The sequence below is a fragment of the Acetobacter cibinongensis genome (genome assembly GCF_000963925.1).
Lineage (GTDB): Bacteria > Pseudomonadota > Alphaproteobacteria > Acetobacterales > Acetobacteraceae > Acetobacter > Acetobacter cibinongensis.
In genome coordinates this window covers 56,813-114,284 of sequence record NZ_BAMV01000002.1, presented here as the reverse complement: position 1 = coordinate 114,284, position 57,472 = coordinate 56,813, and the positions used below count along the sequence as shown (strand labels likewise).

Annotated in this window: 53 protein-coding genes and 2 pseudogenes (2 of these 55 cut by a window edge); 28 read left to right on the top strand and 27 right to left on the bottom strand. The window is 51.3% G+C overall.

What is annotated here, in order from left to right:
• The 4 genes from Abci_RS01210 to Abci_RS01195 all read right to left on the bottom strand — a co-directional run.
• A protein-coding gene (locus tag Abci_RS01210) for a TonB-dependent receptor (protein ID WP_048837343.1) crosses the window boundary here: on the bottom strand, positions 1–1,032 show its 5' end (the start). Its footprint begins 1,107 nt before the window's first position; the window shows 1,032 of its 2,139 coding nt (coding positions 1–1,032); the start codon lies at positions 1,030–1,032; the stop codon falls past the left edge of the window.
• A gap of 428 nt (positions 1,033–1,460) precedes the next feature.
• A complete protein-coding gene (locus Abci_RS01205; protein WP_165759959.1) occupies positions 1,461–2,186 on the bottom strand; it encodes an amino acid ABC transporter ATP-binding protein in 726 nt (241 codons plus the stop codon).
• Between the two features lie 43 nt (positions 2,187–2,229).
• On the bottom strand, positions 2,230–3,834 hold the full coding sequence (locus Abci_RS01200) for an ABC transporter substrate-binding protein/permease (RefSeq protein ID WP_084597461.1): 1,605 nt from the start codon (positions 3,832–3,834) through the stop codon (positions 2,230–2,232).
• Positions 3,834–4,808 (bottom strand): LysR family transcriptional regulator, encoded by a 975-nt coding sequence (locus Abci_RS01195; protein ID WP_048837322.1) that lies wholly within the window; start codon positions 4,806–4,808, stop codon positions 3,834–3,836. Before Abci_RS01195 ends, Abci_RS01200 begins: the two co-directional genes overlap by 1 nt.
• Before the next feature lie 409 nt (positions 4,809–5,217).
• Here Abci_RS01195 and Abci_RS01190 point away from each other — a divergent pair, with 409 nt between their 5' ends.
• The 5 genes from Abci_RS01190 (at position 5,218) to Abci_RS14095 (ending at position 10,584) form a co-directional block, all read left to right on the top strand.
• Positions 5,218–6,090: a dimethylarginine dimethylaminohydrolase family protein gene (locus tag Abci_RS01190; RefSeq protein ID WP_048837321.1), complete on the top strand. Its 873-nt coding sequence runs from the start codon at positions 5,218–5,220 to the stop codon at positions 6,088–6,090.
• 24 nt (positions 6,091–6,114) lie between these two features.
• Entirely contained in the window at positions 6,115–7,056 is a 942-nt protein-coding gene (locus tag Abci_RS01185) for a 2-hydroxyacid dehydrogenase (RefSeq protein ID WP_048837320.1), read from the top strand.
• A gap of 36 nt (positions 7,057–7,092) precedes the next feature.
• The gene (locus Abci_RS01180) at positions 7,093–8,346 is read left to right on the top strand and encodes a Zn-dependent hydrolase (protein ID WP_048837319.1); all 1,254 of its coding nucleotides are present in this window, start codon (positions 7,093–7,095) and stop codon (positions 8,344–8,346) included.
• Positions 8,347–9,187: 841 nt separating this feature from the next.
• Positions 9,188–9,844, top strand: coding sequence for a Hint domain-containing protein (locus Abci_RS14105; protein WP_244877546.1), 657 nt, complete (start codon positions 9,188–9,190; stop codon positions 9,842–9,844).
• Complete coding sequence (locus Abci_RS14095) at positions 9,778–10,584, top strand: Hint domain-containing protein (protein WP_371861410.1); 807 nt, start codon at positions 9,778–9,780, stop codon at positions 10,582–10,584. Before Abci_RS14105 ends, Abci_RS14095 begins: the two co-directional genes overlap by 67 nt.
• A 125-nt stretch (positions 10,585–10,709) precedes the next feature.
• On the opposite strand, the gene Abci_RS01170 is transcribed toward Abci_RS14095, so the two are convergent.
• The 3 genes from Abci_RS01170 to Abci_RS01160 form a co-directional block, all read right to left on the bottom strand.
• The gene (locus Abci_RS01170; protein ID WP_244877544.1) at positions 10,710–12,290 is read right to left on the bottom strand and encodes an efflux transporter outer membrane subunit; all 1,581 of its coding nucleotides are present in this window, start codon (positions 12,288–12,290) and stop codon (positions 10,710–10,712) included.
• A 101-nt stretch (positions 12,291–12,391) separates the two neighbouring features.
• On the bottom strand, positions 12,392–13,591 hold the full coding sequence (locus tag Abci_RS01165; protein WP_048837318.1) for an efflux RND transporter periplasmic adaptor subunit: 1,200 nt from the start codon (positions 13,589–13,591) through the stop codon (positions 12,392–12,394).
• On the bottom strand, positions 13,591–16,794 hold the full coding sequence (locus Abci_RS01160) for an efflux RND transporter permease subunit (RefSeq protein ID WP_048837317.1): 3,204 nt from the start codon (positions 16,792–16,794) through the stop codon (positions 13,591–13,593). Before Abci_RS01160 ends, Abci_RS01165 begins: the two co-directional genes overlap by 1 nt.
• A gap of 978 nt (positions 16,795–17,772) precedes the next feature.
• Here Abci_RS01160 and Abci_RS01155 point away from each other — a divergent pair.
• Entirely contained in the window at positions 17,773–19,167 is a 1,395-nt protein-coding gene (locus tag Abci_RS01155; protein ID WP_048837315.1) for a type II and III secretion system protein family protein, read from the top strand.
• The gene (locus Abci_RS01150) at positions 19,164–19,832 is read left to right on the top strand and encodes a CpaD family pilus assembly lipoprotein (protein WP_048837314.1); all 669 of its coding nucleotides are present in this window, start codon (positions 19,164–19,166) and stop codon (positions 19,830–19,832) included. The genes Abci_RS01155 and Abci_RS01150 overlap by 4 nt, the downstream gene beginning before the upstream one ends.
• 7 nt (positions 19,833–19,839) lie before the next feature.
• On the opposite strand, the gene Abci_RS01145 is transcribed toward Abci_RS01150, so the two are convergent.
• The 7 genes from Abci_RS01145 to Abci_RS01115 form a co-directional block, all read right to left on the bottom strand.
• Complete coding sequence (locus Abci_RS01145; protein WP_048837313.1) at positions 19,840–20,553, bottom strand: tetratricopeptide repeat protein; 714 nt, start codon at positions 20,551–20,553, stop codon at positions 19,840–19,842.
• Between the two features lie 131 nt (positions 20,554–20,684).
• The gene (gene sctV / locus Abci_RS01140) at positions 20,685–22,778 is read right to left on the bottom strand and encodes a type III secretion system export apparatus subunit SctV (protein WP_048837312.1); all 2,094 of its coding nucleotides are present in this window, start codon (positions 22,776–22,778) and stop codon (positions 20,685–20,687) included.
• Positions 22,778–23,644 (bottom strand): SctD/MshK family protein, encoded by an 867-nt coding sequence (locus Abci_RS01135; protein ID WP_048837311.1) that lies wholly within the window; start codon positions 23,642–23,644, stop codon positions 22,778–22,780. The genes sctV and Abci_RS01135 overlap by 1 nt, the downstream gene beginning before the upstream one ends.
• A 45-nt stretch (positions 23,645–23,689) precedes the next feature.
• Positions 23,690–23,863 (bottom strand): hypothetical protein, encoded by a 174-nt coding sequence (locus tag Abci_RS01130; protein ID WP_165759955.1) that lies wholly within the window; start codon positions 23,861–23,863, stop codon positions 23,690–23,692.
• Between the two features lie 104 nt (positions 23,864–23,967).
• Positions 23,968–24,768 (bottom strand): DUF1521 domain-containing protein, encoded by an 801-nt coding sequence (locus Abci_RS01125; protein ID WP_048837310.1) that lies wholly within the window; start codon positions 24,766–24,768, stop codon positions 23,968–23,970.
• Positions 24,769–24,802: 34 nt separating this feature from the next.
• Positions 24,803–24,991, bottom strand: a complete 189-nt coding sequence (locus Abci_RS01120; protein ID WP_048837309.1) for a hypothetical protein — start codon at positions 24,989–24,991, stop codon at positions 24,803–24,805.
• A 17-nt stretch (positions 24,992–25,008) separates the two neighbouring features.
• The gene (locus tag Abci_RS01115) at positions 25,009–25,464 is read right to left on the bottom strand and encodes a secretin N-terminal domain-containing protein (RefSeq protein WP_146806936.1); all 456 of its coding nucleotides are present in this window, start codon (positions 25,462–25,464) and stop codon (positions 25,009–25,011) included.
• A gap of 350 nt (positions 25,465–25,814) precedes the next feature.
• Here Abci_RS01115 and Abci_RS01110 point away from each other — a divergent pair, with 350 nt between their 5' ends.
• The 11 genes from Abci_RS01110 to Abci_RS01060 are packed head-to-tail and all read left to right on the top strand — an operon-like array spanning position 25,815 to position 33,701.
• A complete protein-coding gene (locus Abci_RS01110; protein WP_048837307.1) occupies positions 25,815–26,225 on the top strand; it encodes a hypothetical protein in 411 nt (136 codons plus the stop codon).
• Entirely contained in the window at positions 26,225–26,971 is a 747-nt protein-coding gene (gene sctJ, locus Abci_RS01105; protein WP_052944745.1) for a type III secretion system inner membrane ring lipoprotein SctJ, read from the top strand. The genes Abci_RS01110 and sctJ overlap by 1 nt, the downstream gene beginning before the upstream one ends.
• Entirely contained in the window at positions 26,968–27,552 is a 585-nt protein-coding gene (locus Abci_RS01100) for a hypothetical protein (protein ID WP_048837306.1), read from the top strand. Before sctJ ends, Abci_RS01100 begins: the two co-directional genes overlap by 4 nt.
• A complete protein-coding gene (locus tag Abci_RS01095; RefSeq protein ID WP_048837305.1) occupies positions 27,545–28,096 on the top strand; it encodes a FliH/SctL family protein in 552 nt (183 codons plus the stop codon). The genes Abci_RS01100 and Abci_RS01095 overlap by 8 nt, the downstream gene beginning before the upstream one ends.
• Positions 28,096–29,394: a FliI/YscN family ATPase gene (locus tag Abci_RS01090; protein WP_244877548.1), complete on the top strand. Its 1,299-nt coding sequence runs from the start codon at positions 28,096–28,098 to the stop codon at positions 29,392–29,394. Before Abci_RS01095 ends, Abci_RS01090 begins: the two co-directional genes overlap by 1 nt.
• The gene (locus tag Abci_RS01085; RefSeq protein WP_048837303.1) at positions 29,373–29,888 is read left to right on the top strand and encodes a hypothetical protein; all 516 of its coding nucleotides are present in this window, start codon (positions 29,373–29,375) and stop codon (positions 29,886–29,888) included. The genes Abci_RS01090 and Abci_RS01085 overlap by 22 nt, the downstream gene beginning before the upstream one ends.
• Positions 29,885–30,895: a type III secretion system cytoplasmic ring protein SctQ gene (gene sctQ, locus Abci_RS01080; RefSeq protein ID WP_048837302.1), complete on the top strand. Its 1,011-nt coding sequence runs from the start codon at positions 29,885–29,887 to the stop codon at positions 30,893–30,895. The genes Abci_RS01085 and sctQ overlap by 4 nt, the downstream gene beginning before the upstream one ends.
• Positions 30,888–31,547 carry a type III secretion system export apparatus subunit SctR gene (gene sctR / locus Abci_RS01075; RefSeq protein ID WP_084597458.1) on the top strand — a complete coding sequence of 220 codons (660 nt, stop codon included), beginning with the start codon at positions 30,888–30,890 and terminating at the stop codon, positions 31,545–31,547. Before sctQ ends, sctR begins: the two co-directional genes overlap by 8 nt.
• 9 nt (positions 31,548–31,556) lie before the next feature.
• Positions 31,557–31,823, top strand: coding sequence for an EscS/YscS/HrcS family type III secretion system export apparatus protein (locus Abci_RS01070; protein WP_048837301.1), 267 nt, complete (start codon positions 31,557–31,559; stop codon positions 31,821–31,823).
• A gap of 7 nt (positions 31,824–31,830) precedes the next feature.
• A complete protein-coding gene (gene sctT / locus Abci_RS01065; RefSeq protein WP_048837300.1) occupies positions 31,831–32,661 on the top strand; it encodes a type III secretion system export apparatus subunit SctT in 831 nt (276 codons plus the stop codon).
• The gene (locus tag Abci_RS01060; RefSeq protein WP_048837299.1) at positions 32,658–33,701 is read left to right on the top strand and encodes an EscU/YscU/HrcU family type III secretion system export apparatus switch protein; all 1,044 of its coding nucleotides are present in this window, start codon (positions 32,658–32,660) and stop codon (positions 33,699–33,701) included. Before sctT ends, Abci_RS01060 begins: the two co-directional genes overlap by 4 nt.
• Before the next feature lie 43 nt (positions 33,702–33,744).
• On the opposite strand, the gene Abci_RS01055 is transcribed toward Abci_RS01060, so the two are convergent.
• From Abci_RS01055 to ada, 6 genes and pseudogenes are all read right to left on the bottom strand, one after another.
• On the bottom strand, positions 33,745–34,587 hold the full coding sequence (locus tag Abci_RS01055; RefSeq protein ID WP_048837298.1) for a hypothetical protein: 843 nt from the start codon (positions 34,585–34,587) through the stop codon (positions 33,745–33,747).
• 263 nt (positions 34,588–34,850) lie between these two features.
• Positions 34,851–37,781: a type III effector HrpK domain-containing protein gene (locus tag Abci_RS01050; RefSeq protein WP_048837297.1), complete on the bottom strand. Its 2,931-nt coding sequence runs from the start codon at positions 37,779–37,781 to the stop codon at positions 34,851–34,853.
• A 555-nt stretch (positions 37,782–38,336) separates the two neighbouring features.
• Positions 38,337–38,912 (bottom strand): DNA-3-methyladenine glycosylase I, encoded by a 576-nt coding sequence (locus tag Abci_RS01045; RefSeq protein ID WP_048837296.1) that lies wholly within the window; start codon positions 38,910–38,912, stop codon positions 38,337–38,339.
• Positions 38,909–39,550: pseudogene (gene alkB, locus Abci_RS01040) on the bottom strand (DNA oxidative demethylase AlkB). Before alkB ends, Abci_RS01045 begins: the two are co-directional and overlap by 4 nt.
• Positions 39,540–40,262: a 2OG-Fe(II) oxygenase gene (locus tag Abci_RS01035; RefSeq protein ID WP_084597457.1), complete on the bottom strand. Its 723-nt coding sequence runs from the start codon at positions 40,260–40,262 to the stop codon at positions 39,540–39,542. Before Abci_RS01035 ends, alkB begins: the two are co-directional and overlap by 11 nt.
• A gap of 139 nt (positions 40,263–40,401) precedes the next feature.
• Entirely contained in the window at positions 40,402–41,475 is a 1,074-nt protein-coding gene (gene ada, locus Abci_RS01030) for a bifunctional DNA-binding transcriptional regulator/O6-methylguanine-DNA methyltransferase Ada (RefSeq protein WP_048837293.1), read from the bottom strand.
• A gap of 1,257 nt (positions 41,476–42,732) precedes the next feature.
• Here ada and Abci_RS01025 point away from each other — a divergent pair.
• From Abci_RS01025 to Abci_RS01010, 5 genes and pseudogenes are all read left to right on the top strand, one after another.
• Positions 42,733–43,296 (top strand): RNA polymerase sigma factor, encoded by a 564-nt coding sequence (locus Abci_RS01025; protein WP_048837292.1) that lies wholly within the window; start codon positions 42,733–42,735, stop codon positions 43,294–43,296.
• Positions 43,226–43,411 (top strand): annotated as a pseudogene (locus Abci_RS14355) (DUF4880 domain-containing protein); the annotation flags it as partial. The gene Abci_RS01025 and the pseudogene Abci_RS14355, both read left to right, overlap by 71 nt.
• A gap of 324 nt (positions 43,412–43,735) precedes the next feature.
• Positions 43,736–44,173, top strand: coding sequence for a FecR family protein (locus Abci_RS14090; RefSeq protein ID WP_244877542.1), 438 nt, complete (start codon positions 43,736–43,738; stop codon positions 44,171–44,173).
• A gap of 97 nt (positions 44,174–44,270) precedes the next feature.
• On the top strand, positions 44,271–47,189 hold the full coding sequence (locus Abci_RS01015) for an outer membrane beta-barrel protein (RefSeq protein ID WP_048837290.1): 2,919 nt from the start codon (positions 44,271–44,273) through the stop codon (positions 47,187–47,189).
• A 643-nt stretch (positions 47,190–47,832) separates the two neighbouring features.
• Positions 47,833–48,258, top strand: coding sequence for a PadR family transcriptional regulator (locus Abci_RS01010; protein ID WP_244877541.1), 426 nt, complete (start codon positions 47,833–47,835; stop codon positions 48,256–48,258).
• A gap of 74 nt (positions 48,259–48,332) precedes the next feature.
• Here Abci_RS01010 and Abci_RS01005 read toward each other — a convergent pair whose 3' ends face one another.
• Complete coding sequence (locus Abci_RS01005) at positions 48,333–48,746, bottom strand: DUF3574 domain-containing protein (protein WP_158319764.1); 414 nt, start codon at positions 48,744–48,746, stop codon at positions 48,333–48,335.
• 56 nt (positions 48,747–48,802) lie between these two features.
• A complete protein-coding gene (locus Abci_RS01000) occupies positions 48,803–49,843 on the bottom strand; it encodes a cysteine synthase A (protein ID WP_048837288.1) in 1,041 nt (346 codons plus the stop codon).
• Positions 49,844–49,958: 115 nt separating this feature from the next.
• On the opposite strand from Abci_RS01000, the gene Abci_RS00995 reads away from it, so the two are divergent.
• On the top strand, positions 49,959–50,366 hold the full coding sequence (locus tag Abci_RS00995; protein ID WP_048837287.1) for a rhodanese-like domain-containing protein: 408 nt from the start codon (positions 49,959–49,961) through the stop codon (positions 50,364–50,366).
• Positions 50,367–50,388: 22 nt separating this feature from the next.
• Here the strand turns inward: Abci_RS00995 and Abci_RS00990 are convergent, their stop codons facing one another.
• The 3 genes from Abci_RS00990 to mtnA all read right to left on the bottom strand — a co-directional run bounded on the left by Abci_RS00990 (position 50,389) and on the right by mtnA (position 53,151).
• Entirely contained in the window at positions 50,389–51,279 is an 891-nt protein-coding gene (locus tag Abci_RS00990; protein WP_048837337.1) for a DUF2272 domain-containing protein, read from the bottom strand.
• Between the two features lie 143 nt (positions 51,280–51,422).
• Positions 51,423–51,917 carry a Cys-tRNA(Pro) deacylase gene (gene ybaK, locus Abci_RS00985; protein ID WP_048837286.1) on the bottom strand — a complete coding sequence of 165 codons (495 nt, stop codon included), beginning with the start codon at positions 51,915–51,917 and terminating at the stop codon, positions 51,423–51,425.
• Between the two features lie 127 nt (positions 51,918–52,044).
• Positions 52,045–53,151, bottom strand: a complete 1,107-nt coding sequence (mtnA, locus tag Abci_RS00980) for an S-methyl-5-thioribose-1-phosphate isomerase (protein ID WP_048837285.1) — start codon at positions 53,149–53,151, stop codon at positions 52,045–52,047.
• A gap of 315 nt (positions 53,152–53,466) precedes the next feature.
• Here mtnA and Abci_RS00975 point away from each other — a divergent pair, with 315 nt between their 5' ends.
• Complete coding sequence (locus Abci_RS00975; protein WP_048837284.1) at positions 53,467–54,114, top strand: hypothetical protein; 648 nt, start codon at positions 53,467–53,469, stop codon at positions 54,112–54,114.
• 195 nt (positions 54,115–54,309) lie between these two features.
• Here Abci_RS00975 and Abci_RS00970 read toward each other — a convergent pair whose 3' ends face one another.
• Together Abci_RS00970 and Abci_RS00965 are read right to left on the bottom strand one after the other, a co-directional pair.
• Entirely contained in the window at positions 54,310–54,876 is a 567-nt protein-coding gene (locus Abci_RS00970; protein WP_048837283.1) for a hypothetical protein, read from the bottom strand.
• A gap of 91 nt (positions 54,877–54,967) precedes the next feature.
• Positions 54,968–55,537 carry a Fur family transcriptional regulator gene (locus Abci_RS00965; RefSeq protein ID WP_048837282.1) on the bottom strand — a complete coding sequence of 190 codons (570 nt, stop codon included), beginning with the start codon at positions 55,535–55,537 and terminating at the stop codon, positions 54,968–54,970.
• Positions 55,538–55,697: 160 nt separating this feature from the next.
• Here Abci_RS00965 and Abci_RS00960 point away from each other — a divergent pair, with 160 nt between their 5' ends.
• The 3 genes in view from Abci_RS00960 to Abci_RS00950 are tightly spaced (each overlapping or abutting the next) and all read left to right on the top strand, a layout consistent with a single transcriptional unit that may run on beyond the window.
• Entirely contained in the window at positions 55,698–56,573 is an 876-nt protein-coding gene (locus Abci_RS00960) for a metal ABC transporter solute-binding protein, Zn/Mn family (protein WP_048837281.1), read from the top strand.
• The gene (locus tag Abci_RS00955) at positions 56,570–57,382 is read left to right on the top strand and encodes a metal ABC transporter ATP-binding protein (protein WP_052944743.1); all 813 of its coding nucleotides are present in this window, start codon (positions 56,570–56,572) and stop codon (positions 57,380–57,382) included. The genes Abci_RS00960 and Abci_RS00955 overlap by 4 nt, the downstream gene beginning before the upstream one ends.
• Positions 57,375–57,472, top strand: partial view of a metal ABC transporter permease gene (locus Abci_RS00950; protein WP_048837280.1) — the 5' end (the start) only. Its footprint extends 697 nt past the window's final position; 98 of the gene's 795 nt are visible here — the first part of the coding sequence; it begins with the start codon at positions 57,375–57,377; its stop codon lies beyond the right edge, outside the window. The genes Abci_RS00955 and Abci_RS00950 overlap by 8 nt, the downstream gene beginning before the upstream one ends.

Genomic DNA, 57,472 nt, shown 5'->3' with positions numbered 1-57,472 from the left:
TTTGGCAATATTGGTGCGCAGGTGCATGTCATGTGACTGCGCCAGATAGGTGTCGTTCCAGTGGTAGTCTGCAACTTGTACAGATTCGCCGTCATAGTTATCGTAAATGCTTCTGCGGTACATATCGATGGCGGTTTGTGAGCTGAAAACACCAAAATTGAACACATGTTCAAAGGAGAGTGATGCGCCACCGCCATTTTCTTTACGGCCAACACGGTTCTGGCCCACATTCACCTGATCAAAGCGTGCGTTAGAGCTCACACCAATAGTGCCAACTGGATAACCATTCACGGCATCGCCTGCCGTGTTCTGCGGAGACATCGGGGTGCCACGGTCACGGGTGTAATGGATGTTGAGAAGAGCAGATGTCTTATCGTCAATTTGGAATTTCGTCAGGTTTCTGATCGCCAGCAAATCTTGTGCGCCGTAGCGGCGGCTGGTGTTGATGTCACGCTGCCAGCCATCGCCTTTTGTATAGCTAAAGGCGGTACGATTTGAAATCTTGTCAGTAATGGGCACGTTAACTGCAAACTTACCAGTGCTGGTATTGTAGCTGCTGTAACCCCATTCTGCGTAGCCGCCGAATTTGTTTGAAGGCTTCACGGCGGTAATATTGACACTACCGCCTGTGGTGCTGCGGCCCATGTCAAAACCCTGAGGGCCTTTTTCTACAACAACATTTTCAATGTCGAGCATCTGGCCGTTATACAGGGCAGGGTAGGGGGCAAACACGCCATCAAGGTAAATGCCAATCCCCCCCATGTTGGTGCCAACATAGTCATCCAGACCCACACCACGGATAGAGAAAATGGGTGAACTGCCCGAGGTAGCGCTAACGGCTGTGACGCCTGGTGTGTAGGCAGCAATTTCCTTTGGGCTTTCGACATGCAGTTCACGCAGCTCTTTGCCGCTCATGATATTCACTGTGCCGGGCTGGGACAGATAGTGAGCGGTGCGCGTTGTGACAACCTGAATATCTTCAGGAGAGGTGCTTCTGTGCGGACCACGCGCTTTGCGGCGTGCAACGGGCATAACAGCCTTGCCAGATTTGGCATGTACACCGCTGGGAGCGTGTGGCGCAGCGGGCTGTGAATCCACTGCGGCCAAAGCTGGCAGGGCGGCCGTTGTTCCCAGCAACAGGGCGGTCAGTGCCAATTTACGGCGCGTTGCCTGTTGCTGGAGTTTGAAGGAGAGAAACCGGGAAGGGAATGTCATGCCTGCACTCCTCGCGCTAGGACGTGTAGGGAACGGGTTGGGGCATTGACTCTCGTCATGGGCGACATGGCTGCCAAAGTCGCTTTAAGGACGAGACGGAAAAAACGGGCGGTCATGAGATCCCCTTGATTGCTGGGGTGGGACACCACCCAAGTAACAACTTCATTGCAAATTAATAACGAAGTTGCAGCCCGTTTCGTTTGGAATGTAGTAAATCTTACTTTTACACGCGCTGATGTGTGATCTTAGTAACGGATCATCTGGTTCAGAAAGTTATTGGCGCGCTCTGTCTGGGGCGTGGTAAAAAATTGCTCTGGTGGTGTTATTTCAAGAATACGCCCTTGATCCATGAAGATAATTTTATCCGCAATGCGGCGGCTAAACGCCATCTCGTGTGTCACACAGAGCGTGGTGATACCTTGTTCTGCCAAGGTATCCATAATGCTCACAACACCGGTTATGGCTTCTGGGTCCAGAGCAGCAGTTGGTTCATCAAACAACATGACTTCCGGCTGCATACACAGCGCACGGGCTATGGCAACACGCTGTTGTTGCCCCCCGGAAAGCTGGATGGGGTATTTATTGGCCTGCTCCGGGATACCGACCTGTTTGAGGAAATTATGCGCCATTTCCTGCGCATCTTTACGCGGCACATTACGCACGAGCTGGGGTGCCAGAGTGCAGTTGTCCAGCACGCTCAAATGCGGGAAAAGATTGTAATTTTGGAAAACCATGCCGACCATGCAGCGTAATTCTGTCAGGCTGGTTTTGTCATTAATCACCTTGCCATCTATCAGAATACTGCCGCTATCGTGGGGTTCTATACGGTTGAACGTCCGAATGAGGGTGGATTTTCCTGACCCGGACGGACCAAGAACAACGATTTTTTCGCCTCGTTGCACGTCAAAACTAAGCCGGTCCAGCGCAACAAACTCCCCATAGAGTTTGCTCATATTGTGCACAGCAATCATGGGAACGGCAGGTGCAGGTGGCTGGTGAGTGTGAGGGAGGGAATTAGAGTGCATTGGCTGTCGCTTTCTTACGGTCGGCCCATGAAAAACGGCGTTCAACACGTTTTTGCAAAAACAAGAAAAAGAAGACCATTGCCAGATAATAGACCAGAGCGGCGGCATAATACTCTGTAAACTCAAACGTACGCGCTACCTGCACCTGTGTAATGGCCAGCAGCTCTTGTAAGGAAATAACAGAAGCCAGGGAGGTGGTTTTGAGCAGGCTGATAAATTCGTTAATGGTGGGCGGTAGCGCAATTCGTAAAGCTTGCGGAAAAATAACGTAGCGGTAAACCTGCCGACGTTTCATGCCTAACGCATCTGCCGCAAGCTCCTGGCCACCATCAACAGCACTCAGGGCCGCACGGTTAATTTCCACCTGATACGCAGACTCATTGATGGAAAGCGCTACAAGTGTTGCAAGAAACGGCGTGAACCATTGTTCCCGGAAAATAGGAAAAAACTGCGGTAGGGCGTTCCAGATAAACAAAAGCTGTAACAATGTTGGCGCGCCTCTGAAAATGGAGACATACGCTTTGATTACCCATTTAAGAGCAGATTTTTTATGGCTGTTCAAAGTGATAGCCATGGGGATGGACAATAGAATGGCTATGAAATGAGAAAGCAGAGCAACGCCCAGTGTCAGGGCGGCACCTTTCAAAAAGGCTGCGGAGAAAAGAGCAGAAAAGAAAGACTGCCAGTTAAAGCCACCAGCACTTTCATCTGCCGAGAGCGCTTGCTCCGCCTGTGAAGAAAGAGACCATTTCTGGCGAAGTCGTGCAAGTGTGCCATCTTGCTCAAGGTCGGCTATGCTTTGCGCCAGTATGGCGCGGTCCTGTTTGTTTTTCCGCAAATAGGCGGCAAAATGGCGGTAGTCTTGATAGTCAGGTTTAAGAATAATACGGACTTTACCGTGGAGTTGTTTCTGGCGGAAATACAACTCTACATCCTGGCTTACAAAAGCAAAAACCCGGCCAATAAGCACCTGCTGCACAACCTGGTCTTCTGTCGGGTATTGCTGAATAAGAATGGGGTCTTTACCCGCAGCGGCAAGAGCCTGATTTTCATGCTCAATCCGTGCCGCATAACTTGTGCCTGCCTGTACGGCGATGGTTTTACCAGAAAGCTCAGCCATGCTTTTAAGGGCTGGTGTGTTGGCACGAGCTACAACGGTTAGGGCCGTGTCCTGGTAGGCGACCGCATCAAAATTCTTTTCTCTGTCCGCCAATTGTATAATGCCGCTCAAGACCAGGCCACAGCGCTGGGCTGCAAGGCTGGGGAAAAGGCCTGTAAAATCCATTGTGATTAAAGAGAGAGAGGCATGCCAGCGCTGTGCCAGTGCGCGCACAACATCAATATCCATGCCTTCGGGCTTGCTGGCATCCGACCCCTGAATAAAGGTCATGGGGGGCAGGGTTGGGTTTGTACAGACCGTCAATGTGCCGTCTTGTATGAAAGACGGCACAGTCTCAGTTGCACCCTGAGCGCGGCACCCGGTTGGTGTGGCAAGTGCTAGCCCGGTGCCAATTACGCCAGCAAACAAGGCATTGCCAATTTTGCGTGGACCAAAACCCCGCTGCAGTGCGGTAAGGAGAGAAAGAGCAGCCATTAGTATGAGTCTTCCAGCAGGGCGCGAAATGTCTCAACCATCAGTTCTGTTTCGGGAGACGTACGCGCTAAAAAATGACAGCAGGTGATAAGTTGCAGATTGTTGAAATTGATGTGCCGGAGCAATCCCCGGTCCACCAATGGTTTTGCAAAAGCTTCTGGTAAAAAACCTATGAAGTTTCCGGACAGAATAAGCAGCGCGCGGGCATCCACATTTTCAGCGGCAGCTCTGAAAGAAAGGTGCTGTCTTATTTCATTCCATTGAGGGGAAGTGGCTGCATCTGAAACAGCAATCATGCGCTGTGCGGCCAAGACTTCTAGCGTAATGGCGTCTTCCGGCATGGAGTAGAGGGGGTTGCGTACACCACAGTAGAGATTAAGCGCTTCTGACACCAAAGGTATGCCCTGCATGCCGGGCATATTTTGGGGGTAGAGTGCAATCCCCGCTGTGGCCTGACCTGTTGTAACAGCCACTTCCACTTCTCGCGTGTTGGCAGAATGAACGGTCATGAACACGTTGGGGTGGTGGCTGGTAAAGGTTTCTATGGCGCGTATGAGGGGGGTTTCACCATGCGTTTGCAGGTTATCGGGCACATAAAGCCGGAATGTGCCGGATAGAATTCCGCTAATCTGATTAATGCGCTGCTGAAAATGCTGTATATTCTGTAAAAGCCCCAATGTGGCTTCCAGCACCGATTGCCCTTCACTTGTCAGGGAAAATCCACTTCTGCCACGCTTGCACAGCTTAAGGCCCAGCCGCGTTTCAAGGGCCGAAATATCCAGACTGATGGAGGATTTACTTTTGCCCAAAGCAATTTCAGCGGCAGCAAAACCGCCCTGTGCCGCAACCGTGTGAAAAACACGCAGCAGGCGCAAATCAACTTCTGAAACCTGACCACTAAAGCCGCTTGAACGCCACGGTGTGGCTTTGCGTTGCGGGGTAACGGCCGCTGGGGGCTTGGCTGATCTTTTCATGTGATCTGTCGAGTCCTCTCAGGCTGTGTTGGCGGGGTAAAAATTGACCTGATAGTGTAAGCATTCGGGCCACGGGGGCACATGGCGTGTAACCGTTCTTTCAAGATACCTACCACCTCATACACTCCGTTACTCTATCGTAAGAATGTGCGGGCGGGAAGTGGGTTACGGCTCTAAGATAGGCTCAAACACGTGCAAACACTCAAGTATGAAATTGTGGCACGTCGGAGGAATAGAAAATTTTTTGGCAGAAAACAGCCATTTGAGGGATTTCCAAGGGAATTTTTAAAGCTGTTTTGGAAGGATAATTAATCATTTTCTAAAGTGAACTCCGGTTAATTCTCATTTTGCACTCGTTCCTTTTCCGTTACAGTCTGGGAGAACTTAGCAATCTCAAGGATTTCCGGTAATGGTAGCAAACCGCTGGTTTATTGATAGCGAAACCGGTGAACTGGCTGATGTGCTGCTCTGTTCACCAGAGTACTATCAGTGGATTCCAAGCAACGATATTGCCATTCAAACCATGGCAAACGGCGGTAAAATTGACCGTTCAGCCTTGAATGCACAGTTTTCCGAGCTGGTAAGCACCTTAAAAGAGGCAGATGTTGCGTGCCACTTCCTGAAACCGAAGCCCGATATGCCCTATCAGGTTTATACGCGCGACAGCTCACAGACTACGCCGTTTGGTACGGTTGTCACCCGTTTGATGCGCAAGGAACGTGTAGCGGAAGAAGGGGAGATCCGTTCTTTCTATGCGCCAGATGAAATCTGGAAAAGCTGCACCAAAGGGCATATTGAAGGCGGTGATATTCATATTATCCGCCCCGGTTTGCTTGCGGTGGGTGTCAGCGGTGGGCGTACTGATGAAGCGGGTGCCGCAGAATTCATCAGTTGGTTTGAAGAAGCCGGATGGACCTGCCGCATGATCCGGTTTCCCGAACATTTCCTGCATCTGGATGTTATTTTCACCATGGTGGCAGAAAATCTGGCTATTGCGGCAGTTGACTGTTTGGCGGATGAAGATCTGGAGTGGTTCAAGGCGCAGGGTATTCGCCTACTGCCAGTCAGTTACAAAGAAGCCATGCGGGATATGGGCTGTAATGTGCTTGCTTTGGGTAAGGACCGGGTAATTAGCCCATTCCATTCAACGCGTATTAACGCCATGCTGCGCGCTGAAGGTTTAACGGTCATGGACCCTGAGCTAAACCAGTTTTCACAGGGGGGCGGCAGCATTCATTGCATGACTATGCCGCTGCGCAGAAAGTCTCTTGTGCCAGCATAAACAGGGTAGACAAGGTATAACATTATGGCGCGGCTTATTATTAGTGCAGACGGCCCAGAAAGATTTACGGTCTGGAAAGAAGCCTTTGCCAAAGCTGCGCCAGACTTGACCGTCTGCTCCTGGTACGCGCCAGAGACAGAGGTTTTGCCTTCAGATTATGTGCTGGTCTGGCAGCCTGAAGATGAGCATTACGCTGCACTGGCACAGGTTAAAGCCATTTTATGCACGGGGGCGGGGGTAGACCATCTACTCCAACACCCAGATTTCCCGCTGCATGTGCCTCTTGTCCGTATGGGTGGAGAGCAAACAGCACAATTGATGGCAGATTATGTAACATGGGCGGCCATTAGCCTGAACAGGGATGCCCGCACATGGGCACTTCAGCAGCAGCGTCACGAGTGGGTTTACAACAGCGTAGCCCGCACAACGGCTGAAACGCGGATTGGTATTATGGGGCTGGGTCACTTGGGGGGCTATGTGGCTACTCATTTGGCACGAATGGGGTTTCAGGTAGCTGGTTGGAAACGCTCCCGCGCAACCCTGCCGGATGTACAAGTGTATGTGGGACAGGAAGCCTTGCCGGACTTCCTGTCCAGAACGGATATTCTCGTTAACCTTCTGCCCAGTACGCCCCACACCCGAGATCTTGTAACATTGAAGTTTTTAGAAAATCTGCCGCGTGGGGCAGGGTTTATCAATGTAGGGCGGGGCGAGCATGTTGTGCAGCAAGATTTGTTGCAGGCACTTAATACCGGTTTGTTGTCTGGTGCGGTGCTGGATGTTGTTGCGCCAGAACCCCTACCTCATGAGTCCCCTCTCTGGGACCACCCGCGTATTACAGTCACGCCCCACACAGCCTCACACGCTTCTGCCTACTGGCAGGCAAAATATATTGCACAGTCTATTACGCAGTTAGAACGTGGCGTTACGCCTGCGCTGCTGTGTAATCCGCACACAGGCTACTAAAACTTTTGCACCAAAGAGCGAGTAAAGGACAGAAATATGGTTGCGCATAGCAATATGGTCATAGATGGCCCAGCCCTTTGGCTTGATCTTATGGAAACAGCCAAGTTTGGTGGTACGCCAAAAGGCGGTATATGCCGCTTGGCTTTGTCTGAGGAAGACGCAAAAGTAAGAGCATGGTTTGCCAAAACCTGTGAAGCTTTGGGTTGCACGGTGACATATGACTCTATGGGTAATCAGTTTGCCCGTAGGCCCGGCAGTAATAATGACCTGCCACCTATCATGATCGGGAGCCATCTTGATACCCAGCCAACAGGCGGTAAGTTTGATGGTATTTTAGGTGTATTGGGCGGGGTTAGTGTATTGCGTGCGTTGCACACGGCGGGCCTTACAACTGTACACCCTATAGAAGTCGTTAATTGGACAAATGAAGAAGGCGCGCGCTTTACGCCCCCCATGTTGGCCTCTGGTGTATTTGGTGGCGTCTTTACGCAAGATTACGCCAAAGGCAGAGCGGATAAAAACGGCATAACGCTCGGGCAGGCGTTGGAGGAAATTGGCTTTGTGGGGCAGGAGCCATGTGGCCAGCACCCAGCCAGCGCCTATTTTGAACTGCATATTGAACAAGGACCCGTGCTGGAAGCAGAGCACAAAACCATTGGTATTGTCACAGGCGTACAGGCCATGCGCTGGTACACTGTAACGGTGACAGGGCAAGATGCACATGCTGGCACAACGCCCATGACCATGCGCTCAGATGCCTTGTGGGCGGCCGCCCGCATGATAGATGGTGTGCACCATATTGCTATGGCTCATGGGCCGGATGGGTTAGGCACAGTGGGAATTGTGAACTGCCAACCCGGCAGTAGCAACGTCATACCTGGGCAAGTGCAATTCACAGTGGATCTGCGCCACCCAGCGGATGATGTTCTGGAAGGAATGGAAAAAAAGTTTTACGAAACGTTATCACACATCGCTACATCTTGCGAAACACAAGTTTCAATTGAACCCACTTGGGTGTCTGCCGCTGTGCATTTTGATTCGTTCTGCCTGTCTTGCGTAGAGAGTAGCACGGAAAAACTTGGCTATTCATCGCGTAAAATTGTGTCTGGCGCGGGGCATGATGCAGTATATGTCGCAAAGGTTGTGCCAACAGCGATGATTTTTGTGCCTTGCTGGAAAGGTATCAGCCACAACGAGGCAGAAAGTGCAGAGCAACCAGATACAACTGCTGGTGCCAATGTTTTGCTTCATGCCGTGTTGCAGGCAGATGCACAGTTACAAACGGCCTGACGCAGGATTGCCGCTTCTTATGGCCGCTTAATATTGTGTCGGAGAAACTATAAATTCGATAAACCCTTGCGGAAAGCCGACATCTTTGTAGTTTCCAAAATCTCCAAGGATTTTCTGTTGTGCGTTATCTCTCCTACTAATCTTCGCGTTATATGCAGTAAAGCGTGGTACAGTCTTGTATTGGGAGAGGCCGAAAGCCGAAGAGGGTGTCTTCACTGCATGGCTGTCTCTCCTCCGAGTGGCTTGCCGCCTGTTCGGTGTCAGAAGCCTGACGTCTAAGGCTGTCAGCACGACACTGCCCGGTCTATGTCCTCAGAAGAGAGGATGACAGATTGGTGTTATAAGTCCCTAAGTCATGCAGACCATCACATGCTCCATTAACGGTTGTTACAACCGTAGGGACTGCATTCTGTAAGCCAGAAGTCTTCTGGGTCATGAGCACAGTGCGGCACAATAAGGATCTCATGGTTCAAAAATAAATCCTGACGCGTGCATCCTGATAATCAAACGCAGGTACTCTCAGATAGCCGTTTTTCTAACTTTTAGCGGGTTCCATCTTTCGACAAGTGCTTCTGGATAACGCTATTAAGACGAATGCACGCCATAAAATGCCAGCGAGTGGGAACTCTTGATTGGGGCGTAATTGTATTAAAAAAAGCCACACTTCAACAAAATGTTAAAATAAAACAAATATAAACATCATTATAGAGATTGCATCAATATCAGTTATTATGTGTTTTATTTAAATGAATATTTAAATATGTGAGAAATTATTTGACGGCGCGCAATTTATTTTCTATTTAACAGCAAATTTTCCTTAACAAGAAACAGGATTGTGTTCATGACAGCCACAAGCAATATTCCATCTTCGGGGCAGAATACACTTAACTTCGCGACCATAGACTCGTCAGGAAAAGTGTCGAACACTAAAAATAGCGTTTCAGTTTTTTTTAATGATTCTACTCATTTCACTATTAATGGAACAAAATATACATATGATTTTACATGGGGAAGTGCAGGTTCAAAACAGATAATATTAGGCGATGGGCACGGTGGATATTTTTTATTAACAGATGCCGATATTAATATATCAAACTATACCTATGTGAATAATTCATATGGTAACAATAATCATTGGCAAGTAAATGGGAATGATGGAACAAGCACATCACTCGCATTTAACAATCGTGGGTTTGACCCCTGCTTTCTTGCAGGAACGGAAATCTCAGTTAACGGATCTCTCTGTAAAGTCGAAAACCTGACTATAGGCGACAAAATTGATACGCTTGTAAACGGTAAAATAGAGCAGAAAACGGTCTCTTGGGTCGGTAAATCGACATGTGTCGCCAACCCTCTTCTTTCAGTCGATCAGCAGGATACCCCGTACGAATCCTTAAAGATGCTCTGGCAACAGGCGTGCCTTTTAAGGATATGCTCATTACCCCGGAACATTGCCTGTTTCTTGATGATTGTTTTGTTCCCGCACGGATGCTCGTGAACGGTCAGTCCATCTTCTACGACCAATCTTTCACCCATTACGACTATTATCACGTTGAAACTGAAGACCATGCGATCATCATTGCTGATGGTGTGTTGACGGAAAGCTATCTTGATACCGGTAACCGGCATAAATTTCGGCAGGACGGGGACGTATTGTCCATTGCGCGCGGTCGTAATTTGACATGGGATGACGCAGCAGCACCTCTTAACGTTTCTCGCGCTTTTGTTGAGCCATTATTTCAGAAATTAAGTTTGCGTGCAGAAGAGAAGTCTGTTCCGTTTCAAACAGCAGCGGCTGTTTTAACGCATGATAATGACCTGCATCTGAAATCAGACACTGGTCACACACTCTATCCAATCCGCAAGAAAAAAAATGGTTCTGTCTTCATGCTTCCGGAAGGCGTTAAAACGGTCCACATTATCTCAAATGTGAGCCGCCCTTGTGATGCCATAGGGCCATTTGTCGATGACCGCCGTGCTCTGGGGGTTCTGGTTGGAAATATCACGCTTTGTGAGAAAAACGCGACGCGCACCATTACATCTCATCTGGATGATGAAAATCTGACAGGATGGAATAGCGTAGAATCTCCAACCATGCGCTGGACGTCAGGCAACGCTTATCTTGCTTTGGGTGATAGAAAGCAGGGCGCAATAGGGTTTCTTACACTTCAAATTCTGGCATCCGGTCCGTATCTTGTCAGAAACACAGTGTCCGAAGACGCAGCACTTCGCGCCTAACCAAGTTATGACCTCACTCCAACTCTTGGGGTGAGGTCTTTAACGGTTGTTACTCTATGTTGGCCTGTGGTTTTCCTAAGCCCTTAGAATTTGTGACTATACTCCCGTCTGTTACAGTTTTTCGGTCACTTTTGAAGGTGGCCGATACTCCCGGCTTTAGAAGAATCTGTCGGGCTTATTGGACTGCTTGTTGTCAGGTTTTCATAGTGTTCCTGATTAACTGGGCTCTCAATTCCGGCAACCGGGGTAGGATGACGTAAGCCCTCATACTGAAAACCTGTGAATGTCATGGTCTGGTCAGGAGTAGGCAGTAGCTTATCGTTCCAACCGCCGCCCAATGCACGTACCAAGCCCACTGAGGCCTGAAGGGCGCGGGCCTGCACTTGTGCCTGTTCAATTCGGGCGTCAAGCGTATTGACCTGCGCAATCAGTGCATCCAGATAGCCGTCGGCCCCGCCTTTATAAAGTGTCATGGTTAAGGTTTGTGATTGCATGGCGGCATCTACTGCCTGTTTCAGGCGTGTATTTTCAGCCCGTAGGCGTGCGGTCATGGAAAGACCGTTTTCCACATCTTTGAAGGCCGATAATATTGCCATGCGATAATGATCCCGTGTTTCACGGTAGTTTGACCATGTGCGTTGGAGTTGGGCTCTGCGCAGCCCCCCTTCAAATAGCGGCATGGTGACAGACGCCCCATAAGACCACATGCTATTGGCCAGATTGGCTAAATCAAACCCGTTGGCGTCAAAGCCCCCATTAGCGTTGAAGGATACATGCGGGTAGAATGCAGCACGCGCAATGCCAATAGCTCTGTTGGCCTGTGCCATTTCGCGTTCTGCGATTGCAATATCCGGGCGGCGTTGTAGCAGTTCCGATGGCATACCTAATGGAAAAACAGGCTCTGCCGTATCCTGACTCGATACTTCGGCAATGTGGAAAGATGACGGTGAGGCGTTAACCAGTATAGCTAAAGCGTGTTCCAGCACGTCGCGCTGTGCTTGCATATCCAACTGGCGCGCCTGCGTCATGTAAAGCTGATTTTTTGCACGTGCGACATCAATTCCGGTTGCATCCTGGTTATCAAGCCGGGTCTGCGTAACTTTCAGGGCCTGCTCATAATAGGCGATAGATTGGGTATAAATCGCATTTTGTGCGTCCAGTCCACGCAGTGCGAAATAGTCTGTGGCCAGCTCTGCCTGCAAACTCAGCCGGGCCGACGCATATTGCGCAGCTTGTGCTTGCGCATAATATTTCTGCGCTCTTACACGGTTACGGATGGACGACCAGATATCCGGTTCCCAACTTGCCATTCCACCATAAAATTCATCCGTGGCCGTAATGGGGCCTTTGTAACGAAACAGTCTGTCAGAAGAACTTTTGTTATTGCTCGACCCAAAAGCCAGTGCAAAATGCGGCAGGAGGTCAGACCGAGCTTCCATGACAATAGAACGGGCTTGTATAAAGCGTTCCGCCGCAGCCTGAAGATCTGCATTTCCATCCATTGCCTGCGCTTCCAGTGTTGAAAGCGTTGGGTCTGCAAATAAGGTCCACCAATCTGAGCGCAGAACCGTATCTTGCGGTTGAGCTTCTTTAAAGAGGCCTTGCCCATGCCATGTGTCAGGCACAACAAAATGCGGGGCCTGGTAGGTGGGAGCAAGGTCGCAGGCGCTGAGCACTGTAAGGGCAGCAAGTGGAATGGCTTGCAAACTTTTCTTCTGGAAAATGCTTTTTCCAAAAAAAACCTTACATATTCTCGGTATAAGGTTACTCTTTCCATAGGAATTATCAGGATGTTTTAGAATAGGGCTCATTCGTCATCCTCCTCGTCATCAGTGCTGCCAGCCGTTGTAATATAGCCTTTGGTGGGCACACTCAGGCGTACAGTTTCGCCTTCCAGAAGATCAGCTGGGGGATTGTTGATGATATGATCCGTTGGGCTCAGGCCAGCCTCCACTTCCGTATAAGCATCAGACATCCGGCCTACGGTTATATTGGTGTAATGGGCTTTGTTCTGCGCATCCACTGTCACCACCTGCATTCCCTTTTCCTGAAAAACCAGCGCACCGGTTGGAATAGTATAAACACCTCCTTCTGCTGGTGCGGACAAAGACACAGAGGCAAATGTGCCGGGCCACAACTTTTGGTCTGCATTATCAATAGTGAATTCTGTAACAGCCGTACGAGTGTTGGCGTCGTATCCTTTGGCAATAGTCAGGAAGTTGGCGGTAAAAACCTTGTTGGGATATTGCGGTACTGTGACACGGGCCTTCAGTCCCGGTTTGAGAATATAAGACAGTGTTTCTGGCACCGAGACAAACAGACGCATTTCATGCGTGTCCGCCACAGTAAATAGCTCACTGGCAGTGCCGTTAGCATTCATGTTGCCACTGCCAGCCCCAACATAGTCACCGACACTGATATTTCGGGCCGTAACCACACCATCGAAAGGTGCAACAATCGTTTTGAATTGTTCAAGGGCGCTATAACGGTCCACGTTATGCTGCGCGGCTTCTAGTGACGCTTGTGCTGATTGCTCATTAGCATTCTGGACAGAAACGGATTGTCCAGAAACGGCTTGAGATTTTCCCATTGAGCGCCAACGGTTGGCTGTTACTGCCGCAAGTCCGTATTTAGCCTGTGCTACCTGAAGGTCAGCTTTGGCCTGTGCATATTGTGCGTCCAGACCCGGTGCGTTTACTTCCCCTAAAATATCGCCTTTTTTTACTGATGCACCGTAATCCTTATACCACATTTTTACGTAACCGGAGACCTGCGCGTAAATAGGCGCTTCATACCAGGCGTTAATATTGCCTGGCAGCGTCATGGATACCGTGGGTGGGGCTGGTTTAGGCTGTACTACGGCTACATCTGGTACACTGGCGTGCTTTGCGTCAGCGCGCAGTGTAACCTCACTGTGCAGGTGCTGCACTTCCAGATACGCGACATACCCTACCAATACACACAGCAGGCAGCCGATAAAGAGACGTTTTTTTGTAAGAGCGGACATCAGACGGCCTCCTGCCCATTGCTATGACCCGCTTCAGGCGGGAGAGATATTTTTTCATGAGAGCGATTGTGAAAAATGGCGTAAACACAAGGTACGAACAGAAGCGTTGAAACTGTTGCCAGAATGAGCCCTCCAATAACGGCTTTCCCGAGCGGTGCATTCTGTGAGTTACTGATGGCCATTGGCACCATGCCAATCACCATGGCGGATGCCGTCATGATAACAGGGCGAATGCGGCCAAACCCGGCCTCGACTGCCGCAGCAAGAGCATTGCCGTGCAGAGCAAAACGTTCTTTGGCAAACGAGACAACCAGAATGGAATTGGCCGTGGCAGTGCCCATGCACATAATCGCACCAGTCAAAGCAGGCACGGAAAGACGCGTCTGTGTCAGGAACAGGCTCCAGGCAATGCCTGCAAGGGCACCGGGAAGGGCTGATATAATAATGAAAGGGTCAACCCATGACTGGAAGTTTATGACAATCAGCATGTAGATTAGTACAACAGAGACAATCAGCCCGCCGACTAGTTCCATATACGCACCATGCATGGTGACAGCCTGCCCGCGAATATCCACTACCGCTGTCTGCGGCAGATCATGGTGCGTATCCGCCACTACCTGTCTGACCCGCTTCAGGACTGCTCCCAGATCGCTCCCTTCTGTTGAGACATAAACATCAATTTCTGGCATTGAGTTATAGTGAGACACCTGCCCCGGTGTGCCTGTAGGCGTTACGGTACTGATGCTGCCCAGAAGCTGCATATCTGTCCCTTTAGGGTCATTGTCTCCTTTATCAACCGGGATTGTCAGCAGGTCGTTGTAATGAGTCAGTTGGTCCTGAGAGACATAGACGTTGAGTGGGAACGTGATGCCGCTTTTAGGGTCCAGCCAGTATTGCGGATCAACCGTCTGGCTACCTGAAAGAGTCATAAGTTCGTTATTGGCTATATCCGCTTCAGTCATGCCTGTGGCCTGACCAAATGTTCTATTACCCTGCACAAACAACGTGGGGGTTTTCATGGTCTGCTGGATGACAACATCCGCAGAGCCGGGAATAGCCCGCAGCTTATTCACCAGCAGACGAGCATACTGGTAATTGCTTTGAAGTTCCGGGCCAGAAATCTGAACATCAATTGGCGCAGGGGAACCAAAGTTCAGAATCTTGTCTGTCAGGTCAGCAGGTTGAAAGGTGAAAGTGCTTCCCGGAAATTTTTGGGACAGGTCCGTGCGTAATAATTTGCGGTAATCCCAGACAGAAGATTGCTCATCTTTCAGCGAAATAGTCAGGTCGCAATCCTGAGTGCCAAGAGAGGGGGTGGGAATAAAGGCCTGATTATGTGGTCCTTCCGGCAGTCCACAGTTGTTGATGATACCAGAAACTTTGCCGGGTAAAAGTGTTTCTATACGGTTATCCACCAGAGAAACAATGCGGCCTGTTGTTTCAATGCGCATTCCTAAAGGCGTGCGCATATGCATCTGCATTGTGCCTGATTTGACCTCTGGAAAGAAGTCCTGGCCGTTGATCAAAAACAGTCCGAGAGACAAGACTGATAGCCCAAGGAACACGGCAACAAACCGAACACGTTTTGCAATAATTCTTTCCAGAGCACGCCCGTAGCTGGAACGGAAATTATGGAAAGCATGCTCAAACTTGTTCTGAAAGCGCCCCAGGACACCTTTCGGGAGCGCAAGATGTTCATCACTATGCAACCCCGGATGAACCTGACCAGCCAGAAGATACTTGGCCATGGTAGGCACTAAAGTGCGGGACAGGATGAAGGAGGCAAGCATGGCGTACACAATGGCTTCTGCCATAGGCATGAAAAGCCAACCGGCTACCCCGCTCAACCTGAAAAGTGGTGTCCAGACAATGCAGATACATAATGTTGAAACCAGCGTAGGAATAACAATCTGGTTGGCAGCATCAATAATCGCCTGCTCTAACTCTTTCCCTTCTTCAAGGTGGGTATCGATATTTTCGATCATGACTGTTGCGTCATCCACCAGAATACCAACTGCGAGGGCAAGCCCGCCAAGTGTCATGACATTGATGGTCTGACCAGAAAGCAGCAAGCAGATAATGGCAGACAGAATGGCCAGCGGAATGGAGGTCGCGATGATGAGTGTGGAGCGCCATGAACCCAGAAACAGCAGCACTACAAGGCCTGTGAGAATGGCCGCAGTCACCATTTCCCGGACCACATCCTTGATGGCGTCTTTCACGAAAACAGATGCATCACTCAGGATGGAAATATGCACGTCTGGCGGGACAAGTTTCTGAATACGCGGCAGAAGTTCTTTGGTGCGTGCCACAACATCCAGTGTGGAGGCATCACCGCTTTTCATGACAACGACTTCCACCCCCTGACGCCCCTTGACCAGCACGAGGTTGGTTTGCGGATGCCCGCCACGGTAAACCTGTGCAACGTCATGTACGTAAATAACGGCGTTACCAACACGTTTGACGGGTATATCACCCAGCTCCTTCATGGAACGTGGCGTGGCGTTCGTTTGCACCATCCAGTCCGTAGTCGCTATTTTCTGATCCCCGGCAGGGAGCACAATGTTCTGTTTCCGCAGGGCGTTCTGCACATCCATTGCGGAAAGATGATGCGCCTGTAACTGTTTCTGGTTTAAAGCCACCATAATAAAGCTGTCCATGCCGCCATAGGGATGTGGCAACACAGCGCCGGGTACTGTTACCAAGACCGGACGAATACGGGTCATGGCAATTTTGTACAGGTCAGACGGTGTTTGTTTTTCAGACGTTATCTGAAGTGCCAGAACGGGAACAGATGACGCTTCCAGCTTCATGACCATTGGTGCCGGAATATTATCAGGAAGCTGTTTGATAACCGTTTGGGAAATAGCGGTGACTTCTGCCTCCGCTTCTCCAATATCCGTTCCGGGTTGGAAGTAGATGTTAACGATACTTCGGCCGTAATAAGAGCTACTTTCCATATGCTCTATACCCTCCACAGTGGAGGTAACGGCAAGTTCGTAATTATAGGTGATACGGCCCGCAAATTCCTCAGGAAGCATGCCGCCATATGTCCACACCACAGAGACCACGGGAATCCGGATGTTAGGAAACACGTCGGTGGGCGCATTGAAAAGGGACAACACACCGAGGGCGAGAATAAGCAAAGACAATACAATAAATGTGTAAGGTCGCTTAAGCGCCGTCACAACGATGGCATTCATGCGTTTCCTTCCTTGCTGAAGCCGATGAAGTTTCGCGCAAGATAGAATTGCAGGTATGCAAAAATCTTTTAAAAAAAATATTATGGCATTATATAATCTTTTAATAAATTGAACTTTAAAATTGAAACATAGTTTTTGAGTTAATTTATTTTTTATATTTTTAGAAATTATCAGTTTCTAACAACTAAAGTGCAGAGTGTCGTGTTAAGGTTACAGGAATTGAAGGATTACTATTTAACGCCGAGTGATACCTACCATCCGGGCTATAAGGCCGAAATGCGATATTTGGTCGCTAAAAATATACTCGACACGGGATCTTATCACAAATTTCTGTGTAATGAAGTGCGCGTTCCAGACGGTAGGGCGATCTTATTGTTCCGTGATGCCGAATTTCGTCACCGTGTAATTCACAAGGTTGCACAGGAAGGGAAGAGCAGCGTCCGTTGGGATGATGCGCAATGAGGATTGCATCCCAATTAGATCTTCCTCCTGATGCGGTGTCAAAATGGGTTTGCGTTTAAGGAGCACGTACAGTGCTAGAGAAGCCTTAATTATACATATGTAGAGACTGGCGGACGTAAGGCAGATCTGATCTGGTCGCTCATGGACTGTCGAAACTGCATCTTGATATCTCAGTCAAACTGTTAATAGGCTTTATAAGACAGAACGTACTGATCGGGAGAGAGCATAAAGAACTGACGATCTGTTGAGTTGGTAACTACGTACAAAGCCAGCGTGCGAAAATGAGCTTTGAGAGTCACCAGCGTTTAATTGAGAATATATTCATGAAAACGTCACAATACAGGAACGGCCATCTGCATTATGGGAGAACAAAATTGAGTGCGGTTTTTAGGGAAGGTTTGCGCTGCGAGACGAAAAAATTCTGGCGGGAATTTACGTCAATAACAGGTCAGGAAGGCCTGTTTGCAGCCTGATTACGGGTAAAGCCATACCTTAAACCGGTGCAAGGATAAAAGTGTGTCGAGTAAGACTGTCGCAAAAAAAACCGAGCCAGCTTATAACCGCGCGCTGAAACTGGTTTTCCTTGGTCTCACATCCTTATCAGGGTTTTTATATGGTCCGGCAGGTTTTGCAGGCACACCTGATATGGGACACTCTGTTTCAACCCGTGGTGGGCAGGCCCTTGACTTGGCGGTAGGGGCTGGGCGTCTGCTTAGCCTTTCCCAGCCTGCGGCGAGCGTTTTTGTGGCAGACCCACAAATTGCAGATGTGCAAATTCCTTCAGATGATAAAATTTTTATTCTAGGTAAAAAATCTGGCACAACAACCTTGTTTGCGCTGGATGACAATGGAAATTCCGTTGCCTCCTGGACTATAAGGGTGGAGGCAGACCAGACCGCCTTTACGCCGCGCGCGCAGACAGAGTCAGAACACGCCAGTTTACAAACCACCCCCAATGGGTCCGTTATCACGGGTTCCGTTGCCAATGCGGATCAGGCTGACCATCTGGCCACTGTTGCACGGGGGATAGAGGGAAAAGAGCACCCTCTGGCAAACCAAATGGGTGTTACGCACCCTCTGCAGGTTAATTTACGTATCAGAATTGCAGAAGTGTCGCGAAGTGTTGCGCAGCAAATAGGGTTTAACTGGTCAACCGTGATTAAAGCAGGCAGTTTTGCATTTGGTCTGCAATCCGCTGCCATTGCTGAAAATGCAGCCTCATCGTTGTTTGGGGGTGTAAGCAGTAGTAGCGTCAATGCTCAGACGGTGCTGGAGGCCATGGCAAACGAGCATCTTGTAACACTTCTGGCCGAACCAAATTTGACCGCTATTAGCGGCAGCACGGCAACTTTCCTTGCTGGCGGGGAATTTCCAATTCCGGTACCGCAGGCTTTGGGGGTCACCTCCATTCAATACATGCAGTACGGCGTGAGCCTTGCCTTTACACCCACGGTGCTAGGGGCCGGGCTTATTCACCTGAAGGTAAGGCCTACCGTAAGTGCCCTGTCAGGCACCGGAAGCTACCAGCTTAACAATCTTTCTGTTCCGGCGCTCACCACGCGTCAGGCACAGACAGAGGTTGAACTTGCGAGTGGTGAGAGCTTTGCTATTGCGGGCCTGCTACGGAATGATGCTGACAACAATGTGCAGAAATTCCCTATTCTGGGTGATATTCCAATTTTAGGGCAACTGTTTCGTTCCTCCCGGTTCCAACGGGACCAGAGCGAGCTTGTGATTATCATCACACCTTACCTGGTTAAACCGGTTGACCCTTTGCATACGCCTGATGATCCCTTGAGGCACGTTCACCAACCAAGTGAGTTGGAGCGCTTCTTCTATGGCAGAATGGCGGACCAGCAGGACCTGGAGCGGATGCCGCATCTGAACGGAACAGGGTTTGTATTCGAGTGAAAAAGACAGCTTTACTGGCGTTTCTGGCATTGTGCAGTTGCGAGGCCACACAGTCCGACCGCGTAAAAACTCTGCCTGTGGCCTTGCATACCGAGCAACGGACTATCCCCCTTTCAAACACCGGCCTGTTTAACCAAACTCAGGTGCAGCAGGCGCTGGCAGCGCTCGGGCAGGGGACTGAGGTTAGCGTTGATATTGAAGGTCTGACACAAATACAGTCGCAACAACTGCTGCCCAAATTGCTTTCTCTTGGGGTGGACCCGGACCGTGTGCATGTTGCACCGTTAACCGCACGCTACCCTGTCGTGCCACCGCGCATGACTTTTAGCCGTACACAAGCAGTTTTGCAAAATTGTTCAAAAGTTATTCGGCCTGGTTGGTTGGGAGATGTCACACCAAGCATTGAGAATGTCGGGCGCTGTGTGCAAAACAATAATCTGGCACAAATGCTGGCAGACCCAAGTGATTTGTATCGCTCCCCCGCGTTTCATGCCTCTCCCGCAGAGCGTGCGGCGCTTGGTGTGCGGCGGCTTAATCTGGGTCAAGAGCCAGCACTTCCAGCAGATACACTGGGCACTGGCTTATCCGGCTCTAACAGCGTGGGCGGTATGACTGGCGGCACAACATCCGAGACGCAAACACAGGGCAATGCAGCCGCGCCTTAACGTTAGGCTACGGTGTTGAGGCAGCCGGGGGAGAAGACCGGCGCACGGTATCGTAAAAGTCCAGATTTTCCTGAGCCTGTTGCTCAGATAAGTGGTGCCGCAAAATGGCAGAAGACATTGCGTGGTCTCCCATCAGGCCATAGACGAGCGCCAGAGCATTTTCCACCGCAGTGCTGTGTGCTGTCTGGTTTGTGCCAGCCAGTTCCCCACGGAGTGGGCGCAAAATACCCAATGCCTGTGGGTAAGATCCTGACAGCGCCAGTGAAATGGCCATATCCGTCCGGGCCGCAATGTCATCTGGATTAAGTGAAAGCGCGCGCTGGTAATATCCCTGTGCCTCCTGTTGTTTGCCAAGCGTATCCAGAGCTACTCCTAACGCCACCAGAATATGAACATCCGTCGGCGCTTGATGCAAAGCCGCTTGCAGGAAGGTAACGGCTTCCCGCGGGCGGCCAGCTTCAATCATAAGGCGGCCTGTAACCAGACCAAGCATGGCGTTGTCTGGGTTTTTGGCGGCAAGGGGTGTCAGAAGGCCAAGTGCATCACTGGCTTTCCCTGCTGCGGTCAAAGCCTGCGCATAGCCAAGTTGTAAGTCAATTCTGTCAGGGCGCAGCAAAGCGGCTCTATTGTAAAATGTAACAGCGGTGTTGACGTCCCCAGTATTCAGTGCCGTCTGGCCAATACGTGCCAGTGCATCAGGGTTTTGTGCAGCCTGCATCATTTGGCGCGTTGTGTCCTGAGTTTGGCCTGGAGCCTGGACGCAGGCACTCAAAAAGAGCACAGGTAGGCAGTAAAGAAGAGAAAATTTGGAAAACTGCATAAAAAATCCACACAAGTGGGAGGACAAGGAATCTAGGCGGCGTGCGATGCTGCGGCGGACGGGCTCATGATGGCCTGAGAGAGTGTGCCGTAGAGTTTGACCGAAAACTCTGGAGCGACCTCATCGTAAGACAGCACAGGAATAGTGAAACCAGAGTGCCGGAGCAACAAAGATGTTGGGCGGCGTAAATCGGGGGCGACCAGAAAAACCGCTTTGCGGTTATGCAACAGGCAAGGGGCCAGAAAGCTGCGGGAGGTCTCAACAAGATTTTTTGCGGAGACGGGGTCAAGAACGATTTGCCTCCCTTGTGGGCCGCTTTGCACCAGAGAGCGTAAGATGTTTTCAAATGGGGCATCAATGCCAATGGCGGCCAGAACTTTATCTTGATTAGAACATTGGTGGCAGATCTGCCGACGGAGCGCCAGACGCACCTGCTCAACCAACCCGGATGTTGTTTGTTCCTTGGCGGACCACTCCGCAACAGCTTCAAAAATAGTCCGGATATTGCGCAAGGCCACTCGCTCTTCCAGCAAAAGGCGTAGAACGTCCGACATACGCGGCAGCGGGCAGACTTTCCCCGCTTCACGCACCAGATCAGGCAGGAGTTTCTCCGCACGGCGTACGAAGCTTTGCGTTTCCTGAATGCCCATAAGTTGTCCGGCGTGTGCCAGCAATGTTGCCTCGGCTGTGCGGCATATAAAATCTGTTGCGGAGAGAGTGAGCACTTCGGCCTCCTGTAGGGCGGGGAGGGCGGAGCTTGAAACGCCAATGGTCTCGGGTCCAAATGGCCCGGGCGAGCGGCAGAACTCAATACCCAGTTCCTGCAGGACGGTTGGTGTTTCCTCCACAAAAAAGAGTACAGGGTCTAACGGAACCAGCAACGCTGGTACGGTATCAACCTCAATGCAGAAGCTGTTGGGGTCCTGCCTTGGGTCTATTGTCATTTGTACGGGTGGTAGTACCAAACCCATCTGTTCTGACAGATCTTGAATACGGAGATTGATTTTCTTTTGCGCGGCCTCCTGCTGCGTAGCAAAGCCGTGTCCAAGTTTGACCTGCACGTTCAGGGTTGTAATGAGTGTATGGTTCTGGTTGGCAGAGCGTGCAAATGCACTTGCCAGTTCATGTTTTTGCCGTTTGAGCAAAAGCCAGGATGCACCACCAAGAATACAGCCAAAACAGAGAAATACAGCCGCCGGAAAGCCGGGTACAAGAGCCAGCGCTCCCATAACTACCGCTGCAACCTGAAGGGAGAGCGGTTCCGCGCTGATCTGCTGTAAAATATCTCTGCCAAGGTTGCCACCGCCATCTTCATGCGTGACGCGCGTTACAACCACACCGGCTGTCAGGGAAATAAGCAGCGCGGGAATTTGGGCAATCAGCCCATCGCCAACAGCGAGCAAAGAATATGTTTGCAACGCAGTTGAAAAGGTCATTCCCTTCTGAAGGCACCCGATAGCAATGCCACCAATCAGGTTGATAACAATAATAATCAAACTGGCAATCGCGTCGCCTTTAACAAACTTCATCGCGCCGTCCATGGCGCCATAAAGCTGGCTCTCCTTCTGGAGTTTGTTGCGCCGGCTGCGGGCTTCTTCCTGAGTGATATCGCCATTTTTCAGGTCGGTATCAATACTCATCTGGCGGCCGGGCAACGCATCCAGGCTGAAGCGTGCCGCAACTTCGGCAACGCGCTCGGATCCCTTGGTAATAACCAGAAATTGCACAATCGTGATGATGAGATAGACAACAATGCCCACCACGACATTGCCCGAGATCACAAACTCGCCAAATGTTCTGATAATTTCTCCGGCATCTGCTTCTACCAGCACCATACGGGAGGTTGTAATGGAAAGAGCAAGCCGGAATGCGGTTGTAACCAGAATAATAACCGGCAGTGTTGAGAACATGACGGGAGAGCTGATATAGACAGCTACCATCATCAGAACAGTTGCAATGCTGATATTGAGTGCAATGAGAATATCTGCCAGCATTGTCGGTATAGGCAGGATCATCATGCCAACAGTCAGCACAAGAAGTGCGACCAGCAGCAGATCCTGACGGCGCGAAAGCTGTATCAGAAAATTATGAAGTGGATGTTTTTCAGCGTCAGTGTGCGAAGGCATTAATAGCGTACCACAAGATGTTCTGTCCCACGATGTAGCAGAAGTCTGTCAGGGAGAATTTTCTCTATAACCCAGCCATCTTCTACCGTGCTGCCAGGGGGCAGGCGTTGCCCGCTGGTATCAACCACATAAGGCTGTGCGCCTAGCGCAACACCTGCAATCTGGATGGGGGAGTGAGTGCCTGCCTGCATAAGAGCGGTATGGTCTAAAAGAACGGTTTGCGTGCCGTATGTTTCATCGAACCATAATTTTATGAAAGACCATTCTTTACTCTGTTCTTTCTGCAAAACACCGGTCACGCTAAGGGCGCCATCCTGCGTTTTGGAGACAGATAGAGTGTCAAGATGCGCCTCAGTCAGCTTATTTTCCAAAGCCGCTTGGAATGTCTGCCTGTTTTGTTGTGCCGTTGGATGTGCTGCCGGTGTTACAGCTAGTGGGGGTACATGATGTCGTGCCCATAGGGGGGAAAACAACCCGACACACGCAATAAGCAGCAAAGCCAGAGCTGCTGAAAAGCCATAGGGCCATATTTTGGTTTTGGGTGGAACAATGACGTTAAAATCTGTGGTGCCAGCAGAAAAAGAAAAGTTTTTTCTGGAGAGATAAGAGGCGTTCCCATCAAGTCTTTTGCCAGATGGTAAAAGAATAACTCCGCCCTGAGGCGTCAGTTTTATGCCCCGTACTGTGTCCTGGATATAAAAATGAGTGTCGTCCAGTGTTGGGTCTGCAATAATGATGTCGTTATCAAGAGAGCTACCAACAGAAAAAACTCCCTTTTGCAACGCAAGGGAGCATCCGGCTTGAGGGCCGTTTTCTATCACCAGCAAGGCAAGCGAAGAACTGGTTACTGTTTGTCTGGACTGCATTGAGTGTAAAAGGTGTTCCAGCGGAAGGCTGGAACACCTCTTTAATTAACCGATGTTCGGGCGCTGCTGAGCGGCGGTTTCTTCCGCACCTTTTTCGGTTTTGACAACGGTGATTTTTTCGTTGGTTTCAATAGCTGTGTTAAATGCAGAGGTCATTTTATCGATTTCGCTATCGATGTCGGCGCTGGACGTGCTGGAAACGGAGGAAGCGTCGCTCATGGTAATAGTCCTGTTTCTAAGTTAAGCAAAAAGCTTTGTTGTTTGCTCCGAATAATCGAAGCCGGGAAACACAGGCAGCGAAAGCGACCTGTATCGGAAACTGATTACTTGCCGGAACCAGTTTCGATTCTGAGGTTGGCGACAGAAGCCGCTGCGTATTCCGGTCCAGAGACAGTCTGCTTGCCCTGTGCAGCCATTGTGGTGCTGGCTTGTATTGCAGAGTCAATGGATTTCATCGGAACGCGCTGATTAAGGAATTCCTGAACGCCACCGCCTTTACGGTCCAGCATGGTATTGCCGGAGGTAGGTAGGCTGGTGCCATTAGCAAAATGCAGATCGTTCAGGGATGATCCGACATGCAACACGGTGTCACTGTAAGAATCAAACGTCTTATCAAGCTGAAAGGCATTACCGGTTTTCGGCGCGGTAATCTTGATCTGGTTATCGCTGGCGTTGCCTGTCTCGTTGTAAACGCCAGTAATGAAAGACGTCTGGTTGTTTTTTGTGACAGACACGGCGTGAATGTGTGAATCGCCATACTGGTTCTGGGCGGTCGGCTGCACCTGCACCTGTGTGCCATCGGCCAGGTCAATTACCAGACCGTCCTGCTTGAATTCACCATGCACTTCGCTGCTGGTTTCAAGGTGCGGGTCGCCAAAAACCTGCACATAGGTGTCGGTCTGCTTGTCATACACCTTCACGCACCCGTCGTTGGTGCTGTAATAATTGTATGCAGCGCCGGTGGTGTAAGACTGGCTGGCAGTAATCAGGTAGCGTCCGGTATCAATCGTGTTGCCAGAAACCTGCAGGTCAGGCGTTGCTGAAGCAGAGGCAAAATCGCTCCCTGAGGAAGGCTGGCTAAGCGCAAGATCGCTATTTCCCGCATTGTTAATGGAAACAGACATTGACTTTCCTTATAAGAATTAAAAGTAAAGGGCGTTAGAACGGTTCATCAGGGTCGCTGGTGTTGTCATTGATCGCATCAGTCACATCGGACTGCATGCTCTGCAAAAACATCAAACCGCCCTTCATCATCATGCTCTGGAATTCAGAGCCCAATGCCTGACTATCAACATCAGGTGTTTTGTCCGTCTCTTTTACGGAAGCGCCTGAAATGGGGTCTGTCATAATTTCAGTCTTTCCTTTTAGTGAACAACAATATCGGAGACGGAAGAGCCCCGAAAAAGCGTCAGGTGTCGTGAAGCGCTTTCTGTCCGGTGCACGGGGCGGCTTTCCGCAGGCAGGGACAAAAGTGTTTGCTGAACCATTGCAATAAAACGGGGCGGCCCGGCTACCATGACGGTATCGGTTGCTGGACCTGCGCCAAGATCAAATCGTGTGTCCAAAAGCCCCATTTGTTGCAGGGCGCTTTTGAGGTGGCTGAAACTGTGCCCATGCAGAGGCATGATCTGCGTGGACCGCTCTGATTTGCTGCTGATATAAAGAGCAGCGCCATCATCATACCAGTCAAAGTCGTACAATCGGCCTGTTTTCTGCAAAAACTCTTTGGAAGAGAGATTCAGCCAACGCCCATGTACCTGACCATGCACTTTGTCTGACACGACAATAGAAATATCATTAATGTAGGAAAACTCCTTCAAGACAGAAGAAATTCCCTGGTTAACTGAAATATAAGAAAAGGGTTTTTGCTCCCATTTCTCGTAAGCTGACGCAGTCGACGCAGTAAACAGGAAACCGCCAAAGACTGCACAACTCAAAACTGTCGAGAAATGGTCATTCATTTAAGGCGTTTTCCGTATTACCTGTTCGGTGAGTCCGGTTAAACCGTGTGATTTTGTCTGACGCAATAACAAATTGCCTGAGCAATAAAATTGTCACACAACTGCAAAAAAACTGCTGCTATTGCACACCTACAGACATACCGATTTTTTCGGGTCAGGCCTTATTAGGGTCCTGTGTCTGTTGTGAAGGTAGTGGGTGAGTATTCTGAATGTCTGATGCAATTGGCGCTTTGGGGGGTATAGTCGGCGCACCTGGTGGTGCGGCAGGAGCTCCAACGGTGCAGGATACTGAGGTAGCGCCTGAAGTCTCCAGACCTCTCGAAGCAGATTTTCATCAGGCATTGCAGAATGAAGTCTCCTTTGTGCCAGAGCAGGTAGGGGGGGCGGCAGCCATGGGGCAGGCGCTTAACCAGAAACTTGAAGGTCTTTCCAGCTACCTCAACCAATGGGGGGTGGAGCCTGCGGGGCAAGCCCAAGCTGCCGCAGCAGATCCGGCTAATGCCGCCCAATTGGTGGCGCAAATTCAGGCCACCTATACGTTTGCAATTGAGACGACTCTGGTAAGCAAAGGCTCTACCGAAACCACAAAAATTTTTAATACCCTGCTGAAGGGGCAATAATGCTGTTCTGGCGCCCCCGTGCTTTCAAGACTGTTTTTGTTCTGCTCCCCCTCTTGCTGCTGTGTGCCTGCAAAACCGAGTTGATGACGGGTCTGGCGGAGGATGACGCCAACAGTATGCTGGCATTGTTGTTACAGCATGGTGTGAGTGCTGATAAAGTACAGCAGAAAGACGGTAGTGACATACTCCGGGTGGAGCAGAAACAGTTTGCACAGGCCGTCTCGCTCCTGCACGAGGCCGGGTACCCACGGCAGAGTTTTAAAACTATGGGGGACGTGTTTCAGGCATCGGGTCTGGTTTCCTCCCCTCAGCAGGAGCGGGCACGGTTTTTGTGGGCTTTGGGGCAGGAATTGTCACGCACAATTTCTGATATTGATGGCGTTTTGACTGCCCGTGTTCAGGTTGTGCTGCCCAATAATGACCTGCTTAATCGTGAACCAACGCCGTCTTCGGCGTCCGTCTTCGTGCGTTATAAGGAGCAGAGCCCGGCGCAGTATCTGGTGCCACAAATCAAGCAATTGGTGGCCGATAGCGTGGAAGGGTTAAGCTACGATCGCGTGTCCGTTGTGCTGGTACCTGTTGCAGAAAAAGATACTCCTGCTGTGCCAACCTTTGCAGGTGCGGGTACCAGATGGGAGCTTCTGGGGGTTTTGCCAGCCCTAATGCTCGCACTGTTTGCCGGTGTGGGTGTCAACCGGCGCTGGCCAGACCTATCCGAACGCGTAAGGCGTTGGGGCAAACCATGACAGAGGGCGCACAAGTCTGGGCGCATGATCCCCATGTGCAGAATAGTGGGGTGGCGGCGTATCGTCTTGGGGTTTCCGCACAGACCTTCCAACGACTTGCATCCTGTGTTTACACGCGGGACCTGCTTTATGGGTGTGTGCGGGAAAAACTAGGGGGAGAACTGCCTGATGCCCTGACGGAAGCCCAGCAGTATCTGCTCATGCAGGACAGCGAGGCCTTAGGCGTATTGGCGCTCCGGTTGGGCTGCGCCTGTTATGCTCGTCCTGTTTTGTCGCTGCTCTCAGGGAACGCTCTACGCAAACTTGCAGCCCTTACTACGCCGTATGTCATGCAGGATGCAGCATGGGGTCTCCCCTTTTCTGCCGTGACGGATGGCCCGGATACTCCGGAAAAGCTCGCGGGCCTTATACAGGGTGCAGGCCTCGCATGCTTGCGGGGGTGGTGTGACCGGCAGCCTGCGGCTGTTGGGTTGCGTGTCTTGTCCTTTTTGCCAGAGCACAAAGGAAAGAGCAGCTTTTCTCTCGAAAATCCTGAAAGCATGGTTGAGGCTTTTATTGCGGAGCGTCTGAGGAATGGGTGAGCCATTCTCTCCATATGTTATTCGCGCCGTGCGATTTAATGCCTTGAAAGATGCCGAGACGATTCGTGCTCAGGCACAGGCAGAAGCCGCCGCGTGTCTGGAGGAAGCTCACAGACAGGCAGAAGCCATACGGTGTGCCGCCAGCGTTGCCGCAGATGCTGCCCGGCAGGAGGCTTATGCGCAGGGCCAGCAAGAGATAGCAGAACATTTACAAAGATACGAAAGTTCTTTGGCAGACCTGTCTTTTCTGGTGGCACGGCGTCTGATTGATGACTTGCCGCGTGATGAAAAGCTTGTGCGGCTGGTAAAAACCGCCTTGGCTGACCTGCCAGCACAAAGCGGATTGGTTGTGAGAGTTGCCGCGTCACAAGCCACTGCTTTCAGGAAGGCAGCACAGCAGACCGGCAGCGCTCTTGCTACTGTTAGCATTGTAGAATGTTCCAGTCTGGAACCAGAAGAGTGCGTTTTGCAACATGAGCAGGGGCAAACTTCGCTGGGTGTAACAGCACAGTTAAGAGCGTTATGGCAGGGCGCTGTATCGTGATGGATCTGGCATTCTTTGCGCAACGCGTAGCCAGTGCATCACCCCGTCCGGTTGTGGGGCAGGTACTGCGCGTTACGGGAGGTCTGATCTCTGCGCGGGTGGATGGTGCAGCATTGGGCGAAAGTTGCCGTATTGTTTTGTCTGATACAGAGCTCCTTGCCGAAGTTGTGGGGTTTGAAGGCACCGTTGTCAGGCTGGCTCCTATTGGCAGTATGCAGGGGCTTGTGCCGGGTTGTCTCGTGTACCGTACAGGCGGAGCGTTGCAGGTGCCGGTTGGGGAGTGTCTGCTTGGGCAGGTGCTGGATGGTTTTGGGCTGCCGTTAAACGGGACAAGCCTGCCAGAGTGTGAGCAGCGGCCTTGTGCAGATACCCCGCCCTCTGCGTTGTTCCGGCATAGGGTAACGGAGCCGGTAGCAACGGGCCTGCGTGTTATTGATGGCCTGCTCACGTGCGGTAAAGGCCAGAGAGTCGGAATTTTTGGTGAGGCCGGGGGCGGTAAATCCACGCTTTTAGGGCAACTGGTCCGTGGCACCAGTGCCGATGTTGTAGTGGTGGCGCTGGTTGGTGAGCGTGGGCGTGAGGTGCGGGATTTTCTCGAACACCAGCTAGATCCCCAGACCAGAGTCCGCACGGTTCTGGTGGTTGCAACGTCTGACCGCCCCCCCTTGGAACGCGTACGTGCTGCCATGACAGCTACTACAATTGCCGAGTGGTTTCGGGATCAGGGCCAGCATGTTCTGTTGGTTGTTGATAGCATGACCCGTCATGCCCGTGCCTTGCGCGAGGTCGGTCTGGCTGCCGGCGAGGTGCCGGGGCGTGGCGGCTTCCCCCCTTCGGTCATGGCAGAACTGCCGCGTTTGCTGGAGCGGGCAGGCCCCGGAGATGAACGGAAAGGCCCGGGTATGATAACCGCCTTCTACACCATACTGGTGGAAGGGGAGGGAGACCCCGTTGCAGAAGAAATGCGCAGTATTCTGGATGGGCATATCATACTTTCGCCCACGTTGGCGGCGTCTGGGCACTATCCCGCTATTGATGTCATGACCAGTCGCAGTCGTCTGATGAGTGTGGTGGCTACGGCAGATCAGTGTGAAAAAGCTTCGCGTTTGCGCGTACTTTTGCACCGTTATGAAGAAGTACGCTTTCTTGTAGAGGTTGGCGAATACAAACCGGGCAGTGACGCAAAGGCCGATGAGGCACTGGCAAAAATTGAAGAGATCAGAGCGTTTTTAAAACAGGGCGAACGTGAGGTTATGCCGTTTTCCAGTGTGGTGACATGGCTGACCCGGATCGTTTAAAGCTGAGGCAGGCTGCTTTGTTAGTACGCCTCCAAACGTTGCGGGAAGAGCAGGCGACCTGTGACCTTGCTGTGGCACGCGCACAAACAGCGCAGGCGCGCCAGCAGATGGCAGAAGCCACAGCCGCCTATGAGCATGAGAGTACTGCCCAAACAGACGCACGGCACCAGCGGTGGTTGGGGCGTGTGGGGCAGGAGTTGAGCGGAAGAACCGTAAAGGCGTTGCATGTGGAAGATGAAGCTGGCCTTGCCTCCATTCAGCAGCATAGCCTGAGCCAGAAAAAGGCACGACAACGTGTCAGGCAAACAGAAGCGGCTTCTAAAAAAGCCGAGGTGGCGATGGTGCTTGTGCGGAATAGCGCCACCCGGCGTAAGAGGCTCATGCTCAAAATTCAGCAGGACTATAAGCGCGCAGAGTGGTTGCGGGAAGAAGCAGCGCGTGACCAGCATTCACAACTGTTGTTTGCGCAGCGCTTGGCGGAAAAACAGGCATGAGTGTTCCCGCAGCGGTCAAACCCTTTATGCTACCCCGTATTAGCCTGAAAGAGGCAGAAGCCCTGCGGCAGAACAATGCCAGACACAGTGCGGTGTCGCTGGCAGAAGGCTTTGTGCTGCATGATGGCAGGCAGCCGTGGAGTGGCGCCTGGGTCTGTTACGAAGGGCATGTCGGGCATGAGCCTTTCAGGGTGTTTCTGGTGCCGCCCTGTGTTGCGTTTATGGCTGCACGAGCAGGGGTGGAGGAGCGGGCGATACCGTCCGATATCAAGGCCATCACGAGCCTTCTTTTTCTTGAAGGCTGCTTTTCCTGGCTGGAGCAGATGCTGGGTGCTGAAATCCGGTTTTCCAGAATAGGGCAGGCCGTACCGTTAGCCGAAGCCAGATATGCGGTTGTAGAAGCAGATGGTCGCAACTGGCCCGTGGCTGTGCAGGCAACGCCTGCCTGCCTGGCCCGCCTTCTGGCGCTCTGGCCCGTTTTGCCGCTGCCAGACCATGCGGTCTCTCTCAGCCTTGCTGTCCGAGTTGGCACAACAACACTTCCTTTGTCAGTGCTCTCCAGCCTGAATGCAGGAGACGTTGTGTTGCTTGAACAAGGAAGCCCGGCTCAGGCCATGCTGCTGGTGGAACAGGCCGCAAACGCCAGAGCGCACTGGGCCGAAGCGCAAGGCTGGGTGCTGGAAAGCGCCATAATCTATCCGGACAAAAAGGAGAGGCCAATGCCCGATACAGTCCATGAGGGAAACTCGGGAGGCGCACAGGCCATAACGGGCGAGGCAACGTCTGAAGATGCGCTGCCCATTATCATCAGTTTTGAAATGGGGCAGCAGACCATCACGTTGGCGGAATTACGTGCGCTTGGCCCAGGGAGTGTGCTGGTCGGGGCAGACCCGGTTAAAGCGCCTGTTCGGCTCTGTGTAGGCGGGCAGCCTATTGGGGTAGGAGAACTGGTGGATGTTGAGGGTACTGCCGGGGTGCGTGTGATGAGGATTTTCGGGCGTGAATAATCTGGTCAGCCCCGATATTTCAGCCGTTCTGGTAGGTATTACCGCACTGGGGTTTGTGACGTTTGCCGCCGTTACCATGACAAGCTTTATCAAAATAGCTGTCGTGCTGTTTTTGTTGCGCAATGCCCTGGGTATCCAGCAAACGCCCCCTAACATTGTTTTGTATGGTATTGCATTGCTTCTGAGCATTTACGTAATGGCTCCGGTGGCCATGAGCGCCTACGCAGCCGCTGTGACGTCCCCCATAGATCATATGACATTGTCAGACATGCTGGCGGCAGGCCAGCGGGCAGAACAGCCTGTAAAAGCCTTTATGCTCCGTTTTACCAGCCCCGGAGAGCGGGAGTTTTTTACCAATGCAACCATGCGTGTCTGGGGTACGGAATCTGGCCTGAAAGCTGCCCCGGATGACCTACTGATTGTGCTGCCCTCCTTCCTGCTGTCTGAGCTCCAGCGTGCTTTTGAAATCGGCTTTTTGCTCTATCTTCCCTTCATAGCGATAGATCTTGTTGTCACGGCAGTGCTGATGGCAATGGGGATGTCGTCTGTTTCTCCCTCCACGATTGGGGTGCCGCTCAAGCTTTTCCTGTTTGTGGCCATTACAGGCTGGACGCGGCTTATCCATGGTCTGGTTCTGAGTTACGCAACATGACATCCTGCCATGTCTGAACAGCTGGTTTTTCATTTTCAGTCCACCCTGTCTCTGGTGCTGTATATGTCGCTCCTGCCTTTGCTGGCGGCCATGGTGGTCGGGCTTCTGGTTGGTATTTTGCAGGCTGTCACGCAGGTGCAGGACCAGTCTTTGCCCATGACGTTTAAGTTGCTGACAGTGATAGTCCTGCTTCTATTCGGTGGCTCGCTGCTAGCTGTGCCGCTTGAGCGTGAGGCCACGGAGCTATTTAACTCCTTTCCGGCGTTAACGCGGTAATGGTGCCATGAAGGCAGCGGGGGGCGATATATCGTCCGTGCTGGAGTTGCTGGGGCTGTTACAGCACTGGCTGCTGGCTCTGGGCTTTGCCATGGCGCGCCCCATGGGGCTGCTTTCCATTCATCCGGTTTTCACCCGTTTTCAAATTACAGGCCTGTTGCGGGGTGCAATGGCGCTCGTGCTGGCTCTGCCTGCGGTACCCTTCATTGCGACCATGCTTGAGCAGACACCGCATACAGGGATTGCGTTAATGATGCTGGGTGTAAAAGAGGGGCTACTCGGCTGTGTGCTGGGGCTTTTGCTTGGTATGCCCTTCTGGATGCTGGATGTTGCAGGGGATATTCTCGATTTACAGCGTGGTGCCACACAAGGGCGTATTAATGACCCAGCAGGGTTTGAAGATGTGTCCATCACTGGCAGCTTCTTTTTGCTGCTGGGTATTACGTATTTTGCAGCATCTGGCGGTTTGCAGGTGGTGCTGCACTGCCTCTACGAAAGCTGGACTCTCTGGCCGCCGCTGTCAGGTCTGCCGGGTTTTTCACAGCATTTTCCCACAGTGGTGCTTGGGCTTTTAGATGAAATGCTGTCTTCGGCCATTAGTCTGGCTCTTCCCATGCTGCTGGCCATGCTTCTGTCCGATATCGCGTTAAGCATTGTCAGCCGGGCCGCACCTTCTCTCCGTGTGGATGACCACGCTATGGGAGCGCGGAATATCGTCTTCTTTTTTGTTCTGACACTCTACACATCGTACCTATGCCTTTTTGTCCGGCAGGACGTGGCGCGTATCCCGGCTTTTTTTGAGGCTTTGCGCCTTATGGTTGGGCAGCCTCCGGCATGAGTGAGACGAGCGAAAGTAAAGAGCTACCGCCATCACCCAAAAAGCTGCGTGAGGCACGCAAAAAAGGGCAGGTTGCCAATAGTAAGGATTTTGTCGGGGCGGTTGCGACAGTTACCGCACTTTTTTATGTCGCCCTGCGTAGTTCAGACCTGTTCACACAACTTGGTGCAGCTTTATCTGATACAGCCGTACTGGCCGAGCAGCCACTCGCTGTCGCCCTCCCACTCATTTTGCAGCGCCTTGAAGCCGTATTTATCTGGTTTGTTTTGCCGTTGTTGGCTTTATTGTTTTTTAGTGTGTGCGTGGCGGCGCTTATTGGGAATGGTGGACTGGTGTTTTCAGCAGATCCACTCGCGCCAAAATTTGAACGAATAAACCCGATTAGTGGTTTTCAGAGAATTTTCTCGCTCCGGAACAGTATTGATGGTCTCAAAATTGTTCTGAAATTCTTTGCTGTTCTCTGCACTCTTGTTTTGGTTGTAAAGTCAGACGTCCGGTCACTGGTGCATCTGCCTGCCTGTGGTCCGGGTTGCGTGCCGGGTGCGGTGAAGGGAATGGTCTGGCCGCTTCTGCTCTCAGCTATTTTTTGCTTTCTCATTCTTGGTGGGCTGGACTTGGGTATTCAGCGCCTGCTCTTCCGGCGTGAAATGCGCATGACCCGTACGGAGCAGAAAAAGGAGCTTAAAAATTCGGAGGGGAACCCGCTCATTAAAAAGGCCCAGCGGCAGGAGCGGCGTGCCGCCATGGGCAGTAATGTGCGGATGGGCCTGAAGCACGCAACATTTGTGGTTTATGATACGGAGGGCGCTGTGGCGTTCCAATATGCACCACCGGGCGTGCTTGTGCCTGCCCTTGTTGCCCGGTCTGGAAAAACCGGATTGCCGGAGTTTCTGGAAGATGCAAAGACCGCTGGTATACCCTTGGTGGAGGATGCAGAAGCCACCAGACTTTTGGCCTCACGCGTGCCACTTGGTAGCCTATTGCCACGAGACGCGTTTCAGACGGCCATCTCCTGTATGCGTAAAGCGGGCATAATCTAAAACACTCTGCCACACCTTGTATGTGGCAGAGTGAAATGGCTTTTTAGGCGTCCCCAAAACGTGCAACGTAATTCTGGCTTACGTCCTGTGCCATGGTCATCGGGTTTGTGTCTGCGGTGCGGTTTTGGTCATCATTAGGGTGAATATAGGCATTACCGGTACCGAGCTTCTGCTCCATATAAGCGCCACCTGCCTGCATTGTTGAGTTAGACCCGTCATACCAGCCGGCAATGGTTACATTGCCCGCGCTATCCTTTGAAAGGGTGGACTCTGGAGCGGAGGCTGCAATGCTTTCTGCATCGCCCAGCGTATTGCCACGGTCGTCAGAAACCTGAATGGCGGCATTGCGGCCGTCAATATAGCTGACATCCGTGTTGTTTACGCCGTTTGCATCAGCGTAGAATTCCAGACGAGATGCTGTGGAACGATACGCGCCGGAAGCATCGGCTTCAGCCATATACCCACCCTGGCCGTTTGCGTAGCTCAATGTGCCACTTTCACCCGGCTTGAGCGTAATTTCTGCAACAGGTTGAGTGGTAGAACCCCCATTCAGGAATTCCCCAATCTTTTCCTCATGGTTGCTGGTATTTACAATCGTGACCGTGTTGTCACCACTCCCGGCAGCAACAGTCGGCGCAGCGACTGTGCTGGATGCAGCGTCTGCCGTTGGTGTGGTAGAGGAGGGAGCGTTTGTCTTGTCCACCGGTGCAGACTGAGTTGTGGGGAGAGCAGCAGGTGCTGCTGTGGTTTGTACCGCACCAGCCTGATTTTGCTGTGCCATGCTGCCAAACAGTTGCGCCAGTTCGTTCGGGTCAATGCCCATATGAGCTAACGCATCTTCTATTGCGGCTACAGAGCTGGTGTTGAACGTATTTGAAACAGTCATGCTGCACACCTTATTAAAACCTGAAATAGGGTGGAAGCATGTCTGTAAAATAAAAAAACAGCAAATCAATAAAAGCGTTTTATAAAAATTTCATATTATAAAATATAGGGATGGGGCGTCTCGGTATTCACGCCCCATCTTGGCCCGTACGCAAAAACGGACCAGTCCACTCTTTGCGGGAGAGGGAACAGGAGCAGGCTTATGAAAAAAGCCTACCAAAAAACAGGAGAGTGAGCAGGCTCACTCTCCAGGGCCAGAGTTACTTAGCCGTAAGTACCAACATTGGGGCTGTCATCCGCAGGTAAGGTACCGTTATCGGGTGACAGAAGATCGGCCATGCTTGGCAGTTCAGAACCGGAGGGCTTGAAGCCATCCTGTAGCTCGCCATACCAGGCCTTTTCTTCTTTTGCTATTTTGTTTTCCATTTTGATTTCTTCAATAATAGCATAGATAAGAGACCCAATTCCGGCCAGCGCCCCGGCTGCCCCGCCAACCGCGCCAAAGACACCTGCCAGAGAGTCCATGGAAGTTGCCAAACCAAGGCGGGGTAGCAGGTAGGTGGCAACTTCTCCTGCACCAGAGATTGCGCTAATTCCGTTCATTCCGGCAAAAACACCTTGAGCGGCAGCGCCCCCTTTGTCACCGTTCTTTGCGGCGTCTTTTGCGCCAATTGCCCCTAATACAAGGCCCATCACGCTGCCAGTTACACCGCCTATGCTTTTGCCAACGTTTTCAGCATCTTTAGAAAGATTTTTGAAGTTGTTGAGCTGGTCTCTCTCAGACTGATATTTGGCAAGCTGCTCAGCCTGTTCAGCGGAGAAGGAGGGCAGTTCCTGCATGCTTTTCAGATTGTCGTATGCGGCCTGATCACCTTTTACCCGATCAGCGAGGCTGCTGTACATCTGCGGCGAGGCTTTGGCTCCCCCCTCGGTGAGCAAACCGGCGGTCTGCAAGGCTTGTTGTGCATTGGTTGCAGCAGATCCTTTATCCCCTGTGCCCAACCGTGCGCCCATGGCACCAGCCAGTAACAGGGCAGATGCACCGTGGAACACGCCTTTCTTATAGACATCAGGGATGGAACCTTTTTCTGCGCTCCATGAGTCTGATGCTTTAGCCATGGCATCGTCAAATTTCAGACCCTGCCTTAAAAGGTCGGAAACTTTTCTAACCATGGACAGAATATCGGAGGCACTGGCCTGGTCAGATCCGGCAGGGGAGAGGGAGTCCAGATTTTTTTCAATATAAGCTTGGAATGCCGGGTCATCCACCCCGCTAAACCCGAGGTCTTTGATCATATCATCGCCAGACAGACCTGACGTCAGATCTTCACGGGAATATTTGTTGGCAGCATCTGTAAACCGGTCCGTTCCGTCTTGCACAGTTTGTGAATCCAGAACGCTATCGTAAACAGTTTTGTCCAAGGCTGTCTGAATGAGTGCTTCCTGAGAGCTTTTGCCCGACTGGATCAGGCTATCCATGTGCTTGCCGGAAACAATATCTTCGTAATTATCTTTGACTTGCTGCTGAACACTGCTGGACGCGCCGTTAAGCGCTGAGTTCAGGTCAGGCGTTGTTCCAAGCATTTGCGCATAGAAATTTGGCTTTGCCAAAAATGTTCCCAGAGCTTTTGTTGTCGTATCATAGGAACTTGCGGAGGAATCCTGATTGGCGGTATCCGTAAAGGCACCATCAAGAGCACTGCTGCTTGAGGTCGTGTCCAAACGGTTCTGGATAACCGCTTTCATATTAGGGTCGCTCGAGACCATGGACTGAAGCGTATCGGAAAGGTGATCAGACAAAAATGACTGAACATCACTATCCTGGCTCAGGGCGCTGATTTTTGACTGCACATCCTTAATGAAGTCTGAGCGTTTTTCACCAGGTGTTGGGCCATCGTAATAGTTATGATATTCATCGGCGCTTGACAGGTCATCGGGGCTTTTCTGCCGGAAGTAGTTAACCCCTGCGTTCAGGCGGCCAATAGTCTGGCTGAGTTGCAGGTAGGCGGCTACCTTATCTGCTGCACTGGCGTTTGATCCCTTGCCTTGAAAATAATCGGGCGTCACATTGTCAGCATTGCCGCCGCTGTCTTTGGCCAACTGTTCCATTGCTGCACTTTTCATGCTGGCAATGGTGTCAGATTCACTTTTGCTCGTGTCATTTTTCAGCCACGCAGCCAAAGATGCATTATTGATGCCGCCGTTACTGACCTGGCTTGGGTTGAGTGCGGCCTCAGAAACTATTCTGGTTTCCCCGGCATTGGAAAAGAAGCTTGCAGCCCCCCGTAGTGCCTGAGAAAGCCCTTTATTATCATCCTGAGAGAGGGCTTTCAGGTCATCCACATTAAATGAGTCATCTGTTTTGGACGCTGCACCCGCATTATCAAGCACCGGCATATTGGCCTGAAGCACAGAGGCTTCGACCGCTTCTTCCTTGGCAACGTTATCAGCAGACGGATTGGCTTTTTTGAAATCTTTGTAGCTGGACGAGGCGTTATCTGCTGCTTTGTCGAGATTTGAGATGAATTTTTTTAATGTGTCGCGCGTAACCGTACCATCGCTGGTTTCAATAATTTTTTTCGTTGCGTCGTTGCTCGTCAGCCGGTCGAAGGCGGCGGAAACTTCAGGAGGCATGTCGTTCAGGGCCGGATCACCACGATCATGTGCCTTGAACCATGCCTGCACCGTCATGGCATCGTCACCAATCTGGGAGAGTTCGCTCTTTTCTTCATCACACGCATCATCACCCAACGCATCAAGCCAGGAGTGAACGTGACTATCCGTGGTGGTATAGTCCGTAGAGCTTTTGTCACTGACGGATGAAACCCCGGCAAACTGGTGGTTTGCAACCTGAGACAAATGAAAACCCGGCAGAGCTGCAAGTGACTGACGTTCCTGAACGGGCAGGCTTACGAAATTCCGGATTACGTCTGGTGCGTAAGCAGCAACTTCATGCAGGTCTGAATAAAAATTCGAAACGGCATTGGTGCTGCCGCGTGCATCGTGCAGCAGGCGGGTGGCCTGATCACGCAGCATGACATGACCAACCTGAGATGTCGTATGCAGAAAAAATACAATTTCGTCTTGCGGGTCTTTAGCCTGCTGCAAAGCCCACGCAAGGCAGTTATCCTGTTTTTCATTGGATGTCTTATTATAATCGAAATGTATAATGGTAGAATCTGAATAAGCAGCCATTTTTGGAGAGCCTTTCGAAGCCGAGCCTTAGAATTTTCTGCGTGGTTGGATCGTTTTTTAGAAGCAGGATCTTTTCTAGATGTGGGCCATGATCTGAAAAATTTACTATCCGAAAATTCAGAGGAAAGTGTGTGAAACTTTCATGAAAATAAAATTTGTCATGGTGGGTTATTCTCAAGTTTTCATTTAATCTTTGTGAAGTATTTATTTTATTTTTATTTGTAAAAATATGAAATAGAAAATAGTTAATTGATGGTTTTCTAAAAGATAAATGACGTTTTTCAGGGTATAAAAGATTTTTACAGACCGAAATCTGGCTTGGGTCGTGCCCAGTCTGCTGCTTTAGGTGGAGAGATCATCGCCACGAGTAGAGGTAAGGCGTTTTCAATCGGGCTACGACTGCCGTCATCCCCGCTTATCCGGTCACGGAAAATGTTTGAGGTTTGGATTTCCCGTCTGTCTTTTCGTTTCGGGGGAGCAAAGGCAGCAGCAGAAGCAATGCCGTCTTCAGAGTTTAATCGCTTCTATGATGGGCAGATCGCAGAAGTCGTTATTCTACCCATGATGCAGTGCGACTTCATTCCTGCGAAAACAAAGTGCCTCATGATCGTTAATGACACCTGTAGCTTGTAACCATGCGTGAACAATCACGGGGCCGACAAAACTGAAACCGTTGTTTTTGAGTTTTTGTGACAGAAGGTCTCCCGCTGTTGATCGCGTTGCAAGTGTGCCTCCATCTCCAGATAAAGGCTGGTGATCTACGACACTCCACACAAAATCACTAAAATTTTCCCCACGATTATGCAGTGATATATAAGCGTTCGCGTTTTGTATGGCTGCTCGTATTTTCATGCGCGAACGAACAATGCCTGCGTTACCAAGCAGGCGCTCAATATCCAAGTCGTTATACTCAGCAATACGTTCGGGAACAAAACCTTCAAAAGCTTCGCGAAAAGCATCCCGTTTCAACAGGATTGTCCGCCAGGACAGCCCCGCCTGAAAGCCATCAAGAATAAGTTTTTCCCATAATGCACGGCTATCGAAAACTGGAACACCCCATTCTGTATCGTGATAGTGTTGCATAATGGGGTCTTTGCACGCCCACTGGCAGCGATGTAAATGGTCCTTCATCGTGTTTTCCGAAATGTTAGATTAAACCGGAAATGGCCGGCTGCAGGATGGTAGCCGTTTTTTAGAACGTCGATGCCATGAAAAATCATACGAGAAGCTCCTCCCCAAACCGCGACATCCCCATGAAAAATCTGATGACGAACAGGACGCACGGTGCGTTGTGTCCCTCCCGAAAGAAAGATAGCTGGAAGCCCGAGAGAAACAGAAACAATAGGCGCCGTCCGGTCCTACTCATCCATATCCTGATGCAGAGAGAGCCGCGCTCTGGGCTGGTATCGGTTAATTAGACAGGCATCCGGCAAAAAGTCCCGAAATCCAACCGCATCAGCAGCGCGTGTGGCCAGATTCAAAAACAAAGGTGGAAGTGCAGGCCATCCTTTTCCTGTGAGAGGATCCAAGGCGGTATAACGGTAACCAGATTGATCAGAGATCCATCCAAAGTGGCCACAATTCAGCATGGCAACAGACATGCGCTTCCCGCCCCGTGTCTCCATATAACGAAATGGAGTGTGCGCTGACAAGTCATGGATATGGCGAATTAAGTCCTGTCCAATGTCTTTTGCAAAACCGCCTAAAAGAGCTGCACCTGCGCCAAGCTGTATTGAGCGTCTGTCTGCCTCAAAAAAATCAGGGTGCATCATGAAAAATCAATCCGAGTGTATGGCGAGTGCCCGACCGAACTGTGCTAACTCCATGGCGCATGGTGACCCGGTAGTCTCCCCGTGTACCACGCTGGGGACGCGAGTTAACGGCAAACACAACACCATCCCCTTTTTGAAGCGGCACAACAACGGCCCGAGACTGCATGCGGGGCCTCTGATGAGTCAGAACAAATTCACCTCCCGTAAAGTCAGCCTCTGGCTCGGACAGAAGAATAGCAATTTGCAGCGGAAAAACATGGTCGCCGTAAAGATCCTGATGGAGGCAGTTATAATCTCCCTCCTGATACTTCAAAAGAAGCGGTGTAGGATTTTTCTGCCTTGCAGTATGACAACGTTCCAAAAATATATTGTGTTTTTCGGGGAAGATACCGGCCTGTCCCATTCGCTCATGCCAGCGATTGGCGAGGGGAACGAGGCGTGAATATAGTGCACTTCGTGCGGCCTCGACCAACTGTGGGAGCGGATAGGAAAAATATCGATATTCTCCGCGCCCAAATCCATGACGAGCCATATGAACATGGCTACGAAATGCATCCGTGGGACCGTAAAGTTCGGCCAACGTAGTGCAATCATCTTGTTGGATCAGACCAGGCAAGACTGCCCAACCCTCCTGATCTATCTGGTCAAAAACCTTTGGCCAGTCATAAGCGTTGATGCGGGCATGCAAGAGGTCAAGTTGAGAATTCATTGTGGTCGACCGGATGGCCGCCTCCTTATGTGCGTCTGTCGCAGCGTGGCATCGAAACTGGCGCACTATTTTTGGGTGCATCGTGGAAAATAAACAAAGTTCACTGGTGTGATGTCGCAGTCTGGTTTGGCTATATGCGTCATTTTGTTCCGGCTTCGCGTGATAGGAGGGTCCGTTTACGTTCTACACCCCACCGATAGCCGGAAAGAGACCCGTCAGTACGGATGACACGATGGCATGGAATGGCAACGGCGATATGATTGGCAGCACAAGCACTTGCAACGGCCCGCGTTGCGGCTGGCTGGCCAATTCTTTGCGCTACTTCAGCATATGTTGCGGTTTCTCCGGCCGGGATCTGGCGTAAAGCCTGCCAGACCCGCTGTTGAAACGCTGTCCCCTGCACATCTAAAGGCAAATCTAGTCCTCTATTAGGGTCTTCGATAAAACTAATGACCTGTGCTATACTTTGCTCATAATCAGCATCTGCTCCGATAAGTTCCGCCTTGGGAAAACGATCCTGTAGATCTCTCACTAAGGCATCGGGGTCATCTCCAAGCACTATGGAGGCCACTCCTTTTTCGCTTGACGCGACAAGAACAGACCCCAAAGAACATTCAGCTACTGCAAAATGCAGCACTTCATGAGGGCCCCCGTCCCGGTAACGCGAGGGGGTCATGCCTAGCATGGCTGAGGATTGGGCATAGAAACGACCATTGGACTGAAATCCGGCATCGTATACAGTGTCAGTAATTTTTGAACCTTGAGCCAGTCCATCGCGAACTTTACGGGCGCGATGCGCATTGGCATAGGATTTCGGTGTTAAGCCTGTCTGAGCTTTGAAAAGGCGATGAAAATAGCCCGGACTAAGTTCAACAGCGTTTGCCAGTTCCTCCAGAGAGGGAGAGGTCTCGGATGCCTCAATCAAACGGCAAGCCTGTTCGATGAGGGCGGCATTCGTCGCGTCTATCGAGCATCCTTCGGGATTACACCGTTTGCATGGTCGGCAATCGCTAAGGCGGGCAGCTTCCAGCGTATCGTAGAGCGTCACATTGTCCGGCTTTGGTGTGCGGGACGGGCAAGAGGGACGGCAGTAGATACCGGTTGTCGAGACCGAGTACCAAAACTGACCATCTGCTGCCTTGTCACGATCAACGATCTTCTGCCAACGAGAGTCGTGAGCTGTATTCTGAGATTTTTTGCCAGATTTCGTCATGTCGTCACTATGCCTTTAAGCGACTTAAAATACGCCCTGTTTCTTGCTTTTAAATTCTAATTTTAAAAATGCCCGTTCCGTATTTAGCCAAGATGATGTGGCCGTTGCGGATCTGACTCGGTTTGCATGATTTCTGACAACATCATTACAAAAAGCTATAATTATTATTGTCAAATTTTAGAAAAAGAGAGTGTTTTGCGTAACAGAAGGTTAAGCATTCCGATGTTCAGAAACACACAGTAACTAAATTAGGCGGTTTGAGCGTTACTTTCAAAGTTCAAAAAGCTTACTTTCTGGAAAGGTTGTAGGCTTCCCTAGGGTGGTACCAATTTCAAGCTGATACTCTGACTTCGTAAGTCTGCCACTTTTGAGATATCCTCTCTAACTGAGTAAGAAGTGATATTGGTCAGAAAAAATTTCATCAAGTGTTGCTGGCGGTACTATATTTGTTCATTAAAATCGCGTTGAGCACATAGGGCAAACGACAATCTTTTCGTAAGAGCGTTCAACCTTACGGCTTTGTATCCTGTCCTGCACGTCATCCCCTACAAAATACGAAGATGCATCCAGAATCAAAAGTGACGGAACAAAGCTTGCCCACGTAACGCGACTGCTTGGGCGATGACCACGAAGCGACGTACCTGCCAATAGAGAGTTACTGCACAAAAATAGGATACTCGTGAGAAGACAAGTTAGGAAGGTGCGCAAATCCTATCTAGCGAGTAGCTTGTATGTGAGGATCGTCCTACAGAAACGCCGCTCCGGCGATCCCGATGATAGGAGAAAAAAGCACAGACATCTATCGTGAACATGGCGACCAGAAGGACTTTAACTCTGCGCGACATGCTGGCTCCCATTTTCAAAAACGGTTCGACTGTGTGGCTTCTGGCGCCTCTAACCGTAAACCAGCTGGATGATCATTACGGGTATGTAATGTCCTGACGTGAGTACCAAATATATAGAATGCTCCAATCTTTGTCCTGTGATGGAGAAAGGGGGCAACCGTGGTTCATCTGCCTGTCTCAGCAGCAATCGTGGGAGGCGATAGTGTTGCCTCCTCGCTTGTGCGGTTACGGTTCCAACCCTGCATCAGTCGTGCTGTGGAAATCACAAGCTGTATCCGCTGAGGCGGCGGTCTGGTTGATGCACTAACGCCGCATTGGGCAGGTGGGCTTGGCGTTCAAGTGTCATAATAGTTTCACAAACAAGGGGCGGCAAACTGGTAAATAGCCCCTGCATTGGCGGTGGGGCAGGGTTATGCTGGCGGGCACAGAGCGTAGCCATTGGTTGGCGACTTATATTTTACCGAACGAGCATACGGTGCGGGCATGGTTGGCGCGCTTTCCGGATTTTGACTCTGACGATATTATTCAGGAAGCCTACGTTATTTTATCGGAAGCAGATATTAGCCGGGTCAGTAATCCTATAGGCTATTTTCACACGGTTTGTCGTAATCTGGTTTTGCGCCACTATAAAAAAGCACAAATTGTAAGTGTTACGGCTATTGCAGACTTGCAAGACGGTAGTTTGATTGAACAGGCTCCGTCCGTAGAAGATATTGCTGACGCGCGAGCAGAAATTCGGTTTCTGGAAGATGTCGTTCAACGGCTTCCAGAAAAATGTCGTAGCGTCTTCATCAATAGAAAAATACACGGCTATTCCCAAAAAGAGTGTTCTAAGCAACTTGGTATTTCAGAAAGCACTGTAGAAAAACAGCTTGCACGTGCGCTTGTTCTGATTTCTAAACTTTATGGACAACGTGAAAAAAACGCACAAAAAGCAAAGACAGGACCGGCTCGTGGCAACAGAAGACACTTTTGACGACGTTGCTGCACATTGGGTTGCCCATATAGACAGGCGTGCCCTTACCCAACGCGAGCAACAAGACTTACAAGACTGGTTAGATGCCGATATACGGCATAAGGGGGCGTTTTTACGGTGCCAGGCCATATGGCACGCCACAGACAGGGCGAAGGTGCTCTACACACCAACCCTTACTCTGCCCCAGCGCACATATACGCCGTCCAGGCGAACATTCTTCTCTACAGCGGTAGCGGCCTCTATTGCGGCTTGTTTTGTACCCACAAAAAGTGGCGAGGCGAGCACATATTACAGCACACACAAAAACATTCTTAAGTGTCAGGTTACAAAACAAAGACAAATAATTTTAGACTGCGCTACCCAGCTTGAGGACAAATCCGAACAGACATCGCTAATAGGCGGGCGTTGCTTTATTACGGATGCTCAGCGTTGTGTTAAAATGCATAGTATGCGCTTCCTGCTTGATGGTAGCCTGCTTGTTACCAAAAACCCCAGTTACCAAAGTGCAGTGGTTGTTACTGGTACGGCAGTTTTACACGGCCAAAAACTGGGCGAACGGAAAAGGCTGACACCAGGTACACAGGTAAGCCTTACCCCTAAGGGAAGGCTACATTTCAGCACTCTTGACCAGGAGACGCTTGAGCGCTGGACTGCATGGACACAGGGACAGGTTTCTTTAGCAACAGAAACACTTTCTGAAGCGGCAGACATCTTCAACAGATATAACCAGAAACAGATTGTGCCCTCTTTCAGATTGGCCGATATGCGCTTGTCGGGCCTTTTTGACCTGAACATGCCAGATATATTTGCTTCGGCTGTAAAAGCTATTTTGGGTGGGCATGTGAGAGAAGATGCACACCATATTTTCCTTGAATAAGGTTTGTCTCAAAACTGTCACAAAAAAAGCCGGAGGAAATGAATGAGCATTTGACTCATTGAGGGTAGATGCGTCTGTCTCACTCAAGGTTATACGAATGTTTCTCCTAAGCCGGTCTCGCCTGCTCGTTCTGTCTTCATCCGTAGCATGCTTTGTTCCAACTGTTTCTGTTGCTCAAGATACACAAACCGTTTTTGCAATTCCGGCGCAAAAACTAACTTCTGCTTTAACAGCTTTCAGCCGTCAAACCGGGTTGCATGTTGCCTTTGACGGTAAAGTGGCAGACACCCTGCGGTCTGCGCCGCTTTACGGCAAAATGGATAAGTTCAAGGCACTGCATAAGCTTGTAGGGAAAAATTCCTTCAAGATTGATGCGTCCAACCCGAACTTCATAACGTTACGACCGCCAACTGCGAAAAGTGTTCACACAACAGAGGCTAACAGTGAAGACAACCTGACAGTGCAGGGCCATAGGCGGGAATTGCGCACCAAACGCAATTTTGCAGGCGTTGTTGACTCAATGGTCTATGATGACCTGTCAAACCTTGGTGGCGCAACGTCTATTGCCCAAATGCTCACTCAGTTGCCTGGCGTTACGGGTATTCGTAACGGTGATGAGCCACGTTATATCAGCGTGCGCGGTGTCTCCTCTGACCTTAACCAGACCACGCTTGATGGCATAACGCTGGCGAGTATCAGTGATGGTGGCAGCATACGGCGTCGTGTAAACTTACAAAACATACCGGCAGAAATGACCGGTGAAGATAGCATTTACAAGACATTTACCGCTGAGCAAGATGGGGGTGCCATTGGTGCCGACATCGAAATGCACTCCCGCAGTGCTTTTGATCATAAGGGTCTTTATAAATACATCAATGCTTACGGTATTTATGGGACAGAAAAAGGTTCTGCTGGTGCCAACCGAATAAAAGGGATGTCACCGCATTTCGGGCAAGGTGCAAAAGCGGTCTTTTCGGATAAATTCGGCAAGAATAAAGAGTTCGGGATTGTTACGTCGTTTCGTTATCAACAGCGTACTCGTAACACGACCAAAAAATGGCAGCAGGACAGCTACAATTACTATGATGACAACGGGAGGGTTTTGAAGCCTAACGATCCCAGCACACCGGGCTGGAACGGTATGACTGCGCCGCGATATGTTGATGGTGGCAGCTACTCTAACACCCTAAGCACATTGGGTGGTGCCTCACGGCTGGAGTGGCACCCTCAACAGAGTGGTTTGACTGGCTCTCTTATGGGGTATGCCTACCAACGCTGGGAAAACTCCTTTATGGAGCACAATGAATACCTGCTTGATGAAGCGCCATCTTACAAAGTAAAGGGGAAAACGCATTATATTAACCCTGCTGTAATAGACCAGACACCCACCAGTGGCCGCGAATATATTTATCGTGCGCGGACTATTGGCCGGAAAGATAACTGGAAAATGAACACTAATGGTGTTTTGGGGGATCTGGGTTGGCACGACAATATCTCAACTCTTAAATTACGAGCGGGTTATACGTGGGAAGATTATTTCAACCACGAACCCTATGTAACCGCCCGAGCATATCCTAATGAAAGCCCGGATACTGCGGTGCTTGCAGATTACACGATAGATAGAAGCAACGTCGCTAATCTCGTCAATATCAGCGATATGAATAAGCTTCTGAACAGTGGTTACAAATACCAGTACGTGCAGCAAGAATATGACCGTGACCATGAAGGTCTTGCTAACGTGCGCTTAGACTATACGCGCAACCTCAAACCAAATGCACATGGTTTTGGGTTTGCTACCGGGTTTGAATGGCGTGGTCTTGATGCCACCAACTCTTCTAACCAGCTCTGGTATAATCCTGGTGGCGATGCCAGTTCCAGTATGTTTATTCCAAACATGAAAAACCCTAACGGGCCATTTTTTGATTTGGCGAACTTCCCGTGGAATAAACAAACGCTCGATGTCGAAAAATCGCGTCAATATACTGAGCTGGCTTATTTCCGTTACAAAGAGCAGCTTTTTGATGGGTATGTCTCACTCCACTACAAATGGCGGCATTCAGAATTGATCGCTGGTGTCCGCGCGGACGCCGTAAACTTTAACGCTTATATTCCTGATACAGATGGTTCCAATGCGACTGGCAAAATTAATAAAAAGAATGGCGGCTACATTAACCCGCTGCCTTCTTTAACCTTTGTTCATGAGTTTCCCCGGGAGTTAATCCTTCACGCTGTTTACAGCCAATCTGTCGGGCGCCCACAGCCAACCGAGCTTGCACAAGCCCAGCAAATGAGCTGCGGTAATAGTAATGATACACCAGCCGAAAGCGTTGACTGCTCATTGTCGCGCGGTAACCCAAATCTTAAACCGCGCCAGGCGCAGAATTTTGATGCTTCTCTCGATAAATTTTTCAATCATGGTCGCGCTGTCCTAAGCGTTGCGTATTTCAACAAGATCATCAAACATGATATTTACAAGACACGCTCGACCGAGCTTATTGATGATCAGTTAACCTATGTGACGCAGCCTCGTAACTCCAACACCTCTACACTCATGGGGGTAGAGGTCTCGTTTGTTAACCGTAATATCCGAGGACCGTGGAAACAGTCTTTTGATATCAATGCCAGTGGCACCTGGATGCGCGGTCGTATGACCTACGAGGGGTCCGGTATTTCTTACAAACTTCACCAGATGATAGAGCAGCCCAAATATGTTTTTAATGGCAGTGTAACATGGCATGTTCCGCAAATACGCGGTGCTATCAAAGCATCTTTTGATTATTCAGCCAAATATCTTGAAGGTTTGAATGATGACCCATCGCAGATCTATGGTTACGGCTCTCAGCCTGATCTTTCTATTGGCGCATGGCATGACATTACAGATGACCTGCGCATTAAATATCAGGTTTCTAATTTAGCTGGCTCGCATACACGCATGTATTATGGCAAGCATCTTAATCGGTTAGAAGCAAAAGAGAATTACGGTCGCAGCATCTATTTTGAACTTGTGTACAACTAAGTGAGGTTTGGCGTTCTAACGCTATAATCCAGTCTAAAAACTGTTATCTCGCATATAAAATGCGTGGCCTTTCATCGGCCACGCATTTTTTGTGTGGCCAGTGCGCCACTCAGAGTGTTCTGTGCCTTCTGGTTGTAGGTCACAATCAACGCTCTATAGGGTCGTTCTCCATACATTTTGGCAAATCAGAATGGGGTGCCTGAATGAGGGCACTGAGCGTTCGACCTCCCATAACAAGAAATACTCTGTGGTCCTCTTTCGCCGTGTGGAAAGGAGGGAAGAAAGAGTTACAGGTGATGGAAGCACGGGAAGACTCGAGCAGTCGTCCTGCGTAAACCCTTACGAAAAAGACTTTAAAACAAAGTGTTGCTTGGATTTTAGGCGCTAGTTTTCATGCGGAAATGAGATTGATAAGGCTATCGGAATTGCGTTATTCCGATATATCTTGACATACGATATATCGGGAATTATATCGAGAATCATGAAACATAGAAATAGACACCCAGGCGGTTTTGACCGCCACACATTTTCTCCTGAAGGCCGGCAGGGTTCTCCTGGTTTTCGGCACCATCACGGTCGGGGCAGAGGCCATGGGGAAGGCCGTACGAGGCTTTTTGATTACGGTGAAATAAGACACCTGGTTTTGAGCCTTGTTGCTGAAAAACCGACCTACGGATACGAACTGATTAAAACTATCGAAGAGAAATTTGGCGGTAGTTATACGCCTAGCCCAGGTGTAATTTACCCAACTCTCACCTGGCTTGAAGAAGCAGGCTACATTCGACCGACCGATGAGAATGGCCGTAAGAGCTATTGTATAACAGATGAAGGAGCGGAGTTTCTGGCAGCCAATCCGGGTGTGACGGAAAGTATTCTGGCCCGCGCTGCCATGACAGATCAGGAGGGCAGGGGAGGCCGCCGGAATGTGCCCATGCCCGTTATGCGTGCCATGGAGAACCTGAAAACTGCTTTGCGCCTGCGCTTGCGCAATGGCAGCTTTGATGGGGATGTTGAAGCGAAAATTGCTGCTATATTAGATAACGCAGCATCGGGCATTGAACAGATCTGAGGGCTTCGCTTCTTACCCTGCAAGACTTCACTACGGTGGGATGGTGGCTTTGTTGCTGCCATCCCCTTTTGTGTTCAAAAACTGGCGCATACGGGCTTTATAACCAGCCCAACAGATTGTTGCTGAAAGCGTTTTGCGTAAGTGTTCTGGATTGTATTGAGGCTGTTTGCAAGGCCGGGTGTGAAGGGCGTTATGACCTGCACTATCCGTGAGGGTTCCTGAATAATCCGCCCAGTTTCTCTATCCTGCCATTGGCCGGATGCCTCCAGAACGGATAAGCCTGATGGGAAACGTGGCGTTACGGTATTATGTAAAAAAGCATCCCACTCAGCCTGCGTGACGTTTGGCGCGTTGGGACGGGTTAGCCCGAACATGAGCGTGACAGACAGCATATCCTGTCCGTTGAGTACCTGACAGAGTGCAACCGTAGAGCTTTGTGAGTGTGTGGTGTCCGGGCGTGGGGCATGAACAGAGGTACAGCCAGCCACTACAGCAAGTCCTCCCGCCGCAAAAGCGCGGCAGGAGGTGATGTGTAAAGAGTGTTTTATTTGTCCAGCCATGGTGCAACGGGCAGGTTCTTGCTCCGCAGGAATTCCGGGTTGAACAGTTTGGATTGATACCGTGCGCCGCCATCACACAGGATAGTTACAATACGGTGCCCCGGCCCAAGCTTACGGGCTGTGCGTATGGCAGAGGCGACATTGATGCCAGAAGACCCGCCGACTGAAAGCCCTTCATCAATAAGCAGGCTATAAATAATCTCCAGTGCCTCCGGGTCAGGAATGCGCTCTGCATCCTGAATGGGTGCACCTTCAAGATTTGCGGTGACGCGGGATTGGCCAATACCTTCCGTAATGGAAGACCCCTGTACTGACAGGTCATTGCTTTTCACCCAGCCGTACAGCCCGGATCCCTCTGGGTCTGCCAGTACGATGTGGGGTGCCTTCACGCCAGCTTTCTGTGCGGCATCCTGCAAACCAAGGGCAATGCCTGCCAGAGTGCCGCCAGTGCCACAGGCGCAGGTAAAGGCATCGACCTTCCCCTCAAGCTGCTGCCAGATTTCTGGTGCAGTGGTGTGGCGATGGCCCTCGCGGTTGGCAAGATTATCAAACTGGTTGGCCCACACATATCCGCCTTCTTCCGCCAGGCGACGAGAGACATGCACGTAATTACCGGGGTCTTTGTAAGGTTTGGCGGGCACCAGGCGCAGGTCTGCGCCGATCATGCGCAGGAAGTCTATTTTTTCACGGCTTTGCGTTTCCGGCATAACAATAATGCAGCGGTAGCCCCGCGCATTGGCAACCAGTGTAAGGCCAATACCGGTATTGCCTGCGGTGCCTTCAACCAGAGTGCCGCCGGGTTTAAGCAGGCCTTTGCGTTCAGCATCTTCAATAATGGCCAGAGCAGCGCGGTCTTTAACCGAACCACCTGGGTTCATGAATTCTGCCTTGCCGTAAATCTCACAGCCTGTTGCCTCGGACGCTTTACGCAGGCGGATAAGGGGTGTGCCCCCTACAGCCAGCGGCATGGAGGCAGAAGCTGAGGTCCAGCCGGGGAGTGGGGTGGAAATAGTGCTTTCAGTCATCCAGTTGCACCTTCTTGTCGTGTACAGCATGTGCAGTGTGCTGCGTGCTGGTTTAAGAGTAAAGCGGGTTACAGCGTGATGCAAAAACTCTTATTTGCCAAACAGGAGCAACACGATGATAGCAGATGTCTCTGCCGCTGAGGTCTGGGCTGAGCTTCAGAGAAATGACCGGGCGGTGCTGGTGGATGTACGCACCATGCCGGAATGGCAGTTGGTGGGTGCGCCAGACCTAAGCGGCCTCGCGCAACGTTTGGCGCTGGTAAGCTGGCAGGATATGGATGGCACGCCCAATGCGCGTTTTGCTGAGGATCTTCAGCAGGTTGGGGTGCGGCAGGATGCCCCTGTTTATTTTATCTGTCGCTCAGGGGTACGCAGCCGTGCTGCGGCCCAGGCAGCGCAGGCGGCTGGGTATGCGACAGTTTATAATGTAGCGGATGGCTTTGAAGGCCCGCTTGATTCTGCGGGCCATAGGGGCAGCATGGCAGGGTGGAAACATGCAGGGCTGCCCTGGCGGCAGGCTTAACGGTTTTTCCAGAGGCGGGGTTTTAGAGCCCTGCGTCTGGCTCCGCTTCCGCATCAAACAACACTTCCAGTACGGCACACCAAGGGTAACGGCTGTCATAGCTTTTGCCAGATGGGGATGAAATGCGGCCCTGTGTGTCTGTTGGTACGTGGGTCAGGGCAACTGCGTCATCTATATTGCCGCCAATAATGCTGATCTGGTTGCCAAAAGGCTGACCATGCTGCCCCGTTGCCACAACGTAACCGCAGTGAGCCGGGAAGCTGTAGGACGTTGGCAGGCTGGAAAACTGCACGGCTGTTTTGGCACGGCCACGGCCAACACAAATCAGGTCACCCTGTTTTGGGGTATATTCCGCTGGGTCATGCGCCCGCAGAACAGGAGATTGACCAGCCGCCGCAGCGTTAATGTAGGTTGCGTGGTTAGGAGAGTAGGGGAAACGGCTGTTTGCCCCCGCTACCCGCATGACATAGGAGATAAAAGCGGCGGACCACGCGTAATTTCCATCATGCACAAAGTCGGTCAGGCGACCATTGCCATCATGTTTGCCGGTCCAGGACGCTTCCGTCGTGTCCGGGTCCATACCAATCCACCAATACTCGCCCACCCGTTGCCACAGGCCGGGGGCGCGCTCGGGTTTTATGGCAGCGGTCTGGGGTTCTGGTCGTAGTTCAGGGTCATCATCATTGACCGGGCTGCCGAACAGGCGCCATTCCCGCATGGCAATAGCCACCACATCCTGCCTGTTAAAGGGGGTGTAATTGCGTGTGGCAAAATCTGGCACATGCGCATTATAGCCGTAAGACCCGGTGCCTGAAGCGCCTGTTGCCGTTGGGGCTGCGCCCGGGGTTGGTTTGGTTGCGCACGCTGCAAGGCACAGCGGAGCTAGCAAGATAACAGAGAACCTGCGTAACATCTTGTCTCCATCCAGACACATCACCCCGGACAGTCCGGAGTTATCATTTGGTTTATGCATAAGCCGCTCTGCTGCGGGGGAAAAGAGGGGAGCAGATTTTCCGTAAGGGTTGTCGCTTTTTTGCCCCTCTAGTTGGTCTGGGCTTAGGCGGCTTCCACTGTCAGGTCGGCTGTCTGGCCGTTTACACAGGCGATGGCCTGTTTGGGGTCCAGCCCCACAACAAGCCCACGTCCACCGCCATTAATATACATGATGTCCTGCCGGAGGGCTGCGGTCTCAAATACGACTGGCACCTGTGTACGGGCCCCGAATGGACTGATGCCACCAACCTGAAAACCTGTCAGCGCCTCTGCTTTCTCAGCATTCAGCATCTTGGCGTTTTTGCCACCGAAGAGGGCTGCAACTTTTTTCAGATTCATCTTCTGGTGCACAGGAATGACGGCACACACAATCTGCTTTTTATCAATTTCAACCATCAGGGTCTTAAAGACCTTCTCTTGGTCGATACCAATTCCGGCTGCTGCCTGAATACCAATTTTCCCCGGTTCTGACACATAGTCATAGTCATGCATTGTATAAGGTATGCCATGAGCCGTCAGAAAATCGGTTGTCGGGGTTTCTATTTTCGTCTGTGACATGGGGCATCCTTTGCCAAAATAGCCTGGGGGAGACCGGGTTGCTGGTTCACGGTCTGTTTATCGGAGCGGGCGGGCCATGCGTCAAGAAAGGGTGAACGCATGGCTGCCTGCGCTACAGGGAGCAGGCCTAGGCCGAGGGGCTGCTTTCCGGAAAAAGGGTTCTCAGGCCTTCTGCTGTTGCAGGGCAGCAGCCGCGCTCGGTTACCAATCCTGTAACCAAACGGGCAGGTGTGACGTCAAAGGCAGGGTTGGCGGCTGTGCTGCCATCAGGCGTAATTTGCACGGTGGTCTGCGTACCCTGCGGGTCCCGGCCAGCCACATGGGTAATTTCTGATGCAGCGCGTTCTTCAATAGGTATTTCCTGAACGCCATCGGCCACCGTCCAGTCAATGGTGGTGGAGGGGAGGGCTACCCAAAATGGAATGGCGTTATCCTGTGCAGCCAGAGCCTTCAGGTAAGTGCCAATCTTGTTCGCAACATCTCCGTTCCGGGTTACACGGTCGGTGCCGACAATGACCATATCCACCTTGCCATGCTGCATCAGGTGGCCGCCTGCATTATCCGCAATAACAGTATGGGGCACGCCGTGGCTTCCCAGTTCCCAGGCTGTCAGGGCAGCACCTTGATTCCGTGGGCGTGTTTCATCAACCCACACATGCACGTTCAGGCCTTCATCATGCGCCATGTAAATGGGGGCAAGGGCCGTGCCCCAGTCAACGGTTGCAATCCAGCCAGCATTGCAGTGGGTCAGAATATTAATCTGCGCCCCTGCTGGACGGGTTTTTGCGATATCCCGGATGATTTGCAGCCCATGACGGCCAATGGCCTCGTTCTGTGCGGCATCTTCATCGCAGATAGCCTCTGCTTCTGCATAAGCTTTTGCCACGCGCTGCTCCGGGGTGAGAGGACGAAGGCATGTGAGCATCCGGTCAATGGCCCAGCGGAGATTGATGGCCGTGGGGCGTGTGGCTGCCAGCATAGTAGCCTGATTTTCCAGACTAGTGTCTGAAGCATCCTGCCGTAGCGCCAGTGCCAGCCCGTATGCTGCAACGGCACCAATAAGTGGCGCACCGCGGACCTGCATGGTGCAAATAGCCTGCGCAACCTCGTCCGGGGTGGTCAGGGTAAGGATGTCCAGAGAGAAAGGAAGGCGTGTTTGGTCAAAGATATGCACTGACCAGCCATCTTTTTCATTCAGCCATACGCTGCGATAGGGAACGCCATTGATTTTCATGCTTTGAAGTCCTGAGGGTCATGAAGCGGAATGTCAGGGGAAACTTAATGGATAGTGTAGCATTTTACCATGCGGCACGCGAATGCGTGACCGAAGGCGTAGAGAAGTGACCTGCCTGTAACCCTGGTGCTGAACGCTTTTCTGTAAAGGTGAAAGTATTTTTTGCAATTTCTTGGTATTTTGTTATGTAGGGCTAGATATTTCAGAGCGTAGAGGTGTTCTGTAATATGGTTTTGGTATGAAATTTCAAAGCCGTATTTTAAAACAGTCTTATATGATCTGAATTTTATGGAAATTGAGTCAGGGGAGTTTTGAATGAGCGATACCAAAAAGCGCCGTGCCACGGCACGCACAGCACCAGCCGCCCGTGTAGCAGCAGCACCCGCCCGCCGTGGCCGCCCGGCTGCGGTGAAAAAAGAAGTGGTGGAAGAAGAAGTTGCTCCAAAAGCGAAAGGCCGCCGTGCTGCTGTTAAAGTTGCTCCTGCTGCCAAGCCCGTGCGTGCAGCAAAAGCTGCCACGACTAAAAAAGCGGTAGCAGAAAAGCCAAAAGCAACCCGTGCCAGCCGCAAGGTTGTAGAAGAGGTTGCTGTGAAGCCTGCTCGCACAACACGCCGTAAAACAGCCGCTGTTGTGGAAGAAAGCGCACCGGCACCAGTGCGTCGCGGCCGTCGCCCAAGTGCTGTTGTAGAAGCTCCCAAGCCGGTTAAAGCTGCCCGCAAAACGGCAAAAACCGTTGTGGAAGAAGCTCCCGTAAAGACGCGCAAAACCCGCGTTGCTGCGGCTCCGGTTGAAGAAAAAGTTGTTCTGTCAGCTGTGGAAAAACTGCGTATTGTGCAGGAAACCCGCCGCCGTAAGCGCTATGAGCGCCTGGCAGCAGAAGCTGTTGAAGCAGAAAAAGCGACATCCGGTAAAGCTGCACGTGGCCGCAAGCCTGCTCGCGCTACACGTGGTCGCAAAGGCTGAAACATCAATCCTTAGCCGTTGCTGAAAAGCCAGATCCTGTCATGGGGTCTGGCTTTTTTTTTCAGAAAATTATGGCTTTAGAAGTGCCTGACTAAAAGAAATTCAGCCTTAAGCATAAACATCAAAAATAAAATATGATCCCCTTTTGTTCTTGTTTTATTAAAACACAGCGTAGAGTTTAAGAGTTTCATACAGTTACACAGGTGGGGCTGTTGTCAGCCAGAAACAGGGTGCCTGAAAGTGTGTTGTGTGGTCAGCATCCGGTTCCAAAAGTTCGCTCACCATTTTCCGGTAGAGGCGCAGCACACAAAACTGGGTCTGTTCCGGTGCATCTGTACTATCAGAATGCAATGTCGCCAACCACGCAGAAATGCCGGCAGCTTCTGTTACTAAAAGTGGTGCCTTACGGCTGAGTGCAATACCGTGATCAAAATAAGAAGCTGCCGTATTGGGCGTTGTCACATGGTAGAGCCATTGTGACGCGTTAGGCTGCGGGCGGTTCAGTGTTCCGTGCGGCACGTAAGCTAACCTTACGTCCTGTGCGTTCAGATGCTGCCGGGGCAGTGGTGGAAGCGGGTGTGCAAATAGATCCGTCTGTACCGGGGGCGGGTGGGTCTTGTGCTTTTTCGCGGCTGTTCTTTTGCTTTTATCGGCAAGAGCCGGTTTTGCTGTAGAGGCAGGGCGCGTGCAGGATGGCAACTCAAGGTCAGGAAGATCTGGCGTGTGGGAGCGTGTAAGGCGGGACTTGCGGGAAACACTCACGGCCAGTGTCCTCTACAGTCTGCTATGCAAACCAGATCACACAGCGAGCGGCCTTCTTACCTTCTAGACGCTGAAGGCGTGAAGCTGCCTTCTAGGAGTGAGAAGCGTGAGGTGTCTGCTGTGGCGTGCCAGCAGCACAGGAGGCGCAGAGGCCTTCAATTTCAATAGATGTGCTTTTGACGACAAACCCCTCATCCCGACATGCCTGTCGAACGGACTCGAGCACTTTGGGTGTGGTAATTTCAGTGACACTCCGACAGCTCCGACAAATGAGGAACTGTGCGGTGTGGAGGCACATGCTGTCATGATCGTGGTTATGCGTGCATTCGGGTGTCTGCTGGTCATGCAGCAGATGGGTGCACGGTACAAAGGCTGACAGCCGCTCAATCCGATGGATTAATCCCTGTTCCAGCAGGAAGTCCAGAGCGCGATAGACGGTTGGCGGCGCGGGTTTGCGGTCAGGGGCCTTTATACGTTCCAGCAGGTCGTAGGCGCCCACGGGAGTTTGCGCGCTGAGGATAAGCCCCAGTATCTCCCGCCGTTGCGGTGTCATGCGTGCGCCATGCTCTGCACACACCGCTGTGGCCCGGTCCAGCAACTGTTGCATGGCAGGGGTGAGGGGGTCGGTAAAAATGGGGGATGTGTGTGAAGAGTTTTTCATGGGCCAGCATTCATTATCACGACCTGCAAACCATACGCCAGCAGGAAGAGGAAGAACAGATTGGGCTGGTTTGATGATTGCAGGGAATATGTTATATTATCACATCACGATAAAAAGCCTGCCGGAAAATGTGGTATGGTCCTGGGTGTGAGGCTGATAAATGCGGTGTCCTGTTTCTCTACTGTCCTGCCTTATGGTGTGCGGCCTCAGCGTGGGAGCGGTGACAGCGCAGGCACGCCCTCTCCTTGTCGCGGCTGAAAATACCTGGGGCGACTTGGCTGAGCAAATTGCCGAGCCAGACATGGAGGTGCGCTCCATTCTGACACAGCCTGCTTTGGACCCGCATCTCTATGAACCTGGGCCGGCAGAAGGAAGACTTGTGCATGATGCCGCCCTGATTGTGGCCAACGGTGCCGGGTATGACCCGTGGATTGACCGTCTTGCTGCGGCCCGCTCTGGCCAGCCTGCTCGGCTGGTCAGGGCGCAGGACGTTATGACCTGGCACGAGGGCGACAACACGCACTTATGGTACAATTTTAAGGTTGTCAGAGCTTTTGTTGAGCGGCTGGTAACAGAATGCCAGCAAGCAGACCCCATCCATTCAGCGGCCTATGCAACGCGGGGTGTTGCGGTTTTATCTGCCGTGGGGCAGGTGGAGCAGCAGGCAGCACAAGCCCGCACCCTGATAGGCGGCATGGTTGTGGCCGCAACCGAGCCAGTTTTTACGCCGCTGGCAGAGAGGCTGGGTTTGATTATGAAGGAGCAGGCCTTTCAGCTTGCCATCATGAATGATGTGGAACCACCGGCATCCGCTGTCGCCGCGTTTCATGATGATATAGAGCAGCAGCGCATCCGCATGGTGGCTTATAATGCACAGGCGGACCGGCCCTCCGTGCAGCGTTTGATAGCTCTTGCCAGACAAAAGGCCATTCCAGTCTTGCCAGTGCAGGAAATCATGCCACAAGGGCTGCATTGGCAGTCATGGGTTGGGCAGACAATTGAGCACGTTATACAGGCCCTCGGGAAGAAACAGTGAACATACCCGCGCTTGAAGTCTCGCACGTTACGCTGGCGCGTGGTGGGCAGGTTGTCTTGCAGGACATCAGCTTTGCGGTGCCCAAAGGAAGTTTTGTGGGCGTGCTGGGCGCTAATGGCGCTGGGAAAACAACCGTGTTCCGTGCCCTGCTGGGCCTTGAACCCTTACAGTCCGGCACCGTGACGGTACAGGGTGTGCCGGTACATCAGGGTAATCCCAAAGTCGGGTACATGCCCCAAATGCGTAAACTGGTGGGCGGGCAGCTTACCGGCTGGAGCATGGTGGCCGCTGCCAGAAAAGGGCAGAAATGGGGGCTACCCTGGTGCGGGCGTCCAGGTCGCGCGGCGGTAGATGCCGCATTGGAAGCCGTTGACGCGCAGGATCTGGCAAAAAAGCCGGTGGCCTCTTTATCCGGCGGCCAAAGGCAGAGGTTACTACTGGCCCAGACTTTGCTGGATGATCCCTCACTCCTGCTTCTTGATGAACCACTTGCCAGCCTTGACCCTGCCCGTATGCGGGAGACAGCGGCACGTATTCATGCTCTGGCGCAGGCACGGGCCATGACAGTTCTGATGTCTGCTCATGACATCAACCCGTTGCTTGGGTTAATGGACCATGTTTTGTATCTGGCGCGCGGTAAAGCGCTGCTGGGCACAGTGGATGACGTGATTACGACAGAAGCCCTGACAGCCCTGTATAATGCACCAGTTGATGTTGTGCGCGCAGGTGGCCGCGTCTTTGTGGTGGCGGAGGGGGGCGGCGCAGCCCTTCAGCCGCACGACTGCACAGGGGGGCATACCCATGCTTGACTATGATTTTATGCGGATAGCGTTTTGCGCGGCGTTTCTGGTGGCGGCTGTGTGCGGCCCGGTTGGCTGGTTTCTGGTGCTGCGTGGGCA

What these genes read in the sequence shown, in the direction of transcription:
- Abci_RS01000 (WP_048837288.1), bottom strand. Translation starts at nt 49,843, where the DNA reads ATGACTGAAAGCACTATTTCCACCCCACTCCCCGGCTGGACCTCAGCT.
- sctV (WP_048837312.1), bottom strand. Translation starts at nt 22,778, where the DNA reads ATGCCTTCGCACACTGACGCTGAAAAACATCCACTTCATAATTTTCTG.
- Abci_RS00965 (WP_048837282.1), bottom strand. Translation starts at nt 55,537, where the DNA reads ATGAAAAACTCTTCACACACATCCCCCATTTTTACCGACCCCCTCACC.
- Abci_RS01120 (WP_048837309.1), bottom strand. Translation starts at nt 24,991, where the DNA reads ATGACAGACCCCATTTCAGGCGCTTCCGTAAAAGAGACGGACAAAACA.
- Abci_RS01190 (WP_048837321.1), top strand. Translation starts at nt 5,218, where the DNA reads ATGGTAGCAAACCGCTGGTTTATTGATAGCGAAACCGGTGAACTGGCT.
- Abci_RS01045 (WP_048837296.1), bottom strand. Translation starts at nt 38,912, where the DNA reads ATGAAGGACCATTTACATCGCTGCCAGTGGGCGTGCAAAGACCCCATT.
- ada (WP_048837293.1), bottom strand. Translation starts at nt 41,475, where the DNA reads ATGACGAAATCTGGCAAAAAATCTCAGAATACAGCTCACGACTCTCGT.
- Abci_RS01035 (WP_084597457.1), bottom strand. Translation starts at nt 40,262, where the DNA reads ATGAATTCTCAACTTGACCTCTTGCATGCCCGCATCAACGCTTATGAC.
- Abci_RS01165 (WP_048837318.1), bottom strand. Translation starts at nt 13,591, where the DNA reads ATGTCCGCTCTTACAAAAAAACGTCTCTTTATCGGCTGCCTGCTGTGT.
- Abci_RS01130 (WP_165759955.1), bottom strand. Translation starts at nt 23,863, where the DNA reads ATGAGCGACGCTTCCTCCGTTTCCAGCACGTCCAGCGCCGACATCGAT.
- Abci_RS01195 (WP_048837322.1), bottom strand. Translation starts at nt 4,808, where the DNA reads ATGAAAAGATCAGCCAAGCCCCCAGCGGCCGTTACCCCGCAACGCAAA.
- Abci_RS01200 (WP_084597461.1), bottom strand. Translation starts at nt 3,834, where the DNA reads ATGGCTGCTCTTTCTCTCCTTACCGCACTGCAGCGGGGTTTTGGTCCA.
- Abci_RS01110 (WP_048837307.1), top strand. Translation starts at nt 25,815, where the DNA reads ATGTCTGATGCAATTGGCGCTTTGGGGGGTATAGTCGGCGCACCTGGT.
- Abci_RS01205 (WP_165759959.1), bottom strand. Translation starts at nt 2,186, where the DNA reads ATGATTGCTGTGCACAATATGAGCAAACTCTATGGGGAGTTTGTTGCG.
- Abci_RS01100 (WP_048837306.1), top strand. Translation starts at nt 26,968, where the DNA reads ATGACAGAGGGCGCACAAGTCTGGGCGCATGATCCCCATGTGCAGAAT.
- Abci_RS01090 (WP_244877548.1), top strand. Translation starts at nt 28,096, where the DNA reads ATGGATCTGGCATTCTTTGCGCAACGCGTAGCCAGTGCATCACCCCGT.
- Abci_RS00990 (WP_048837337.1), bottom strand. Translation starts at nt 51,279, where the DNA reads ATGTTACGCAGGTTCTCTGTTATCTTGCTAGCTCCGCTGTGCCTTGCA.
- Abci_RS14105 (WP_244877546.1), top strand. Translation starts at nt 9,188, where the DNA reads ATGACAGCCACAAGCAATATTCCATCTTCGGGGCAGAATACACTTAAC.
- Abci_RS00960 (WP_048837281.1), top strand. Translation starts at nt 55,698, where the DNA reads ATGCGGTGTCCTGTTTCTCTACTGTCCTGCCTTATGGTGTGCGGCCTC.
- Abci_RS01160 (WP_048837317.1), bottom strand. Translation starts at nt 16,794, where the DNA reads ATGAATGCCATCGTTGTGACGGCGCTTAAGCGACCTTACACATTTATT.
- Abci_RS01145 (WP_048837313.1), bottom strand. Translation starts at nt 20,553, where the DNA reads ATGATGCAGGCTGCACAAAACCCTGATGCACTGGCACGTATTGGCCAG.
- Abci_RS01015 (WP_048837290.1), top strand. Translation starts at nt 44,271, where the DNA reads ATGTTTCTCCTAAGCCGGTCTCGCCTGCTCGTTCTGTCTTCATCCGTA.
- mtnA (WP_048837285.1), bottom strand. Translation starts at nt 53,151, where the DNA reads ATGAAAATCAATGGCGTTCCCTATCGCAGCGTATGGCTGAATGAAAAA.
- Abci_RS00995 (WP_048837287.1), top strand. Translation starts at nt 49,959, where the DNA reads ATGATAGCAGATGTCTCTGCCGCTGAGGTCTGGGCTGAGCTTCAGAGA.
- Abci_RS01025 (WP_048837292.1), top strand. Translation starts at nt 42,733, where the DNA reads ATGCTGGCGGGCACAGAGCGTAGCCATTGGTTGGCGACTTATATTTTA.
- Abci_RS14095 (WP_371861410.1), top strand. Translation starts at nt 9,778, where the DNA reads ATGCTCATTACCCCGGAACATTGCCTGTTTCTTGATGATTGTTTTGTT.
- ybaK (WP_048837286.1), bottom strand. Translation starts at nt 51,917, where the DNA reads ATGTCACAGACGAAAATAGAAACCCCGACAACCGATTTTCTGACGGCT.
- Abci_RS01125 (WP_048837310.1), bottom strand. Translation starts at nt 24,768, where the DNA reads ATGTCTGTTTCCATTAACAATGCGGGAAATAGCGATCTTGCGCTTAGC.
- Abci_RS01180 (WP_048837319.1), top strand. Translation starts at nt 7,093, where the DNA reads ATGGTTGCGCATAGCAATATGGTCATAGATGGCCCAGCCCTTTGGCTT.
- Abci_RS00975 (WP_048837284.1), top strand. Translation starts at nt 53,467, where the DNA reads ATGAGCGATACCAAAAAGCGCCGTGCCACGGCACGCACAGCACCAGCC.
- sctJ (WP_052944745.1), top strand. Translation starts at nt 26,225, where the DNA reads ATGCTGTTCTGGCGCCCCCGTGCTTTCAAGACTGTTTTTGTTCTGCTC.
- sctQ (WP_048837302.1), top strand. Translation starts at nt 29,885, where the DNA reads ATGAGTGTTCCCGCAGCGGTCAAACCCTTTATGCTACCCCGTATTAGC.
- Abci_RS01085 (WP_048837303.1), top strand. Translation starts at nt 29,373, where the DNA reads ATGGCTGACCCGGATCGTTTAAAGCTGAGGCAGGCTGCTTTGTTAGTA.
- Abci_RS14090 (WP_244877542.1), top strand. Translation starts at nt 43,736, where the DNA reads ATGCATAGTATGCGCTTCCTGCTTGATGGTAGCCTGCTTGTTACCAAA.
- Abci_RS01060 (WP_048837299.1), top strand. Translation starts at nt 32,658, where the DNA reads ATGAGTGAGACGAGCGAAAGTAAAGAGCTACCGCCATCACCCAAAAAG.
- Abci_RS01050 (WP_048837297.1), bottom strand. Translation starts at nt 37,781, where the DNA reads ATGGCTGCTTATTCAGATTCTACCATTATACATTTCGATTATAATAAG.
- Abci_RS01070 (WP_048837301.1), top strand. Translation starts at nt 31,557, where the DNA reads ATGTCTGAACAGCTGGTTTTTCATTTTCAGTCCACCCTGTCTCTGGTG.
- Abci_RS01055 (WP_048837298.1), bottom strand. Translation starts at nt 34,587, where the DNA reads ATGACTGTTTCAAATACGTTCAACACCAGCTCTGTAGCCGCAATAGAA.
- Abci_RS01135 (WP_048837311.1), bottom strand. Translation starts at nt 23,644, where the DNA reads ATGCAGTCCAGACAAACAGTAACCAGTTCTTCGCTTGCCTTGCTGGTG.
- sctT (WP_048837300.1), top strand. Translation starts at nt 31,831, where the DNA reads ATGAAGGCAGCGGGGGGCGATATATCGTCCGTGCTGGAGTTGCTGGGG.
- Abci_RS01185 (WP_048837320.1), top strand. Translation starts at nt 6,115, where the DNA reads ATGGCGCGGCTTATTATTAGTGCAGACGGCCCAGAAAGATTTACGGTC.
- Abci_RS01095 (WP_048837305.1), top strand. Translation starts at nt 27,545, where the DNA reads ATGGGTGAGCCATTCTCTCCATATGTTATTCGCGCCGTGCGATTTAAT.